General features: G+C 59.5%; 51 protein-coding genes, 1 other RNA gene, 1 pseudogene and 1 riboswitch (1 of these 54 running past the window's edge). Of the genes and pseudogenes, 23 read left to right on the forward strand and 30 right to left on the reverse strand.

What is annotated here, in order from left to right; all coding sequences use genetic code 11:
* Nucleotides 1–1,304: 2-oxoglutarate dehydrogenase, E2 component, dihydrolipoamide succinyltransferase (gene sucB / locus FYJ43_RS11155; protein ID WP_154564931.1), on the forward strand; the 1,304-nt coding region annotated here is incomplete at its 5' end.
* 93 nt (nucleotides 1,305–1,397) lie between these two features.
* Here the strand turns inward: sucB and FYJ43_RS11160 are convergent.
* Complete coding sequence (locus tag FYJ43_RS11160) at nucleotides 1,398–2,612, reverse strand: MFS transporter (protein WP_154564933.1); 1,215 nt, start codon at nucleotides 2,610–2,612, stop codon at nucleotides 1,398–1,400.
* Between the two features lie 277 nt (nucleotides 2,613–2,889).
* Here FYJ43_RS11160 and lipB point away from each other — a divergent pair, with 277 nt between their 5' ends.
* The 5 genes from lipB to FYJ43_RS11185 all read left to right on the forward strand — a co-directional run bounded on the left by lipB (nucleotide 2,890) and on the right by FYJ43_RS11185 (nucleotide 10,076).
* Nucleotides 2,890–3,708, forward strand: coding sequence for a lipoyl(octanoyl) transferase LipB (gene lipB, locus FYJ43_RS11165; protein ID WP_154565128.1), 819 nt, complete (start codon nucleotides 2,890–2,892; stop codon nucleotides 3,706–3,708).
* A gap of 49 nt (nucleotides 3,709–3,757) precedes the next feature.
* Nucleotides 3,758–5,701 carry a cytochrome c oxidase assembly protein gene (locus tag FYJ43_RS11170; RefSeq protein WP_154564935.1) on the forward strand — a complete coding sequence of 648 codons (1,944 nt, stop codon included), beginning with the start codon at nucleotides 3,758–3,760 and terminating at the stop codon, nucleotides 5,699–5,701.
* Nucleotides 5,698–7,941, forward strand: a complete 2,244-nt coding sequence (locus FYJ43_RS11175; protein ID WP_154564937.1) for a heavy metal translocating P-type ATPase — start codon at nucleotides 5,698–5,700, stop codon at nucleotides 7,939–7,941. Before FYJ43_RS11170 ends, FYJ43_RS11175 begins: the two co-directional genes overlap by 4 nt.
* 10 nt (nucleotides 7,942–7,951) lie before the next feature.
* A complete protein-coding gene (locus tag FYJ43_RS11180; RefSeq protein ID WP_326833613.1) occupies nucleotides 7,952–8,944 on the forward strand; it encodes a lipoyl synthase in 993 nt (330 codons plus the stop codon).
* Nucleotides 8,945–9,269: 325 nt separating this feature from the next.
* A complete protein-coding gene (locus FYJ43_RS11185; protein ID WP_154564941.1) occupies nucleotides 9,270–10,076 on the forward strand; it encodes a CAMP factor family pore-forming toxin in 807 nt (268 codons plus the stop codon).
* A gap of 90 nt (nucleotides 10,077–10,166) precedes the next feature.
* Here FYJ43_RS11185 and FYJ43_RS11190 read toward each other — a convergent pair whose 3' ends face one another.
* The 9 genes from FYJ43_RS11190 to FYJ43_RS11230 all read right to left on the reverse strand — a co-directional run bounded on the left by FYJ43_RS11190 (nucleotide 10,167) and on the right by FYJ43_RS11230 (nucleotide 18,270).
* On the reverse strand, nucleotides 10,167–10,919 hold the full coding sequence (locus FYJ43_RS11190) for a tetratricopeptide repeat protein (RefSeq protein WP_154564943.1): 753 nt from the start codon (nucleotides 10,917–10,919) through the stop codon (nucleotides 10,167–10,169).
* 1 nt (nucleotide 10,920) lies between these two features.
* Entirely contained in the window at nucleotides 10,921–11,826 is a 906-nt protein-coding gene (locus FYJ43_RS11195) for a vWA domain-containing protein (protein ID WP_154564945.1), read from the reverse strand.
* Nucleotides 11,823–12,827, reverse strand: coding sequence for a vWA domain-containing protein (locus FYJ43_RS11200; protein WP_154564947.1), 1,005 nt, complete (start codon nucleotides 12,825–12,827; stop codon nucleotides 11,823–11,825). Before FYJ43_RS11200 ends, FYJ43_RS11195 begins: the two co-directional genes overlap by 4 nt.
* Complete coding sequence (locus tag FYJ43_RS11205; protein ID WP_154564949.1) at nucleotides 12,818–13,291, reverse strand: hypothetical protein; 474 nt, start codon at nucleotides 13,289–13,291, stop codon at nucleotides 12,818–12,820. Before FYJ43_RS11205 ends, FYJ43_RS11200 begins: the two co-directional genes overlap by 10 nt.
* Entirely contained in the window at nucleotides 13,281–14,186 is a 906-nt protein-coding gene (locus FYJ43_RS11210; RefSeq protein WP_154564951.1) for a DUF58 domain-containing protein, read from the reverse strand. Before FYJ43_RS11210 ends, FYJ43_RS11205 begins: the two co-directional genes overlap by 11 nt.
* On the reverse strand, nucleotides 14,155–15,228 hold the full coding sequence (locus FYJ43_RS11215; protein ID WP_229771757.1) for an AAA family ATPase: 1,074 nt from the start codon (nucleotides 15,226–15,228) through the stop codon (nucleotides 14,155–14,157). Before FYJ43_RS11215 ends, FYJ43_RS11210 begins: the two co-directional genes overlap by 32 nt.
* Nucleotides 15,161–16,330 (reverse strand): hypothetical protein, encoded by a 1,170-nt coding sequence (locus FYJ43_RS11220; RefSeq protein WP_154564953.1) that lies wholly within the window; start codon nucleotides 16,328–16,330, stop codon nucleotides 15,161–15,163. Before FYJ43_RS11220 ends, FYJ43_RS11215 begins: the two co-directional genes overlap by 68 nt.
* Nucleotides 16,327–17,613 carry a hypothetical protein gene (locus tag FYJ43_RS11225; RefSeq protein WP_195839991.1) on the reverse strand — a complete coding sequence of 429 codons (1,287 nt, stop codon included), beginning with the start codon at nucleotides 17,611–17,613 and terminating at the stop codon, nucleotides 16,327–16,329. The genes FYJ43_RS11220 and FYJ43_RS11225 overlap by 4 nt, the downstream gene beginning before the upstream one ends.
* A 102-nt stretch (nucleotides 17,614–17,715) precedes the next feature.
* A riboswitch (cobalamin riboswitch) is annotated at nucleotides 17,716–17,833 on the reverse strand.
* Between the two features lie 116 nt (nucleotides 17,834–17,949).
* A complete protein-coding gene (locus FYJ43_RS11230) occupies nucleotides 17,950–18,270 on the reverse strand; it encodes a hypothetical protein (RefSeq protein WP_154564957.1) in 321 nt (106 codons plus the stop codon).
* A 4-nt stretch (nucleotides 18,271–18,274) separates the two neighbouring features.
* Here FYJ43_RS11230 and FYJ43_RS11235 point away from each other — a divergent pair, with 4 nt between their 5' ends.
* The 4 genes from FYJ43_RS11235 (at nucleotide 18,275) to FYJ43_RS11250 (ending at nucleotide 23,116) form a co-directional block, all read left to right on the forward strand.
* The gene (locus FYJ43_RS11235; RefSeq protein ID WP_154564959.1) at nucleotides 18,275–19,144 is read left to right on the forward strand and encodes a prenyltransferase/squalene oxidase repeat-containing protein; all 870 of its coding nucleotides are present in this window, start codon (nucleotides 18,275–18,277) and stop codon (nucleotides 19,142–19,144) included.
* Nucleotides 19,145–19,312: 168 nt separating this feature from the next.
* Entirely contained in the window at nucleotides 19,313–20,083 is a 771-nt protein-coding gene (locus FYJ43_RS11240; RefSeq protein WP_154564961.1) for a DUF4191 domain-containing protein, read from the forward strand.
* Nucleotides 20,084–20,090: 7 nt separating this feature from the next.
* The gene (locus tag FYJ43_RS11245) at nucleotides 20,091–21,896 is read left to right on the forward strand and encodes an ABC-F family ATP-binding cassette domain-containing protein (protein WP_154564963.1); all 1,806 of its coding nucleotides are present in this window, start codon (nucleotides 20,091–20,093) and stop codon (nucleotides 21,894–21,896) included.
* A 104-nt stretch (nucleotides 21,897–22,000) separates the two neighbouring features.
* Nucleotides 22,001–23,116 carry a glycosyltransferase 87 family protein gene (locus FYJ43_RS11250; protein ID WP_195839993.1) on the forward strand — a complete coding sequence of 372 codons (1,116 nt, stop codon included), beginning with the start codon at nucleotides 22,001–22,003 and terminating at the stop codon, nucleotides 23,114–23,116.
* On the opposite strand, the gene FYJ43_RS11255 is transcribed toward FYJ43_RS11250, so the two are convergent.
* The 4 genes from FYJ43_RS11255 to FYJ43_RS11270 form a co-directional block, all read right to left on the reverse strand.
* On the reverse strand, nucleotides 23,078–23,530 hold the full coding sequence (locus FYJ43_RS11255; protein ID WP_154564965.1) for a PTS sugar transporter subunit IIA: 453 nt from the start codon (nucleotides 23,528–23,530) through the stop codon (nucleotides 23,078–23,080). The two genes, FYJ43_RS11250 and FYJ43_RS11255, sit on opposite strands and share 39 nt — an antisense overlap.
* Entirely contained in the window at nucleotides 23,530–23,760 is a 231-nt protein-coding gene (locus tag FYJ43_RS11260; RefSeq protein ID WP_154564967.1) for a PTS transporter subunit EIIB, read from the reverse strand. The genes FYJ43_RS11255 and FYJ43_RS11260 overlap by 1 nt, the downstream gene beginning before the upstream one ends.
* A gap of 129 nt (nucleotides 23,761–23,889) precedes the next feature.
* Nucleotides 23,890–24,138, reverse strand: coding sequence for a glucose PTS transporter subunit EIIB (locus FYJ43_RS11265; protein ID WP_154564969.1), 249 nt, complete (start codon nucleotides 24,136–24,138; stop codon nucleotides 23,890–23,892).
* Entirely contained in the window at nucleotides 24,135–24,860 is a 726-nt protein-coding gene (locus FYJ43_RS11270) for a GntR family transcriptional regulator (RefSeq protein ID WP_154564971.1), read from the reverse strand. Before FYJ43_RS11270 ends, FYJ43_RS11265 begins: the two co-directional genes overlap by 4 nt.
* Nucleotides 24,861–25,071: 211 nt before the next feature.
* Here FYJ43_RS11270 and FYJ43_RS11275 point away from each other — a divergent pair, with 211 nt between their 5' ends.
* Nucleotides 25,072–26,460, forward strand: a complete 1,389-nt coding sequence (locus FYJ43_RS11275) for a PTS transporter subunit EIIC (RefSeq protein WP_154564973.1) — start codon at nucleotides 25,072–25,074, stop codon at nucleotides 26,458–26,460.
* A 54-nt stretch (nucleotides 26,461–26,514) separates the two neighbouring features.
* Here FYJ43_RS11275 and FYJ43_RS11280 read toward each other — a convergent pair whose 3' ends face one another.
* From FYJ43_RS11280 to FYJ43_RS11290, 3 genes are read right to left on the reverse strand one after another with little or no spacing between them, the layout of a single operon-like run.
* The gene (locus tag FYJ43_RS11280) at nucleotides 26,515–27,147 is read right to left on the reverse strand and encodes a DedA family protein (protein WP_154564975.1); all 633 of its coding nucleotides are present in this window, start codon (nucleotides 27,145–27,147) and stop codon (nucleotides 26,515–26,517) included.
* Nucleotides 27,148–27,170: 23 nt separating this feature from the next.
* Nucleotides 27,171–28,283, reverse strand: a complete 1,113-nt coding sequence (locus FYJ43_RS11285) for a glycosyltransferase (RefSeq protein ID WP_154565134.1) — start codon at nucleotides 28,281–28,283, stop codon at nucleotides 27,171–27,173.
* Nucleotides 28,284–28,288: 5 nt separating this feature from the next.
* Nucleotides 28,289–28,711, reverse strand: coding sequence for an RDD family protein (locus FYJ43_RS11290; RefSeq protein ID WP_326833614.1), 423 nt, complete (start codon nucleotides 28,709–28,711; stop codon nucleotides 28,289–28,291).
* A gap of 112 nt (nucleotides 28,712–28,823) precedes the next feature.
* Between FYJ43_RS11290 and glnA (FYJ43_RS11295) the strand changes: the two genes are divergently transcribed.
* Nucleotides 28,824–30,245: a type I glutamate--ammonia ligase gene (gene glnA / locus FYJ43_RS11295; protein ID WP_154564979.1), complete on the forward strand. Its 1,422-nt coding sequence runs from the start codon at nucleotides 28,824–28,826 to the stop codon at nucleotides 30,243–30,245.
* 68 nt (nucleotides 30,246–30,313) lie between these two features.
* Here the strand turns inward: glnA (FYJ43_RS11295) and FYJ43_RS11300 are convergent, their stop codons facing one another.
* Complete coding sequence (locus FYJ43_RS11300) at nucleotides 30,314–30,721, reverse strand: DUF4232 domain-containing protein (protein WP_154565136.1); 408 nt, start codon at nucleotides 30,719–30,721, stop codon at nucleotides 30,314–30,316.
* Between the two features lie 444 nt (nucleotides 30,722–31,165).
* Between FYJ43_RS11300 and FYJ43_RS11305 the strand changes: the two genes are divergently transcribed.
* Nucleotides 31,166–32,344, forward strand: a complete 1,179-nt coding sequence (locus FYJ43_RS11305) for a Nif3-like dinuclear metal center hexameric protein (RefSeq protein ID WP_154564981.1) — start codon at nucleotides 31,166–31,168, stop codon at nucleotides 32,342–32,344.
* Nucleotides 32,345–32,443: 99 nt separating this feature from the next.
* Nucleotides 32,444–33,673 (forward strand): threonine/serine exporter family protein, encoded by a 1,230-nt coding sequence (locus FYJ43_RS11310; protein WP_229771761.1) that lies wholly within the window; start codon nucleotides 32,444–32,446, stop codon nucleotides 33,671–33,673.
* Here FYJ43_RS11310 and FYJ43_RS11315 read toward each other — a convergent pair.
* Entirely contained in the window at nucleotides 33,670–36,618 is a 2,949-nt protein-coding gene (locus FYJ43_RS11315) for a bifunctional [glutamine synthetase] adenylyltransferase/[glutamine synthetase]-adenylyl-L-tyrosine phosphorylase (RefSeq protein WP_326833616.1), read from the reverse strand. The two genes, FYJ43_RS11310 and FYJ43_RS11315, sit on opposite strands and share 4 nt — an antisense overlap.
* A 128-nt stretch (nucleotides 36,619–36,746) precedes the next feature.
* On the opposite strand from FYJ43_RS11315, the gene FYJ43_RS11320 reads away from it, so the two are divergent.
* Complete coding sequence (locus tag FYJ43_RS11320; RefSeq protein ID WP_154564983.1) at nucleotides 36,747–37,550, forward strand: sterol carrier family protein; 804 nt, start codon at nucleotides 36,747–36,749, stop codon at nucleotides 37,548–37,550.
* Between the two features lie 29 nt (nucleotides 37,551–37,579).
* Here FYJ43_RS11320 and glnA (FYJ43_RS11325) read toward each other — a convergent pair whose 3' ends face one another.
* Nucleotides 37,580–38,881 carry a type I glutamate--ammonia ligase gene (glnA, locus tag FYJ43_RS11325; protein ID WP_154565142.1) on the reverse strand — a complete coding sequence of 434 codons (1,302 nt, stop codon included), beginning with the start codon at nucleotides 38,879–38,881 and terminating at the stop codon, nucleotides 37,580–37,582.
* Nucleotides 38,882–38,984: 103 nt separating this feature from the next.
* Between glnA (FYJ43_RS11325) and FYJ43_RS12365 the strand changes: the two are divergent.
* From FYJ43_RS12365 to map, 3 genes and pseudogenes are all read left to right on the forward strand, one after another.
* Nucleotides 38,985–39,053: pseudogene (locus FYJ43_RS12365) on the forward strand (hypothetical protein); the annotation flags it as partial.
* Between the two features lie 399 nt (nucleotides 39,054–39,452).
* Nucleotides 39,453–39,854, forward strand: coding sequence for a hypothetical protein (locus tag FYJ43_RS12370; protein ID WP_229771762.1), 402 nt, complete (start codon nucleotides 39,453–39,455; stop codon nucleotides 39,852–39,854).
* 201 nt (nucleotides 39,855–40,055) lie between these two features.
* On the forward strand, nucleotides 40,056–40,910 hold the full coding sequence (gene map, locus FYJ43_RS11335) for a type I methionyl aminopeptidase (RefSeq protein WP_326833617.1): 855 nt from the start codon (nucleotides 40,056–40,058) through the stop codon (nucleotides 40,908–40,910).
* Nucleotides 40,911–40,916: 6 nt separating this feature from the next.
* Here the strand turns inward: map and FYJ43_RS11340 are convergent, their stop codons facing one another.
* The 5 genes from FYJ43_RS11340 to FYJ43_RS11355 all read right to left on the reverse strand — a co-directional run bounded on the left by FYJ43_RS11340 (nucleotide 40,917) and on the right by FYJ43_RS11355 (nucleotide 46,430).
* Nucleotides 40,917–42,698 (reverse strand): dipeptide ABC transporter ATP-binding protein, encoded by a 1,782-nt coding sequence (locus FYJ43_RS11340; RefSeq protein ID WP_154564987.1) that lies wholly within the window; start codon nucleotides 42,696–42,698, stop codon nucleotides 40,917–40,919.
* The gene (locus FYJ43_RS11345) at nucleotides 42,695–44,362 is read right to left on the reverse strand and encodes an ABC transporter substrate-binding protein (RefSeq protein WP_154564989.1); all 1,668 of its coding nucleotides are present in this window, start codon (nucleotides 44,360–44,362) and stop codon (nucleotides 42,695–42,697) included. Before FYJ43_RS11345 ends, FYJ43_RS11340 begins: the two co-directional genes overlap by 4 nt.
* A gap of 72 nt (nucleotides 44,363–44,434) precedes the next feature.
* Entirely contained in the window at nucleotides 44,435–45,307 is an 873-nt protein-coding gene (locus FYJ43_RS11350) for an ABC transporter permease (RefSeq protein WP_229771763.1), read from the reverse strand.
* A complete protein-coding gene (locus FYJ43_RS12375; protein ID WP_229771770.1) occupies nucleotides 45,271–45,420 on the reverse strand; it encodes a hypothetical protein in 150 nt (49 codons plus the stop codon). The genes FYJ43_RS11350 and FYJ43_RS12375 overlap by 37 nt, the downstream gene beginning before the upstream one ends.
* Entirely contained in the window at nucleotides 45,417–46,430 is a 1,014-nt protein-coding gene (locus tag FYJ43_RS11355; RefSeq protein WP_154565146.1) for an ABC transporter permease, read from the reverse strand. The genes FYJ43_RS12375 and FYJ43_RS11355 overlap by 4 nt, the downstream gene beginning before the upstream one ends.
* Nucleotides 46,431–46,858: 428 nt before the next feature.
* Here FYJ43_RS11355 and FYJ43_RS11360 point away from each other — a divergent pair, with 428 nt between their 5' ends.
* Both FYJ43_RS11360 and FYJ43_RS11365 read left to right on the forward strand, forming a co-directional pair.
* Nucleotides 46,859–49,138, forward strand: coding sequence for a carbon starvation CstA family protein (locus FYJ43_RS11360; RefSeq protein WP_154564991.1), 2,280 nt, complete (start codon nucleotides 46,859–46,861; stop codon nucleotides 49,136–49,138).
* Complete coding sequence (locus FYJ43_RS11365) at nucleotides 49,135–49,350, forward strand: YbdD/YjiX family protein (RefSeq protein WP_154564993.1); 216 nt, start codon at nucleotides 49,135–49,137, stop codon at nucleotides 49,348–49,350. The genes FYJ43_RS11360 and FYJ43_RS11365 overlap by 4 nt, the downstream gene beginning before the upstream one ends.
* Nucleotides 49,351–49,468: 118 nt before the next feature.
* Here the strand turns inward: FYJ43_RS11365 and FYJ43_RS11370 are convergent, their stop codons facing one another.
* The 3 genes from FYJ43_RS11370 to FYJ43_RS11380 all read right to left on the reverse strand — a co-directional run bounded on the left by FYJ43_RS11370 (nucleotide 49,469) and on the right by FYJ43_RS11380 (nucleotide 52,557).
* On the reverse strand, nucleotides 49,469–50,989 hold the full coding sequence (locus FYJ43_RS11370; protein WP_154564995.1) for an MFS transporter: 1,521 nt from the start codon (nucleotides 50,987–50,989) through the stop codon (nucleotides 49,469–49,471).
* Between the two features lie 398 nt (nucleotides 50,990–51,387).
* Nucleotides 51,388–51,769, reverse strand: an RNA gene (rnpB, locus tag FYJ43_RS11375) — RNase P RNA component class A.
* Nucleotides 51,770–51,819: 50 nt separating this feature from the next.
* Nucleotides 51,820–52,557: a zinc ribbon domain-containing protein gene (locus tag FYJ43_RS11380; protein ID WP_326833618.1), complete on the reverse strand. Its 738-nt coding sequence runs from the start codon at nucleotides 52,555–52,557 to the stop codon at nucleotides 51,820–51,822.
* Nucleotides 52,558–52,935: 378 nt separating this feature from the next.
* On the opposite strand from FYJ43_RS11380, the gene FYJ43_RS11385 reads away from it, so the two are divergent.
* Entirely contained in the window at nucleotides 52,936–54,432 is a 1,497-nt protein-coding gene (locus tag FYJ43_RS11385) for an aminopeptidase P family protein (RefSeq protein WP_154564997.1), read from the forward strand.
* Between the two features lie 22 nt (nucleotides 54,433–54,454).
* On the opposite strand, the gene FYJ43_RS11390 is transcribed toward FYJ43_RS11385, so the two are convergent.
* Nucleotides 54,455–55,321, reverse strand: a complete 867-nt coding sequence (locus FYJ43_RS11390) for a COX15/CtaA family protein (RefSeq protein ID WP_154564999.1) — start codon at nucleotides 55,319–55,321, stop codon at nucleotides 54,455–54,457.
* 118 nt (nucleotides 55,322–55,439) lie between these two features.
* Nucleotides 55,440–55,916, reverse strand: a complete 477-nt coding sequence (locus FYJ43_RS11395; protein ID WP_154565149.1) for a general stress protein — start codon at nucleotides 55,914–55,916, stop codon at nucleotides 55,440–55,442.
* A gap of 125 nt (nucleotides 55,917–56,041) precedes the next feature.
* Here FYJ43_RS11395 and FYJ43_RS11400 point away from each other — a divergent pair, with 125 nt between their 5' ends.
* Nucleotides 56,042–57,307, forward strand: a complete 1,266-nt coding sequence (locus FYJ43_RS11400; RefSeq protein WP_407643738.1) for a magnesium transporter MgtE N-terminal domain-containing protein — start codon at nucleotides 56,042–56,044, stop codon at nucleotides 57,305–57,307.
* Nucleotides 57,300–57,671: the 5' portion of a DUF1003 domain-containing protein gene (locus FYJ43_RS11405; RefSeq protein WP_154565003.1), read on the forward strand. Its footprint extends 153 nt past the window's final position; the window shows 372 of its 525 coding nt (coding positions 1–372); it begins with the start codon at nucleotides 57,300–57,302; its stop codon lies beyond the right edge, outside the window. The genes FYJ43_RS11400 and FYJ43_RS11405 overlap by 8 nt, the downstream gene beginning before the upstream one ends.

A 57,671-nucleotide genomic window follows, 5' to 3' on the forward strand; every position in this document is an offset into this window, starting at 1 on the left:
TCGGAGACACCGTCGAAGCCGACGAACCCCTACTTGAGGTGTCCACCGACAAGGTCGATACCGAAGTCCCCTCCCCCGCCTCCGGCACTCTGCTAGAGATCAAAGTTCCCGAAGACGAGGACGCCGAGGTCGGTGCCGTCCTAGCCATCATCGGCGACCCCTCTGCAGTCGGGTCGGCCCCCGAGCCTGCTAAGCCGTCGGCTGAGCCTGCGGAAAAGGCGGAGCCTGAGCCGGTAAAGAGCGCTGCCGAGGAGGCTCCGGTTCCGGCTGCCCCGAAGCCCGCCGAGGCCCCGAAGCCCGCGGGCACCAACGAAATCGCCCCGCGCGCCACTAACCCGTCCTCCGATGTCTACGTCACCCCGCTGGTGCGGAAATTAGCCCGGGAGAACAACGTCGATCTGTCGACGATCACCGGTACCGGTGTTGGTGGCCGTATTCGTAAACAGGACGTGTTGGCCGCAGCCGGCAAGTCTGAAGAGATTCCCCCCGCTCCACCAGCACCTGCTGCTGTCCCTGCCCCGACGGCTCCGAAGCCGGCCGGGTCGGCCCGTAAGGCCGCTCAGGAGGTTTCCCCCGAGGCTGCTGCCCTGCGCGGCACCACCGAGAAGATGAGCCGTCTACGCAAGGTCATCGCGTCTCGGATGGTCGAGTCCCTGCAGGTCTCGGCTCAGCTGACTGCCACCGTCGAGGTGGACATGACCGCCATCTCCCGCATTCGCAAGGCCGAGAAGGCTGCTTTCAAGGCCCGCGAAGGCGTCGGCCTGTCGTACCTTCCTTTCATCACGAAGGCGGTTGTCGAGGCCCTCAAGCAAAATCCGCGCTTCAACGCGAACATTGATACCGAAGCCGGGACGATCACCTACGGCTCTGCTGAGAACATTGGCATCGCTGTTGACACCCCGCGTGGCCTGTTGGTTCCGGTCATCAAGAACGCCGGTGACCTCAATATCGCTGGGTTGGCCCACCAGATTGGCGATCTCGCAGCTCGTACTCGGGACAATAAGGTCACTCCTGACGAATTGTCCGGCGGCACTTTCACCATCACCAACTACGGCTCGGCTGGTGCCCTCTTCGACACCCCAATCGTCAACCAGCCAGAGGTTGCCATTCTCGGCACCGGAGCCCTCGTGAAGCGCCCGGTCGTCGTCACCAACGAGTTCGGTGAAGACACCATCGCCATCCGCGACATGATGTATCTCTCGCTGTCCTACGACCACCGTCTCATTGACGGGGCCGTGGCGGCTCGCTTCCTATCGGGCATCAAGGCCCGTCTGGAAGAAGGAGATTTCGCTGGGGAGTTCTGACCTTCCCCCGGTAAGCCCAAAGGTTAACTCATAACACGAACGAGGCGGTGTATCTCACCGCCTCGTTCTGTGTGCCCGCTCAACATCCCAGTCTTATTGGTCTCCTCCGACCCTGAGAATGACGGGGTCGCCAGCCTTGAAACGACTAGTAATCAAGGACAGCACGATGAGGACGATTTGCAAACCGACGTCGATGGCGACCATGCCTGGCAACCCTTGAGCCACCCCAGCAAGTTGGGGACCAATCGACGCGCCGATAAAGAGGAAGAAGGTAAATAATGCCGTCCCTACTCCGACGTAGGGCACAGCGAAGGGCATGATCCCCTCGATCAGGGAAGGCCCGATGATTCCGACGGTGAACACAATGACGAACATGAGCACCACCCATGCCACCGAGCTGTCAGTCGCAAGTATCCCCAGGTTGGCCAGGGCCGACACCACTCCACACGCTGTAAGGCGAGTCGTCACCGAAACCCGGTGAATCCAGCTATTTGCTAGCAGCACGAGGATGACAGCTGGCAACCCGATAAGACTGACCCACTGTTTTCCGGCCCCTGACATCGGGGTGTACTGGAGGAAAGTGGTAAGCAAACCGACGAAAGTACTCAGCATCGTCACGGTAGCCAGCAACAGGAGCACGGCCGGGACTTTGCTCAACACAGTCCGGAACGGGACGAGGATATTCGTCTCACCGACCGCCGATCCCCGAACCGGCGGGATGATGAAGTACAGCACAACCCCGAGCGCAAGGAAAAGCACCGCCGAGACAACATAAACACCACGCCACCCGATGAGGAGTTTGACGCTTCCAGCGAATACCGGCCCTAGCGAAGCAGCTGCGAGGAATGAACTGGTCAACAAGGTGATCGTCAGGTTGCGTCGCTCGGGAGCGACGACGACGGGGATGATGGCAAAGGCTGCCGGGCTGAAGCTGGCGGCTACCACTCCCTGCACCACTCGAAAACCGATGAGTGCACCGCCGGTGGGAGCAGCAGCCACCAGCCCGGCAGCGAGGGTTGAGAGCACTGCCGACGTGACGACGACCTTCGTCGGGCCGACTTTGTCAGCCAAGGTGCCCCACGCCAACAGGGCGAGCGCATAAGCAATGCCATACCCCGTCTGAGTCCATAACGCCAGGGACTCTCCGATGTGCATGTCGTGCACGAAGTCGTTGAACATCGGGATTACGCTGTAGAGCTGAGTCAACGTGACAAGCCCCATACAGACAAACACGACCATAATTGGGATATCCCGCTTGCCCTCCATGGGGTGCCGCTGCGTCGACATCGCAGGCTTATCTGCCTCCATATCCACTTCCCTTCAGCTAATCTTCATGCAGGCTACTCTTCGCCCATGCCCTGGGACGACAGGCCGAGAAGGCTCCAAAACACCCCCGACGACCTGAGGACTTTAGCTCCTAAGAGCCATGGCACAAAACAAGACTGCTACCGCGCAGAGCCCTGCGCTGGCGATATGTGGAGCACACTCGATGGGCAGGGCAAAGCTGCAGGAAAACTTCGAAATGCCCCGGTCATGGCGACCACAGCATCCCATCGCGGCAGCGACACTATGATCACAAGATGTGATGCAGCAAGATTCCCCTACGCCTCAGCCCCATACCCCGCAGATGGTTGACGGGGTGATGCCCCGCGGCTGGGTTGACCACCCAGCGGGACTGCAATTCGAGTATGTAGGAATCGCGGATAACCCACCCACCCGCACCGAATACAACGAATGTTGGGACCATCAGCGCGCAGTTCATGCCGAGGTGTCGTCCCACCAACGTCCCAATACCGTCATTTACGTCGAGCATGATCCCGTCTACACAGCCGGACGTCGTACCCGTCAAGAGGCTTATCCTTTTGACGGCACGCCGGTCATCCCAGTGGATCGAGGCGGCGAAATAACGTGGCATGGCCCAGGCCAACTCGTCGGTTACCCAATTGTCTTCTTGCAGCGCGGAATCGGTGTCGTCGACTACGTGCGCCGGGTTGAGGAATCCATCATTCGCTTAGTTGCCGAATACGGGTTACATGCCGGGCGAGTGCCGGGGCGAACCGGCGTCTGGTTTCCTTCTGACGGAATCGGCCCAGAGCGAAAAGTGTGCGCGATAGGCATTCGTGTCTCGCGCCAGACAGCTATGCACGGTTTTGCTCTCAATATCGACCCCGACACTGCTGGTTTCGACAACATCATTCCATGCGGGATTTCTGACGCCGATGTCACGAGCATGGCGCGGGAACTGAGGCGTCTACACGGCCCCGACGCTGAAATTCCCTCAATGCTCGACGTGGCTAGCAACCTCGAACCCATTCTCACTGAGATGATGTCTTTTCAGCCTTATGAGATGAGCCCCGACATCCCGCGTCGCGAACACCCAGCGTTCTTGCATCCTATGTCGTGACCGTGTCCGTACCCTCGGCTACAGTTCCCCCTACCTCGCCCTAAAGGAGATGTCGGTGACGTATCCCAGCCGCGCTCGCACCACTGGCCCACTGCTAGCGGCCACCGGTGTCGTCATGGCCACCGTCGCCGCAATAATTGGACGGCTTCGTCCTCTGGAACCTCGTCTGCTGGGCAGGGAAAACCCCGATGTTCTCACGAGCGTCCTGCACGCTGTAGTCGGAACCCTGTTTTGGACAGCCCTGGTATGGACGTTGGCCGAGCTCATTCGCGCCACGTTATGCTCGCCGCACCGAGAAGTCGTCGATCCCAGCCATACTCGCGGCCGTCGAGCATGGCTTGCGGCACAGATGTGGACCGTGCTGGCTCTCCTGATGGTCCCCCTAGAATCTGCTGATTCTGCCGGCTTGGCCTTCGAGCAGGTCGTTTTCGATATTCCGACTTACATCACGTCGACCCCGTCTGTCGCCGCCTGGTTCGGCGTCGCAATCTTGGGACTAGTGGTCGGCCTGCTCGCACTTGTGACGACCCATCTAGGCGGTCTCGTGATGGCCAGTTTGGTGACGGTCCTCGCAGCATTGCCCGTTCCCATCACGGGGGCGATTTCGGTTGGCCTCAACCACGACTTCGCTACCGACGCTGGGGCATGGGCTACCGTGGGGATGATCATCGCCGCCGCCTGCATCCTCGTCGAGGTCCTTGATGGCCCCCGCCCGGCCATCATCAACCGCCTCATCTGGGTGCAACGCGTCGGTACCGTCATAGCGTTGGCCGGAAGCATCGTCGTGACTTGGCATGGCCAGGCTGGACACCCGTTGGTTTCTGATCGATGGGGCGTGGCCCGCATCATTCTGATCGTCGCTACAACCATATGGGTCATCATCACCTGGCTACCACATACCACGGTGCTGAGCTGGCTTGGAATGACGATGGTCGCCGTCATTGTCACCGTGACCGGAGCCGCACAGCAGCTCGTGCCACCGCGCTACCTCATTGGTCAAACCCCAGCTGTCAATTATCTCGGTTATGAACTACCGCGTCCGCCGACAGCCGCTATCCTGCTGGCCCCTGGCCGGCCCAACATTGGTTTCTGGGCACTGTCGGTCCTCGCAATCGTGGGCTATTGCATCGCCGTGAGCACCGTCAAACGTCGTGGCGAAACCTGGTCTGGGGCTCGTACCGGGTCGTGGATCGGGGCGTGGGTCGTGGTGGTGTATTTAGCCAGCGCTGGACTGTGGGAGTACTCCTCAATGCAGTTCAGCTGGCACATGTTGGTTCATATGACCTTCAACATGCTGGTTCCCGCTCTCCTGGTGCTGGGAGCGCCCGTCACCCTCCTCAAAGCGGTGTTGCGCAGCGCAGACCAGATCAATGACGATCTCAACGGACCTCAGGATTGTCTCGTAGCGGTGCTGGAGTGGCGTCCCACCAAGATCCTGTTTGGCCCTTTCGCTGCTTGGATCGTCTTTATTGCCAGCTTCTACCTCGTCTATTTCACCCCGGTATTCGGCTACCTTATGCGCTACCACTGGGGGCACCAATGGATGCTTCTGCATTTCATGATGGCCGGTTTCATGCTCTTTGAATACGTCATAGGACTAGACGATTTACCAGCGTCGTTACCCCACATTGGGCGACTGGGATTTGTCATTACGGCTATGCCCTTCCACTCGTTCTTCGCCGTCATAACAATGAATGCCCACCAAATCATAGGCAAAGACTTTTATGAGGCGCTGTCGATTCCATGGGTTCCTAATCTTCATGATGACCAGAACCTCGGTGGCCAGATCACCTGGGCCACCGGCGAGATCCCGATGGCGCTAGTCCTCATCGCGCTATGCGTACAGTGGTTCGTCTCGGATCGACGCGACCAACGACGGGTTGACGCCTCAGAAGATGCCAGCCTCGACGAATCATTGGCGGCCTACAATGAGATGCTTGCCCGAATGGCTGGACAGGAGATCACGCAGGACAATCCGGACCATAAATCATGACCTCAACAACCGTAGATCTCCCAGATAAGGAACAATCCGTTCTCCATCCTCCAGTACAATTGCAGATCGGCGGAATGACCTGCGCAGCGTGCGCCACAACAATCGAAAAGCGGCTTTCTCGTATTGAAGGGGTACACGCAAGCGTCAATTTCGTCTCGGAGCGGGCAACAGTGACTGGCATTGACGTTGAGCACGCGATTGCCGCCGTCAACGATGTTGGCTACACCGCAGCTTTGCTTTCTGACGTTGATCTTGCAGCCGAGGCCGAGCGTCGCATCACCATGCTGAGACGGCGCCTCATTGTGGCTGTTCTACTGACCCTGCCCCTCATGGACATTGGCCTAGTCTTAGCTCTAGAGCCACAGTTACGATTCCCCGCATGGGACTGGCTACTCGTCGCCCTCTCCCTACCGGTGGTTTTCTGGTCAGCGTGGCCTTTTCACAAGGCGACGTGGTCAAATCTGCGTCACGGTATGACCTCGATGGACACCTTGGTCTCGCTAGGAGTGTTGTCCTCCTTCGGATGGTCACTGATCGCCATCGTCATTGGCGCTCAGGATCACGAGGGCTACTGGTTAGGCTATGGCATTACTCCGGCGGGGGCTGACACCCTCTACCTTGACGTCGCCGCCGGGGTAACGTGTTTTCTGCTAGCCGGGCGCTACTTTGAGGCCCGCGCCAAAAGGTCAGCGCGATCTGTGCTCATGGCTTTGGGACAACTCGCTGCCAAGAACGCTCGGGTACTGCGCGACGGCGTCGAAACCGTCATTCCTGTTGAGCAGCTGAGCACGAGCGATCTGTTCGTCGCCCGGTCCGGGGAGACCCTGCCCGCCGATGGCGTAGTCGTTGAGGGATCCTCCAGCATTGATGCATCAATGATGACCGGCGAACCGATACCCACCGACGTCACTATCGGGTCGACAATACTCGGCGGAACGATGAATCTCACCGGTCGGATCGTGGTCAGGGCTACCGGAGTTGGTGCCCACAGTCAGCTTGCCCACATGGCGGTGCTGGCCGAAGAAGCCCAAGCGCGCAAAGCGAACGTCCAGCGTCTGGTCGACAAGATCGTCGAGATCTTCGTGCCCGCAGTTCTTGCCATTGTCGTCTTAACCTTCTTCGGCTGGTGGATCACCGGAGTTGGCACCCGGCACGCCCTGTCAGCGGCTCTGTCGGTACTCGTTATCGCTTGTCCGTGTGCGCTTGGTTTAGCAACGCCGACTGCTCTCATGGTCGGGGTCGGGCGCGGTGGTCAATTGGGCATCCTCATTAAAGGGCCCGAAGCTTTGGAAGCGTCCGGTCGCATCGACACCGTGGTCTTCGATAAAACCGGCACTGTGACGAGCGGGGACATGACTCTCGTCACAACTATCCCCGTTGACGGGCACAACGTCGACCGCGCCCTTCGTTACGCGGCTGCCCTTGACCAACACTCCACTCACCCTGTGGCCAAAGCTGTGGTAGCTGCCGCCGAGCAGACCATTCCAGCGTGCCCCAGCCCCCGCACCATCGCTGGGCGAGGTGTCATTGGCGATGTTGAGGGGCACCATGTCATGGTTGGTAACCGCGCTTTTCTCGCTGAGGGAAATATCGAGGTTCCCGATAAGCTGAACCACATAGTCCTTGAGGCAGCCACGGAGGGACGCTCCACCGCCCTCGTAGCGATCGATGGCCAGGTCGCAGCTGCCCTCGTTGTCGCCGACACCGTCAAGCCTGAGGCGCCAGAAGTCATCGCCCAGCTTAAAGCCATGGGGTTACGAACTGTCCTGCTCACTGGTGACTCGAAAGCTGCTGCCGAAGCCGTCGGGACACAGCTTGGCATCGACGAGGTACTAGCCGAGGTGCTTCCCACCGATAAAGCCGACATCGTCGAGGGCCTTCGCGCCAAAGGTCACGTGGTAGCCATGGTCGGTGACGGCATTAACGACGCCGCCGCGCTGGCCAGCTCCGATCTCGGCATGGCGCTCGTTAGCGGTACTGATATCGCAATGCGCAGCGCCGATATTATCTGCGTGCGTCATCATCTTGGTGTCGTTGTTGACGCCATTGGGCTGTCCAGACGCACCCTGAGAACCATCCAAGGCAACCTTGCATGGGCTTTCATATACAACATCGCTGCGATACCGATCGCGGCCGCTGGTCTCCTAAACCCACTGATATCCGGGCTTGCCATGAGCCTTTCAAGCCTCTTTGTCGTCGTCCATTCGCTGAGACTTCGCAACTTCGGTACACGCAGTTAAACTGGCCGACGTGAGTGTCGAAGCAGACGGTAGGAAGCTCCTCCGAGTTGAGGTCAAGAATTCCCAGACGCCCATCGAGGACAAACCCCGCTGGATCAGGACCAGGGCCACTATGGGCCCGGAGTACCGCGACATGCGTCGCCGTATGGTCGATGGAGACCTGCATACCGTGTGTCAAGAGGCTGGTTGCCCCAACATCTTCGAGTGCTGGGAGGACCGGGAGGCCACCTTCCTCATCGGCGGCGACCACTGCACCCGTCGTTGCGACTTTTGCCAGATCGAATCGGCCAAGCCAGAAGGGTACGACACCGACGAACCGCGTCGCGTCGCAGACTCCGTCAAACAGATGGGACTGCGCTATGCCACTGTGACATCGGTGTGCCGCGACGACCTCGACGACGAGGGCGCTTGGCTATGCGCCGAAACGATCCGTCAGATCCACCAGGTGAATCCCGGCGTTGGCGTCGAGATGCTCGCCCAAGATTTTTCCGGCAAACAGGACCTCCTTGACGTCGTCTTCGAGGCGCGCCCGGAGGTCTTCGGTCACAACCTTGAGACCGTCCCCCGCATCTTCAAGCGTATTCGCCCCGGGTTCCGCTACGACCGTTCACTGGCCGTCTTGAGCTCTGCTCACGATGCCGGTCTCATCACCAAGTCAAATCTCATTCTCGGCATGGGCGAGACTCGCGAGGAGATCTCGGAAGCCATGCAGGCTCTGCATGACGCCAACACTGACCTGCTCACTATCACCCAGTACCTGCGCCCAAACGCCTACCTGCACCCCATTGACCGTTGGGTGACCCCACAGGAGTTCGATGAGTTAGCCGGCGAGGCCCGTGACATTGGATTTGTCGGCGTAATGAGCGGACCACTTGTGCGATCCTCCTACCGGGCCGGACGCCTCTATCGGCAGGCCATGGAAGCTCGTGGCGAGCGCCCAGTGACGATCGTGACCGGGTACCGCGACGGTGCGCAACCCGCACCGTTCGCAGCTAAGAAGTGACGTGCAGCTGAGGTAGCGCATCTGGAGTGAAGGGCTGCCCCATCCGCGTGACAGGGCAACCAACTGGCTCTTCACGAAAGTCAGGCAGTGGGCGTTCACTGAGCATTTCCGGTAAATGCGTACGCGGTATTTCAGCTCATACCGACTGTATCGGCTTAGCCAGTTCGTAGCCTCAGCTCGACTAGTCCACCCATGGGTGCGTAAATACCCCGAATATCGACGGGCCCAAGATTTGCTGCGCTAGACCCCGTCAAGTGACCCATAGCTGCGGTACGTTCACATTGTCTCGACCGAGACACTCAGAACTAGTACACCGGAGAACCCCATGAAGAAGACCTGTCTTGTGACTCCTCTCCTCGTCGGTGCGATGCTCATGCCTGCAGCGCTGTCGACCCCCAGTGCGCATGCTGTCGAACCAACGGCGACCGTCTCGACGGCAACCAGCGCTCATGCGCTGTCGGCCAGCGATGCCCGTCATACCTTGCAGCTTCTGGATGCGCGCATTGCGTCCCTCCAGTCAATGCAGAAGGCTTTCCCTGGTTCCGACTACTCCGATCAAATCCGTGACCTCCTCAAAACCGCCTTCGACCTGCGTGGCCTTATCGAGACCATCGCCCATGGCGGCATTCCGTTCTATGACCCGGCAACGATCATGCCGCGGGTCAAGCTCGTTGCCACTACGGTTGACACTATTCACACTGCTACGACCACTCTCCAAAATAAGGTTCGCCCAGCACACGTCGAACTTGGTCTCGAGGTGACTAAAGCCGTTCTGCTCACCATTAACCCGGCATCGACCGCCAAGGAGCTTGACGCTGAGGCCAGTGCTCTCAAGGCACGCCTTGCCAAGGTGTCGCAGTACCCCGACCTCACCCCGAATGATGTCGCCACCATTTATGTGCGTGCCAATTTTGGAAAGACGATTTGGCAGGTGCGTGCCAACCGCGACAAGTACATCCTTGGCCATAAGAGCGCCGCAGTGTACAAGACGCTCAACGGTGCCATCACTAAGGCCGTCGGCGTCAAGCTTGATCCGAAAGCGACCGTCGGAAAGATCCAAGCTGCACGTACTGATCTTCTTGCGGCCTACCAGACGGCGCTCCACGCCCCTGACGTCAAGAAGACTGCCTGAATTTAAATTCATAGTCGGTGCCTTGCCCACCCATGTGTGGGCGAGGCACCGTTTCCGTGTATAGCGAGAGGCCTTAGCCAATGGTGCGCATCACCAGGTGCGCCCTTCCTCAGCGCCTCGCCCAGACGAACTCGAGGTCTGTTGATGCGCTTGTTGTTTGGCAGCTTTGAGGGCCTCATCCTGCCGGTTCTGGAGCTGACGCGCCTTGCTGACATCATCTTGAGACTCATCTGGTCGCGGCGACTGTTGGTTTCGTGATTGTCGTTGTTTCCCTTGCTGGGCTGCCTTCTGAGCTAGACGCTGCGCTGTCTGCCGTTGTTGATCCTCGAGACTGCCCTTCGGCTGACCCCGCCGCTGAGTTTTCGGTTGCCTAGGGATGGTATCGGGGCACTTTTGGTCCTTGAGAATCGTCCTGGCGTCAGTCCACACCCTCGTCGCTGAGACATCATCGCCTTTGCGACGCAATGCATCAGCTCTCGTCTCCATCGCCCACGCCAAGTTGAGCACGATTCGGCATTTCATGGACTCCGGAGCCATCTCTAAAGACTGCCGATAATCACGCTCCGCAGCTGGAAGATCACCCATGTCATGACGGGCCACGCCACGGTCGTACCACGACAACCACGGCTGAACTGGATTAACCACGGTGCCGTTACCAAACTCGTCAACGGCACGAGCCGGCTGCTCGGCAACATAGTCACGCAGCCCCTGACGTTCGGCAACGAGCAACCAACCCACACGAGCACCCAGAATGACCGCCGCTATCGAAACCACCGCTACAACGACGGCCAACACTGATTTTCGGCGGCTATGCCGGTCGCGAGTCACCCGCACACCGTCCATCTCATTTCTCCTTTCGAGCGCGCCACCACGCCCGGCTTGTCACAACCACCTGCGCTACCACGACGACGGCTGCTGCCACGGCCGCCCATGGGTACACCTCACCACGGCGCAACCCCGACTCCTCCTTCTGGACGACACGAGGCGGATCGGGAATCACGAGAGGAGACGCATCACTACGGTCAACGAAAGTAGCCCCGAACTGGCCGGCGATTGTCGTCAGGGATGCCGGTGATGCTTTTGACACCGGTGTCGTGGGGCCTCTTGTCACCTTCGTTGCGTCCACCGGGGATCTCTTCATGACAGAACCCGTCGGCGTGCCATAACCGAGCACCCAGCCTTGGGTGATCACTGCCTTCCATGCCGAAAAAGATCCCACCGGCGTCGTGGCTGTCTGTTCTCCGTCACCCAAGTAGTAAAGATACTTATGAGCTCGTGGATGCCGCTGACCCACATCATGCAGGGTCTGTGCCACCAGCGGCACTGCAACGGAGATGTCCGACCCATTTCCATTGCTATTATCCTGCCAGCCTATAGCCTTGGCCGCACCGATAATGGTGGCGGCGTCGCCAGTCTCGGGAACCTCAACGCGCGCGGCATTGTCAAAGGCAATGAGCGTGAATCGTGCCCCCGTGAGCTTGGTGACGATCTGCTCTATGTCGGCCGAGGCGTCATCAGCGCGAGTCCCGGTGCGGCCATCGAGTGCCCCCATTGATGCAGTGCGGTCGACGACTAACACGACATCGGTGTCCATGGTGGCCCGCTGCGATACCGATGTTGTTCCCCAGGCAGGACGCCAGATCATCATTACCGCAAAAACCACCAACAATACTGGCCTACAAACTGACCATAGCCTTGCTACCCGGCTGGCGTGGCGATCCCCAGCGGCAGAGTCTAGTGAGACATTCACCTATTTTTCCTTCGCAACAGCTCTGCAGCCAATGAGAAAATAATAAAAACGATAATTCCCGGCATCGGACTTTCAGAGAGATTCCGAGACGCTTCGGCAGGCAACGTCGACCTTGCCTGACTTTCCACCTGGCGGCTAATCATCTCGACGTTGGCGGGAGCTCCCCCAGCAATTTTGAGCATCGATCCTCCGGTGGTGCCGGTAGTACTGCTCAGACTGTCGAGGGCGTTTTTGTCGTCGACAGCGGGGGCCACGGCATGGACGGTGATACCGTGACGCCGAGCCGCCCTCGCCGCCTCGTCAAGGGTGTACATCGGGTTACCGGACAGCAAGTTATCGGTTGCCAACACGATGTTGCGGGACCGTTTCTCGTCGAGGCGGTCAAATCGATTCACACACGCCATGAGCCCATCTCCGACGAGCGAGAATCCATTGTGGATGCCATATTCGGTACCTGGGATGGGGGCCTGCCCTAATTGTCCGCGTAAATCTGTCAAGCGAGTTTTCACATAATCAGCATCAGAAGTAAGCGGAAAAACAGTGAGGGCTGAAGAATCGAAGGCCACCAGGCCGATCCGCTCGCCTTGCAATTCATCGACAAGCTCCAGATAAGAGTCAATGACGTCCAGGTCAATACTCGCCATTGATCTGGACGTGTCCAGACACAACACCACATCGCGAGCTCCTTTGGCGTGGTTGGGATCGCCCAGAGACAAAGGCCGCGCGACCGTCCAACTCAGCGCAGCACAGGCCACAAGCCAGCACGCCAGCTCGGCTGCTAGCACGCGGCGGCGACGACGCACGAGTCGTTGCCATCTAGGCAGTGACCGTAGCCGCTCAACGTGGGCAAGTGGAATCCCGATGTGGTCCGGTCGGTATCGTCCCAATGCCCAGCCCACCACGCAGGCAAGCAACGCCACGCACAACACGGACAACCCGGCCCAGGGCCATAACCACGTCACCGGCATCCATTCGAACAGTTCAAGCGCGCTCATAGCCATGTCGCCACCACCTGGCGGGCACGAGCCACGACATCGCGTGGATCTGCAGTCGTGCCGCCACCAAATCGTCCTGCTACGCAATCAGAGACGATATCTGCGATCTCGACAAACCGATCGTCAGTTGTAGCTCGTTCACGCAACCACTCGACACTACGAAAATCAGCATCGTCATCCTCGGCCAAGCCAACGAATCGACGCAACGTCGCGCTCACGTGAGAATAAAGCTCGTCGGAATTGAGACGCCCAGCCTTCCAATCGGCCTCGGCATTGTCTAAACGCCTCGTGGCGATGCGCCGTTGACCTCCCAAAGTGGTGAGCCGACGCCTGTTCAACCAATTTTTGATCCCACCAACGATGATGGCTGCCAAGCCAGCCACACCAATAATGACTAACCCGACTGCGAACGCCCACCACCAGGGAGAATGCAATAGCGGCCCGTAATGAGGACTTGTCTCAACGTGCATTCTGGGCCTGCTTCACCAACGTCAAAAGACGTGCAACGACATCATGTGTCGTCTCGACCTCGGTATGTGCGATACCGAGGTTATGGAGCACCTCGTCGCGTTCCCGGGCACGACGCTCACGTTGTTCGGTCAACTCGTCAGCCAAGGCGGAATCGGCAAGAAAAGCTCGGGGAACCCGACGTCCTCTCCCCAGATCCATCCATACCGCCGAATCTGCCGTCGGATCAGCATCGGGAACCGTCACGGCCATGGTTGGGCGACGCTCGGCCAGCAATCGAAGCGCGCTGGTGGTGTCATCGTCAGGCTCCCAGTCGTCGAGGAGAACGATCGCTTGCCCATCTGAGCGCACACCGCGGATGGCTGATCGACACAATGTCGCCAGATCAGCCGTCGGATTGTCGAGTGAGCATTGCTGATGGGCGTGGACAAGCATTCTTTCGACGGCCACCTCGCGGCTCGACGGTCGCGCAACCATAGGACTGCCATGGCGTGAACTCACCACGCACACTCGGTCCCCTTGCCGAAGTGCAAGCCATGCGAAGAGCCCGGCCACCATGAGAGCGACGTCGGCTTTTGTTTCTGTCACGCTCGCTGCCCCACACAGGTCAGCCCCTGTTGGCACCACGATGACGACGGTTTGATGGCGCTCAGCAACGTACTGCTTGACGAGTATCTCGCCGCTGCGAGCGGTAGCCCGCCAGTCGACGTCAGCCATGTCATCGCCTGGAATATAGGGACGCAAATCGTCAAACTGAAGACTTCGGGCGTGGTAGGGAGAATGGTGGATCCCTTCCATCAGTGCATGCATCTTGCGACGCGACCCCAGCTCGACGGCCGTACGTATTCTCCTCAGGTACGCCATGTCACGGGGCCGGAACGACGTCGAAAAGGGCATCAATGACAGACTCAGGTGACACGTCGAGGGCAGTAGCCTCGAACGTGAGACGAATCCGGTGCCGTAGCACGGGATGCCGCAAACCGATGATGTCGTCGGGAACGACATAGTTTCGGCCAACAATAAGAGCATGGGCAGCGGCGGCCTCGATGAGTCCAATGGAACCGCGAGGACTCGCACCTTGCTCAATATAATCGGCGGTTTTGGCGTCCAGATATGTCGAAGCGTTTCGACTGGCGTCAACAATCTCGACGGCGTAACGCACCAGAGCCGGGTCGACGCGTACCCGCCGTGAGTAATCCTGCAAGGTCCTGAGGTCTTCAGGAGTGCACACCGGAGGATCATTGGGGGCCTCAAAGACGCCACGACGTACCCGCTCGACGATGTCGAACTCCTCGGTGGTCCCCGGATAGGGAACGACCTCTTTTAGCAGGAACCGGTCCATCTGAGCGGCTGGAAGGACATGGGTGCCCTCGTCGTCGATGGGATTCTGGGTTGCCACGACGGTAAACGGATTAGGTAGCCGATAGGACTGACCGCCGATAGTCACCTGGTGTTCCTGCATGGCCTCGAGCATGGCCGACTGCGTTTTCGCACTAGACCGGTTGATCTCGTCGAGCAGAACAAGGTTGGCATGGATCGGCCCTAGCTCAGTGCGGAAAGCCGCCTTTGCGGGATCAAACACTTGGCTACCGACGATGTCGCTGGGGAGAAGATCCGGGGTGCACTGGACGCGGGAAAACCTACCACCGATAGTGAGAGCAAGGGTGTGCGCAGCTAAGGTCTTTGCCAGGCCCGGTGCCGACTCAAGCAAGATGTGCCCCTTAGCCAACACGGCTATCAGCAATGCGCGACGCAGCGATTCCTGCCCGATAACCCGCCTCTGGAAAGACTCCTGAATGCGATCTAGCACCCCGCTTGCCCAGCGCATTTCCTCTGGACCGAGCAGGCGTTCCTTAGCTACGGTTGACACATCAGGTGTTGTGCTTGCCCAGGCTGCGCGCTGTGGTCTGGGATCCATGTCGTCGACGAAGACGGTCATGAGGCTCTCTTTCTGTATGGGAAGGATGATGGGCAGTAGATGGCCACGATGACGGACGACCGTCAATAAGTTGACGGCGACGCAAGGCCGTCGGTGAAATGCGAGAGCGGTTCGTGCGCCGAGGCGACGCGACTACGCTTGATGTGCGCGAAAGGCGCCGATGAGTCACGAATACGGCGACGGATAAGATGACGACCAGTCCGGCCGCTGAAGCCACCAGCCATGGCAATATCCCTGGGGAGGCAGAGTCCGCAGTCTGGGCCTTGGACTGAGTGGGATCAACCAGCTGCCCCACCGGCCGGGGAGGAACCCACGGTTTTCGATACGGCACCGTGGCCGCTGATGTAGCGGGAACGACGTCCCAGTGCGCTAGGGCAGATCCAGACGCCACGTCGATCAGACGAAAGTGATGGACAGTCCTGCTCAATGTAGCTGGGACGACGTACCGCGCCTTGGATATGGAGGTCGGACCGTTGTTGGCACGCGGATAAGAGTGGTAGCCAGCGCTGGGATCAAGAGTGTCGATCCACGTTCCATTCGAGGACTGATACTGCACGCTGTGGTAATGAGGCAGTGAACCCCAGTAGCGCAGTTCGACCGGACGACCTATCGGCTTACGCAGCCCGTAACCATCGCCAAGCAATAGCGGATGTGACGAAGCCATTGACACGAAGGCTCCAAGGTTGACTCCGAGGTTTTCTTGGTCAATGTCATACGGGGCCACAAAGATCCATGGCGACAACGGGATGTCTGCTCGCACTCGATGAAGCTTCACAACTCCGCGCGCCTGACCGGTGTTGTCAGTGCGCAGCGGAATCGATTCAGAATACGCTGACACACCAGCATATCGGCCCTGTGAGTCAAACAGCACTAACCACGCTCGGATATGGACGACGGTTGTGGCCGACCCCCACAGGCGAAACCGCAGCGGGCCACCATCGTTGGGTCTGCCTTCGACGGCGATCCCGCATTGGCCTTGGGCCCCACACAGAGCCTGGGTCTCTGAGACGTCTGGACCAGCCCATGCTGGCACGGGTACGGCCATCACCCACGCCACGATGAGAGTCAATACCCAGCGCCATGTGAATCGTGACCCGATCAACGATCGTCCCCGGCGGACGGGCCGTGGTCATGCCGAACGTATCCCAACCACCATGCCAAGCCGCCGCACACCAGCAGGAGTATCACGAGACCGATAATCCATGGCAGCCGCGACGATGAAGAGATTGGCCCTGCCTGCGCGGCAGCATTGGGCATTCGATCGGATCCCCATGCTGAGCTGGGGGAGGCCGTCGACGACAGGCCAGCACCTGCCGATTGCGAGGCAGCCGGACTCACCGACCGCGACGGAGATGGACTCGACGTCACGCTAGCGGAACCGGACGGCTGAAAAGACGGTAACGCTGTCGCCCTGAACGCCGGCCCGTTTGGCACCGATACTCGGGAATCATGCTGCTGGTCTCGCCCCGAATGAGCACCACTGCGCTTTGCCGCACCAGATCGGGAGTCGACGTGACGACCACGAGGCACCACACCGTTGGATCCCGGCTTGAGGGAACCACCAGGCAACGTCGACGGTGGATGATGACTTGGGCTCGGCTTGCTGGGGCTGGGCTTCGGATGATGACCGCTAGGGCTCTTCCCCGACGATGGATGACCACTGGGGCTCGGCTTCACGTGATCATCATGAGGGGTCGGCGTAGGCTTTGGCCTCACAATCTGGGGTGCCAGCGGTTTCTTCCCCAGGCAAACTTTGTAACCGGCATCAGAGCACGAGGGTGGGGCCGCCGTGATGTACACGAACATGTGGTTAGCCACATCGTTCGTCCATCCCTCAAAGCCGCGGGACCCTAGACCCGTAGCCTTACCCTCATAATCGTCATCAAGGTCAAGCCCATTTTCTGGCAATCGCGGCGGCTTCATACCGCCCTGGCCATCCGGGACCATCTTCAAGGAGAGCCCACCGACGAAAACATCACCCACGCTGGAATTGCGATAAGGAATCCCGAAGATAGTTCCCCTGGAGTACTTCTTGGTCACCTCGATGCCAACCTGCGCGGCGAAGAAATCCTCGTGGAGGACCTTCACGCCTCCTCCCTCCCCGCGCATCTCCTCGAGGCTGGGAAGGCCCAAACGGCACCGAACTACCCATCCCTCGTCGACGCCAGGACCTCCAGCCTGCGTGGCGAAATCTCCACGCTTGTCAGGGTCCAGACGAGAGACGTCCACGATGACGGCGAACCCATCCTCACTCTCTTTACACCACCCGTCATGCCACGGTGGAGTCGCATACGCCCTCATCACGGGGACCATGGGAGCGACAAGGAATACCGCCAGAAAACAGATCACGAGCCGTTGCGTCCGCGCCTTCATAGTGCGGCTCACACCCAACTCGTGGCCACGACCACCAACCATGTAAAAATAGCTCCCTGATATGGCCGCACTGTCACATCAGCTCATGTGCCTCTGCGATACCGCGACAGATACATCCACACGTTTCGACCGCCCGGTAACCCGACTTGTCCTCCGAATTGGGGGATTCACGGTTGCGCGCCAGTGTCGAAATCTCATCGACTTCCCCGGAAGCGATCGCGCTAGTTATTTAGCGTTTGCATACTCTATGCTCATGGAGAAAAACGTGCAACACATCCTCACACCAGGCTGTCTCGCACCAGACTGTCCAGCTGTTTGAAGACCCAATTTCTCAGAGGATCACACACGTCACACGTCACATACCTCCAGGAGGCCTTCCATGCCGTCGGCACACACACAGCGCATTGCCGCCGCAGTAATCTCCCTGACCCTCCTAAGCGCATGCGCCCCCGTTGATCCCGGAGCCGACAGCACCCCTGAAAGCGTGGTAAATACACCACGCTCCGCCGGGTCGCCCTTGACGTCAGATGCGCCACAGACCCCCGACCGCCCCTCGTCGAAGCCTTGTACGGACCCCCGGGCTAAGACGTCAGCAGCGTGGCTCGCAACCCACATCAGCCACCCTGATACGGCTGAAACCGGGTCGATGTCGCCTTCCCCGGTCGACATACTGATGGCGCTCCGTTCTGCCCATGCCCCCAAGGCCCAACTCGACAAAGCACGTTCCGCGACTCTGGCCGCCGCTGCGTCGACCATCAAAGCGTCCGGCGATCCCGGTTATCACGGCGGGTTAGCGGCCAAGAATCTTCTGGCACTCGACGGACTGACCGACGTGCACAACGTCTCTGGAATTGACCTATCGAAGGCCGTCACCTCATCGATACGACCATCGGGAATGGTCCAGGGAAGCCCAGAGGACACCCCCGGTACCTTCCCACAAGCCCTTGCTGTCATGGCCGTGTCCCAGAATGGCTCATTGACGAGCCCCGCAGGACGCAAGAGCTTAACCTTCCTGCTACATCAACAATGCCGACCAGGATGGTTCCACTACCTCAGTAACGACTCGTCCGACTGCGACAAAGACCACGGACAGCCCGATGTCGACTCAACAGCGCTGTCCATCCTGGCTCTCGACGCTGCATCTAACGCTGACCCGTCAGACAGCACGATTCCCGCAGCCCGTGACAGGGCCGTCGCATGGTTGGCTACCCAGCAACTCCCCAACGGCGGGTTTGCTACGTCCGCAGGAGATGAGCCGAACGCAAACACCACCGGGCTAGCCGCAGCTGCGCTGGCTCCCCACCGTCCGTCGGCAACTCACAAAGCGGCAGATTGGGTGGCCCACTCAACACTCACCTCGGGTCCTGATGCCGGTGCTATCCGCTACATGCCCTCACAGGCCGACAAGATGAAGAATGGCCAGCCCATCCCAGACGATCTCCGTGACACAACTGTCCTTTCCACAGCCCAGGCCATCATGGCGTTCGCCCCCACTAATCCTGCTCACTACTCGAATCCTGCCCCTGCCTGCCGCGCTTCCTAGTGACCAGCTGCAACGCCCTGCTGCTCCCGGCCGCCCGCCTATGTCGACCGCCCTATGTCACGATGACGCGAGCCGTATAGCACGGTAGTATTGAGTAGCTGCGAGACCACCTGAACGCCAGGAACCTGGCTTCACACACATTTCATCGACCCGGAGGAGCCGTCCGATATGCCCAAGAGCCAGGCTGCCAAGGAACTCGCCGCGAAGCAGAAGGCCCAGGCTAAAGCCGAGAAAGAACGCCGCAAGCACTCCGACAACCCCAAAGATTGGGGCACTGGAAAGCAACTTGTTGAAACGTTCAAACTGACCCGCCAGGTTGATCCTCACCTTCTCTGGTGGGTTATTGGCGCCTTCGTCGCAGGCATTGCGGTATTCACCATCCTCGGCCTTATCCTCACCAACGTGTGGTGGGCGTGGCTCATCGTTGGTATTTTCGCTGGTGCTGCTGGTGCCATGTGGGTCTTCCAGTGGCGCGCTAAGCGTTCCATGTACGCCCGATTCAAGGGTCAAACCGGGTCAGCCGAGGTCGCACTGTCCCTGCTCGACAAGAAGAAATGGACGTCGACCCCCGCAATCGCTTTTACCCGTCAGCAAGATATCGTTCACCGCGCCGTCGGTCCGGGCGGAATCGTCCTCATCGGTGAGGGCCACGGTAGCGGCCTGCGTAACCTGTTGGCCACCGAGACCAAGCGTCACGAGCAAGTCGCCTACGGTACCCCGGTCACCTCGATCATCATGGGAGACGGCAAGGGGCAGGTGCCGCTGGAAGATCTCGATAAGTACATCAAGAAGCTCCCCAAGGCCCTCAGCACCAGCCAGGTCGACGAGGTTGTCAACCGGCTCAAAGCCCTTGACGCCATGCGACCCAAGGTTCCGCTCCCCAAGGGACCGATACCCAGTTCGATGAAGGGCGCTCGCGCCGCTATGCGAGGACGCTGAGCCTGCGTTGGCCGGCACAAATATCGTCAACGCTGATCGCATCTCGAAGTCCTGGGGTACCCGAATAATCCTCTCAGAGGTGTCTTTGGGGCTGTCTACTGGGGATGTTGTCGGAGTTGTGGGTCGCAATGGAGACGGCAAATCCACCCTCTTAGCCCTTCTTACCGGTTCTGTAGAACCCGACTCCGGAATCGTGACGCGCACCAATGGCATATCCATCGGAGTGCTCACTCAGGCTGAAATTCCCAGCAATCAGACTGTTCGCGACCTCGTCGTCGCAGGCCAGCCCGACCATGTCTGGGCGGCTGACCGCGAGGCCCGCCCCATCGTCGAGGACATGCTTTCCGACATTGACCTTGACCGTCCCATGACGGATCTTTCTGGCGGGGAACGACGTCGGGCTGCACTCGTCTCGATCATGCTCGCAGACCACGACCTGCTCGTCCTTGACGAACCCACCAACCACCTCGACGTCGAGGCTGTGGCATGGTTGGCTGGCCATTTGCGTCACCTGCAGGAGCGGGGCGTGGCGATGCTCGTTGTCTCACATGACCGTTGGTTCCTTGACGAGATTTGCACCGATATCTGGGAGGTTCACGACGCTACCGTCGAGGCTTACCAGGGCGGCTATTCTGCCTATACCTTGGCTCGAGTAGAGCGAGCTCGCATCGCCGCTAATAATGAAGCCAAGCGTCAGAATTTGGCGCGTAAAGAATTAGCGTGGTTGCGTCGGGGAGCGCCTGCTCGAAGTTCAAAGCCGCGTTATCGAGTCGACACCGCAAACGCCCTCATATCGAATGTGCCCGAGCCCCGCGACAAACTCGAGCTGGCGCGATTTTCCGCGACCCGGTTGGGCAAAGATGTGCTGGATCTCGACGATGTCACCGTCACCGTATCCTCCGACGAGCTTGGCGAACGCACCCTGCTTGACAACGTGACATGGTCTATCGGCCCGGGCGATCGAATCGGCCTGGTTGGCGTCAACGGAGCCGGCAAAACGACCCTCCTCAATCTGTTTGACGGCTCCCGCCAACCCGACTCGGGCCGAGTGAAGCAAGGCAAAACCCTGCGACTGGCCCACCTGCGTCAAGACATTGATGATCTCGACGCAACGATGACAGTTCTGGAATCTGTCAACGATGTGAAGGCAAGAACGAAACTCGCCACCGGTCGCGACGCCTCCGCCACCGACCTCTTGGAAGGGTTCGGGTTTACCGGACAGAAACTCGTCACCCGTATCAGTGATCTTTCGGGTGGCGAACGACGCCGCCTTCAGCTGTTGCGCCTCCTTATGGGCGAACCGAATGTGCTCCTCCTCGATGAACCCACCAATGACCTCGACATCGACACCCTGCGCCTACTCGAGGATTACCTCGACTCCTGGCCCGGAACCCTCATCGTCGTCTCCCACGATCGCTGGTTCCTGGAACGGGTCTGCGACGTTGTGTGGGCCCTCATGGGAGATGGCACGGTAGCCCTCCTTCCCGGGGGAATCTCTCAATATCTCGAGCATCGTCGCAACCGGCAGACAGGTCCGTCGAAGTCGAGTCGGGTAGGTAGTACCTCACAGGCCACCGAGCCGAAGACAAGCGCCGCTGAATTGCGTCTCGCTCGTAAGAGCATGGACAGGATCGATCGTCAAATGGGAAAAGTCAGCGACGAGCTAGCCCGCCTGCACGAGGAGATGGCTGCCAAGGCCGACGACTACCAAGCCCTCGTAGGTCTTCAGAAGAAGGCCAACGAACTCGATGAGCGAATGGCTCTCCTTGAGCAGCAGTGGCTTGAAGCCGCCGACATTGTGGAGGATGAGTGACCCGTCGCGACGTTAGCCCGTCCACCTCCCGGAAACGAGATATGTCGTCCCTGTTCTGGCCGGCGCTCGCCGTCATTGTGACGACACTCGGATGGACGTTGGCCATGCCACGCCCAACCGATCTCAAGATCTACCGCGGCTGTGTCCACGCCATGTTGGATGACCCCACGACTCTATACACAGCCACGCCTGTACGTGGCTTGGGCTTCACATATCCCCCGTTCGCCGCCGTTGTGCTCACCCCATTAGCTCTACTGCCCTCCCTCGCTGCGACGATTCTCCACTACTGTGTCAGCGCGATCACCCTCGTCATCACAACTGATCTGATCTGGCGACGCTGCGGGCGCAAACCTCACCCATTCTTGGTGGCTGTCCTCGTCGGCGTGCTCAACCTCAGCGAACCCATCGGGAAAACTCTCGTCTACGGCCAGGTCAACCTCCAGCTCGCATTTCTCATCATTATTGACGTCTTCCTGCTACCCCGAAAGTGGCGTGGGATGGGGGTTGGTGTGGCCACCGGGTTCAAGCTCACCCCTGGCATCTTCGCCCTGTGGTACCTCGTCACGGGTCAGTTCAAAGCAGCCCTTCGAGCAGCCGTGGCTGGTGTAGCGACGATCGCCATCGGGTTTGCAGTCATGCCGACAGCGTCGTGGAAGTACTGGACTGAGTACATGGTAACGCCCAGCCGTTTGGGTGGGCTCATCTGGGCGGGGAACCAGTCACTTTCGGGTATGCTGCTGCGGCTAGGTCACGGTGACCTTACACTTGCGTGGCTCACTTTAGTTGTGCTGTGCTGCATACTCGCTGGGATCGCATCGCGACGCTTGTGGTACCGGGGTGGGGCCGACCAGGTGTGGTCCCTGTTCTGCGCGGGGCTGTGCGGATGCCTAGTAAGCCCGGTGTCGTGGTCGCACCACTGGGTATGGGGGTCGTTTATCATGGTCGCTGGATTAGCCGATCATCGCCGTTGCCAGCACGTGCTGGCCGCCATCTGGGGTTTCGTCACACTGTCATGGATGATCTGGTGGTTCCCAGCCGGTCGTGATCGCGAACTCACCGCAGCATGGTGGCAAAAGATCCTTACTGACGCCTACGAACTCGTTGGCGTCGGATGCCTCATCACTCTCGCGTGGAATTGCCGCATAGCACAGAGCCGCTACCCCGCCCCTGTTGCCGCTCACTCACGCCACCGTGAGCAGCGGCTCCCCAATCTGGGCTGACTCCCCCGCTGGACGGATATGTTCCAGCTTGTCAGCGGGAACATCCAGGATGACGATCGGGCACACCACGCTGCGGCCACCCTGTGTGATCTTGGCAGGGTTCCAGGTGATGAGTGGGTCTCCAACGGCAACCTCGTCACCCTCCACAGCGTGCAGGGTGAATCCCTCACCATCAAGCTGGACGGTGTCAATACCAAGGTGCACTAGTAACCCAAACGTCTCTGTCTGGATAACAAACGCGTGCGGGTGCAGCTTGACGATACGGCCTGCCGCCGGGGCCACCACGGTGACGTCACCATCGCTAGTAGGCATCATGGCGATGCCAGGGCCCACAAGACCCTGCGCGAAGACAGGATCAGGTACCTCAGACAAGGCCATGACGGTGCCATCGAGAGGAGCGGTGATCGACGCCATCAGCGCAGGTCCTCAATGTCTTCGGCAAGAGTGTCAGCTTCAGGGCCGACGACGACCTGAACAGACGTACCCTGCTGAACAACGCCGAAGGCGCCAGCAGCCTTGAGCGCAGGCTCATCGACCAGGTCTGGATCATCCACCTCGACACGTAACCGAGTGATGCACGCCTCGAGGTCGTCAATGTTCTCGTCGCCACCGAGGGCTGCCAGGATTTGTTCTGCCTTGCTCATGATGTCTCCTTGCTCTAGTTCGAGATGAACTCCGCCATGGAGGATCTCAGAACGGGTACTGACCCACTTCTCAAGTGGTCCAGACAACTACTACTGAACTCCATGAAATGTTTACCTGTCAAGATCCGATCAGGACTCGCGCTCGTCTCCCCACAGGTCTTCCAGATCTGAAGCCAGTAGATCGGCGTCCGGGCCGACAATGACCTGAACACTGTGCCCTTGCGTCGTGACGCCATGCGCTCCAGCTCGTCGCAGAGCTTGCTCATCGACATGCTCGCAATGGCGAACCTGGCACCGTAGCCGGGTCACACATGGCTCAATCGACACGACATTGTCGACTCCGCCTAGGGCCGCCAAGATGTCCTCAACACGCTTCATCGTGAACCTCCTCGAGGTGGATACAGGGTTCTGCGCGGACCAGAGATCGGAACCCACAGCTTGTAGCGATCTCCCCGATACCACGTCCTGGAATACGAAACAGCTATGTCATCGGCATAGGTACGACGGTTAATAGCCAATACAGCCGACCCGACGGGGATCTGCAAGTGCTCACATACCAGCGCGTCACCACTGATTGCCTCGATCGCGTCCTCACCCCAGGTAGGCGCCAGCCCAGCTGCCGTCATGGCCTCATAGATACTTGCCGGGACGCCGTCAGCCAGCAGATCTGGCATCACCTGAACGGCTATCCACGTCTTTTCAACCGCCATCGGTACGCCATCAGCTAACCGCACACGGTAGATGTAATGGACTGGCTCCCCCGACGCAATCCCTAACCACACTGCGACATCCGGAGTAGCCGACAACTCCTCGCCGCGCACCACTCGGGTGCCCGGGATCATGCCGCGCTGACGCATCTCCTCGCTAAACGACGAGATTCGTGACTGTACGTCCACTTTGGGAGCCCTGACATAGGTACCGCTGCCCCGGCGACGCTCAAGCATTCCGCTGCTCACCAGTGAATCGACCGCCTGACGAACGGTCATGCGCGAGACACCGAAACGCTCGGCAAGCTCCCGCTCACTAGGCACGACATCTCCGACCGACAAACGGGTGTCGATAAGCTCGACAAGGTAATCCCGCACGGTCACGTACTTCATGGGTGAATTATGCTCCGATCACGGTGTAACTCGGCGCAGACCACGGCGAAAGTCTATGGTGACGTTCACAAACTCTGCACGCTACCTTGACATGATCGCCTCAGTGGTCTGTACTTCGAAAAGTGGTCCATACCACCCATAGGGCCACCTGAGGCTGAAGCCGACGCGGACATCAGCCTTAGACATGAGCACTCACTGCGGAGGAACTCCTATGGCTAAAGACGCTGTTGCCACCAGCACAAAGAAGAAACGGCAGATACCCGGGTTCTCCCAGATGCAGCGCATTGGACGCTCCCTCATGCTCCCGATCGCATCTCTGCCAGTTGCGGCACTCCTGATGCGGTTCGGATCTGCTGACGTCCTCGGAGCCGACGGTCTCGCTAAACACGCATCATGGATACAGCCGGTAGCTGACGTGCTCGCCGGGGCAGGCGGCGCTATCTTCGACAACCTACCGCTCATCTTCGCGCTAGGTGTAGCCGTCGGTTACGCCAAGAAAGCTGACGGCTCAACCGCCCTCGCCGCCCTCATCGGCTATCTCACCCTCACCGGAGCTGGCACTTCTGATAAGACCCAGGGCGGCGTCCTCCACGCCCTGGCTCCGTACTTCTCCAAGGAGACCGGGGTCATCAACTATGGCGTGCTCGGTGGCATCGTCATCGGCCTCATTGCAGCCAAGATGTACGAGAAATATCGCCGTACCAAGCTGCCAACGTATCTAGCGTTCTTTGGTGGTCGTCGTTTCGTACCGATTGTCACCGCCGCTGCGTCCGTCGTCGCAGGCGTCATTATGGCCGTGATCTATCCAGCCTTCGACTGGCTGTTCAATAAGCAGGTCGGCGGTTTCATCATGACTCACGGATCTAACCCAGGAACGGGATTCGTCTTCGGCACCATCAACCGCCTGCTCATCCCCTTTGGTCTACACCACCTGCTGAACTCTTTGCCGTGGTTCCAGTTGGGCAACTGCACCAATGCTGCCGGCGAGACTCTCCATGGAGATATCACCTGTTTCTTCAGCGGCACCGCTGGCAGCAACGCCTGGACTGGTTCCTTCATGACTGGCTTCTTCCCGATCATGATGTTCGCGCTACCTGGTGCAGCGCTGGCTATCTACCACACCGCCAAACCGGAGCGTAAGAAGATCACGGGTGGCGTCATGCTCTCTGTGGGCTTGACGGCCTTCCTCACTGGCATCACCGAACCACTTGAGTACGCGTTCGCCTACGTCGCCTTCCCGCTGTACCTGGTACATGCTCTCCTTACCGGGTCTTCTCTAGCCCTGTGCAACGCCTTGGGCATCAAGGACGGATTCGGATTCTCGGCCGGCCTGACCGACTACATCATCAACTTCGGTCGAGCATCAGAGCTTTCCGGTGGCCCCGGAAAGGTGCTCTTGCTCATCCTCATTGGTCTGATCTACGCCGTCATTTATTACGTCGTCTTCCGTTTCGCCATCACGAAGTGGAACCTGCGCACTCCAGGTCGCGAAGAAGATGGTGACGACACCACCGGCGGTGCCAGTATCTTCGATGAGGCTCAGCTCGCTGCCAGCAAGTCCACGGGTAAGGCAGATGCCCAGAAGGAAGGCCGAGTCTGATCGCGAGTCCTCCGCTGTCATGATGGCGCGCCTGGCTAGCAGCCGGGTGCGCCATCACGGCTCTCGGTAACTGCGCGCCGACTCTACGTCAGACCCGGGCATCAATCGCTGCAAAATCTGGTCGAGGATGACACCAATGATTACCGCACCGATGATCCCCACGGCCGCGGCAAGAATATGATTATTACCTAAAACGCTCGCCGCCCCCGCCCCAATGGCGGTGGCATATCCAGCCCATAATGCTCCAGCCAGGACGTCAACAGGCAGAAAAACCCGATATGAGAAACGAGTGGCCCCTGCCATCGCATTAACGACGACGCGACCTCCAGGAATGTAACGGGCCACCAAGATGCACAGCGGACCTCGAATCTGCAGCTGGCGCCTCGCCCACGCGACAGTCTTTTGTCGCTTCGGACCACCGGTAAAGAGCTTGGTATGACCGAGCCGACGTCCTACCCAATATGCAATGTTGTCCCCACAAATTGCGCCCACAGCCGCAACTGGAATGATAAGCCACCATGGCGGATGACCAATTGCTGCCAAAGCGACAACGAGGGATTCGCTAGGAACCGGCGGGAAAAACCCGTCAACGACACAGAGCCCCCACAATGCTCCGATGACCCACGGCTGGGAGGCATTGGCCGCGATGACGCCATTAATACTCGCCATCCACGCGGTCATATCCATGTGTGCCAGTCTTCCACCCACGCTCAACCAGCCGACTCGTGACCGGCTATCGCCTGCCGGTAGACCGCCTCCAACTGGTTAACGACTGGACCAGCCGCGAACCGGGAGCGAGCTTGCTCAGCGATCTGTTCGTGATCCCATGACGTCGTCAGCACTCTATGTAACCCGTCTGCCAGGGCTTGCACATCCCCGATCGGAACCACCATGCCGTTGGAATCGTTGACGAATTCTTGAGGTCCGCCGCAGGCCGTCGTCAAAACGGGCAAGCCAGCTGCCAAAGCTTCAGCACACGCGACGCCGAAGGTCTCGGCGTGGGATGCCAACGCAAAGGCGTCAGCCGCTGCAAGTTCCTGCGCGATACGTTCCCGAGATTGAGGGCCCAACACCGCGATGCGTGGGTTATCGGCAGCTATTTCCTCCAGCTGACGCTGCTGTGGTCCACCACCGATGATTCGCAGCTGAACCCCGGGCAGGAGCTCGACAGCGTGCGCCAACTCAACCATTCCTTTCCCGGGATTGAGGGTAGCGACGCTGACGACAACCGTCCCCTCATGAGGTCGGTGCGGACAGTCGAACAGTTCGGTGTCGACGATGTTGGGCACGACGGTTGAAGCCACGCCATACTCAGCGAGTCTGTCGCGAAGGTCTTGAGACACGCTAATCACCGCGTCAGCACGCTCGCCCGCAGTCGCGATGTCCTCGGTAAGGCGGCGATCCGGGCAGGCTAGGTGAGAATCGTGCTCAGTCCACACCAATGGTTCTGGAAAAGCTGCCCTGGCACTAGCAGCAGCGAATCTGGCAAAGTGCGCATGGATGACGTCAGGGGTGCCCCATTCACGGGCCACAATGCGGTGCAGACGCCGGGCCGCAAGGGCGTGAACTCGGTGATCAATGCGCGCCGGTGCAGCCCCCACCGGCACGTCCAGCCTGACCATCGCGATACCATCTTGGCGATCATTGGCATGCTCAATTCGGATCCCAAATCTTCGCCAGTGGCGAGCCGAACGGGCATCGAGGGCAGCTAAGACGACGTCATGACCTTGCTGACGCAGCGCCACTGCCTGGTCGTACTCGAAGATGCCCCGCAACGGAGCCTCGGGACTCGGAACCCCCCGAGACAACACCATGATGCGCATATATCTCACTTGCGATTGACGACGACTGTACCGAGCACGAGATCGTCCAGTCCGCGGCGTTCGGCACCAATTACCAGAGCGGGAATGACGAGGCATTTCATGGCAGTCCGGGCGAGTGCCCGCCACCATCCAATCGGGCCGAGATCGTCGAGGCGGACGATTGCGACGCGGGCCACGATTTGGCCGAAGGAACCACCTGCTATGGCAGTGAACAAAACTGACTCGACGAAAAACACGGCCATCGGCATCCATATCGGCCAGCCTCTGCCCCGGATCACCGCCGGGCCGAAAAGAGCGCTGGCCAGCACCATAGCGGCCCCCCAATCGATAACGAGGGCACCGATGCGCTTACCCCAACTGGCCAGCGAACCACGCCCTCCGGAGGGCAGCCCAAGTGAGACACCTGGGGCTGCCTCGGTTCCTGTCACTTGATGAATCCTACCGGCACGACCTGTTACATGCTCGAAACACAACGGTGACGGGTGAGCAACCCGAGGCAACTACCGTGAACACATCACCAGCCATGTTGATGGAGGAAAGATGTTCGAAGGTCCCGACGACCTGCTTGCCTATGTCAAGAAGGAGGGCATTGAGATGATTGATGTCCGCTTCTGTGACCTTATCGGTATCATGCAGCACTTCACCGTCCCAGCCCGAGAGTTCGACAAGGACCAGTATGAAAACGGACTGGCCTTCGACGGATCCTCTATTCGGGGCTTCCAGAAAATCAACGAATCGGATATGGCGCTGCTGCCCGATCCGACAACCGCCTGGGTTGATCCTTTCCGTGAGCGCAAGACCCTCATCGTCAACTTCAATGTCCATGATCCCATCACGAAAGAGGCCTACAGCCGCGATCCTCGCAACATCGCGCGTAAGGCTGAGGCCTACCTCGCATCCACTGGAATCGGAGATACTGCCTTCTTCGCTCCCGAAGCTGAGTTCTACGTCTTCGACGACATCCGCTTCGACACTCGCCAGAACACCTCGTACTACTCCATCGACTCTGAGGCTGGAGCATGGAACACCGGGCGTAACGAAGACGGTGGCAACCGCGGATACAAGGTGAAATACAAGGGTGGGTACTTCCCGGTCGCCCCGACGGACCACTTCGGTGATCTGCGTGACGAAATCGTCACCATTATGGAAAGCCTCGGCATGAAGGTTGAGCGCGCCCACCACGAGGTCGGCACCGCAGGTCAGGCCGAAATCAACTGGCGGTTCGACACCTTGTCCCGCGCAGCCGACGACGTCATGAAGTTCAAGTACATCGTCAAGAATGTCGCCTGGCAGCACGGGAAGACGGCCACCTTCATGCCCAAGCCGATCTTCGGTGACAACGGTTCCGGTATGCACGTCCACTCCTCGCTGTGGAAGAACGGTGAGCCGCTGTTCTTTGACGAGTCCGGGTACGCTCAGCTCTCTGACATGGCCCGCTACTACATCGGCGGCATCCTCAAACACGCGCCGTCATTGTTGGCTTTCACCAACCCCTCCGCTAACTCGTATCACCGTCTCGTGCCGGGCTTCGAGGCCCCCGTCAATCTGGTGTATTCCCAGCGCAACCGCTCCGCCTGTATGCGTATCCCGATCACTGGCCCGAACCCGAAGGCCAAGCGCGTCGAGTTCCGCTGCCCGGATCCGTCTGCCAACCCATACATGGCTTTCGCCGCCCTACTGCTGGCTGGTCTAGACGGTATCCAAAACAAGATCGAACCGCCCGCCCCGGTCGACAAAGATATCTATGAGCTCCCGCCCGAGGAGCACGACGCCATGGACCACGTCCCAGCCAGTCTCGGCGCAGTCCTCGACAGCCTCGAGGCCGATCACGAATACCTGCTTGCTGGCGACGTGTTCACTCCGGACCTCATTGAGACCTGGATCGGCCTCAAGCGCAGCGACCTGGCTGCTCTGCAACAGCGCCCGCACCCCTACGAGTTCGACTTGTACTACGACATCTGAGTAATCCCACAAGGGGCGTTGCTACGCGCCCCTTGTGGCGTATTCACCGAACTACTCGCAGCTCGACGTTAATCCAACCACCTCACGGTAGCCTCCGGTACCGGAAGAGCATCAGAACCGTTCGGGCCCGTCGACGCTTCGTCCGTCAGGGCGTGAGAATCCCCCAAATCAAGGCATCCCGCCAAGATTGCAGTCGCGGCTGCCACCTTGGCTTCGAGTCGCCGTGCCCCGCGGTGTTCACAGTCCCCATTGGTACGCCAGGACAGCTCCCAACTAGTTACCTTCCCAGGAGCCAGGCGCCGAGGCTTCGCCGCAGAGTCGTAGGGTTTCCACACCACCGGCACTCCCTTGCCAGCCTCCGTAGTCTGGTGAAGTTGTGGCATGACAGGAAGCACCATCACTGACGGTCCGCAGTTACGGATCGTCAGCCTCGTTACTCGCGCCCCCGTCGCCGCCATGACGTCGCTAAACCCCATAGCAGCCTTCTCGCCTTGGCGACACGTGAGCGCCGTTTGCCCTCCGCCGACGTTGGTCACTCGTTGCGGCGGGGCGCTGGTTTGTGGTCGCGGGGTATACCTCGGCGTTGACGTCGTCGACGAGGTGGGCACGACGGCCTCCGGCACTGCAGGGATCGCAGGAGAACACCCCACTGTGACCGCCGCAGCTGCTACAGCCACCACAACACGTCTAACGTTCATCATCGAATCACGGCGGGCCGAGTAATAAGCACGACAATCAGCATAGTGTTCTCCTCATGGTGTCGTTGGCCACGACACCGGGTGTGCTCAGGCCCCGCCGTTTCGGACGTTGCCATCTACTGCACAGATCACACCCAGCAGGTTCAATCACCATGCCTCATTGGCGGAATTAGTCCGAAATCGGTCATGATCTGGATTGGTCGTGCACGCTACCGTAAAGCCATGGCAGACCACTCCCCTCAAACTCCACACACTCCACACAGTCGCCTCATCACTGTCGGTCAAGTGCGCACCATCCTGGATCGGTGGTATCCGCCATCACTGGCAGAATCGTGGGACGCCCCAGGTCTGGTGTGCGGTGATCCTGGCGACGCCGTCGAGCGGATCGTTTGTGCTTTAGAGGCTACTGATGCCGTCGTCGATGCTGCCATTGAAGCTGACGCAGATATGCTCGTGGTTCACCATCCATTGTTAATGCGGGGAGCCACATCGGTGGCAGCGGATACCCCCAAGGGACGCATCGTTCACCGCCTTATTCGCCACCGCATCGCCCTCATGAGCGCCCACACCAACGCCGACGCGGCAGTCGGCGGGGTTAATGACGTCCTCGCACGGGTGGTGGGGGTGACCGTCGAGCGTCCCCTAGAACCACGAGTGCAGCCCGTCGATCTATGGGGAGTCCAAGTACCCATCAACTCTGTTGCGACAGTTCGTCATGCCCTCTTCGAGGCTGGAGCGGGCCGATTCGACGGTTACGACCAGTGCAGCTTCGAGACGGTCGGGCGTGGCCAGTTCCGACCCCTGGACAGGTCCCATCCCACCCTTGGTACCACCAACCACGTTGAAACCGTCAAGGAAGTGCGCATCCACGTCGTCGCCCCCACCTCTGCACGGTCCGCAGTGCGCCACGCCCTTGTCCATGCTCACCCTTACGAGGTGCCTGCCTACGACGTGACGACCATCGACTCTGCCTGCCAGCCTGGCCCTGCCACACCGGGGATTGGGCGTGTCGGCCATCTCGAGACGCCAATGACCCTCCGCAGTTTCACCCAGCGTGTCGACGAGCGACTCCCCCGCACAGTGTGGGGCGTGCGAGCCGCAGGCGACCCGGACCAGCTCGTCAGGACAATCGCACTGTGCTCTGGCGCCGGGGACTCCCTGCTCGACGCTGCCGCTGCAAGCGGTGCTGACGTCTATCTCACCAGTGACCTGCGCCACCACCCCGCTGACGAGCATCTTCGCGCCGGTGGCCCCGCCCTCGTCGACACCGCACATTGGGCTTCGGAATCTCCCTGGTGCGCCGACGTTGCGCGTCGCCTCCATGAAGAGCTAGGCCTCCCCTGCCAGAATCTAGGTATTCGAACCGACCCGTGGACCATCGGAGCGGCCATGGCACAATGAAAGAATGTGAAAAACACCGATCAGCCAGACGACCGCGACGACATTCGCCATGACCGCGAATTCGTTATTGACACCGAAGCGGTGATCCGGCTGGGATCAATGCTGTTATCTTCTGGCACCGGCTCCTACCGGGTGAAGCGGGCGATGTCCGACGCTGGACTCGCTCTGGGCATTGATCGAGTTGACGCCACTGTCGGCCTGACCGAAATCACCGCGACAGCCCACCGCGGCGATAACTTCCGCACTGTTGCGCGCGAGGTCTACCGGGTACGCGTCGATTCCTCACGTATCGCCGCCCTTGAGGATCTTGCCCATCACCTGCCTGCTGGCACGACGGGGCGTGAATTGGAATCACGATTGGACTGCATTTCACGTACAGTGCGTCCGCAATGGACGGAATGGCAGACAGTACTCGCCGGTGGCGTTGCCTGCGCCGGATTCGCCATCCTCAACAAGTTTTCTCTCGCTGATGCTCTCGTGGTGCTCGTAGCGGCATCAGCCGGCCAATGTGTGCGCGGCCGCCTCAATCGTCGATGGCTGAATCAATATGGAATTGCGGCTCTAGCATCGGGCGCAGCCTGCCTGGTGTACCTCATGCTGGCAGATGTGCTGACATACACTGGCCTGCATACTATTCACGGCCCTGGCTACGTCGCATCCCTGCTGTTCCTTGTACCAGGGTTCCCCATGATCACGTCAATCCTTGACATGGTTCGTATGGACTTCACGGCCGGTTTAAGTCGGGCAACGTATTGCGTCGGCCTCATCCTTGCTGCCACTCTGTCTGCCTGGGTATTTTCGACAGCTACCGGCCTGCAACCACTCCCTGCTCAAACATTTTTCCCCTATCCGTGGGCGTGGCTCGCCTACGCGGTAGCGACGGCATGTGGCGTCGCCGGATTTGCCATTATCTTCAATTCCTCGCCGCGCACGGTCATCTGGGCTGCAGCTCTGGGAGCTTGTGGGAATCTCTGCCGTCTTGCCTTCGTCACCGTCAACTTGCCGCCCCAATTAGCTGCTGGAGTCGGCGGCCTGATCGTTGGTTTCCTCGCAAGTCCCTTATCGGCTCGAACTAAGCTGCCGCGCATCACATTGACGGTCCCGGCCTGCGTCATCATGGTCCCTGGCGCGTCGATGTATCGCACCGTTTATTGGCTCAATGGTCAAGACATGATGAAAGCACTGACGTTCGGCGTCGATGCCGTCCTCACTGTCATCCTTATCGCGTGCGGGTTGGCGATAGCACGGATGTGTACGGATCCAGCGTGGGCTCGAAACCTACCGGTCCCCAGCCCCCATGCCTTCAAATTCTCCGAGAACGATCACTAATTCCAAAACACCGCGTCAACAACCCGTGATGCGCGTCGACAATGCCGCAAATGGTCCTCAATGAGTTTCTCGGATGCCCCGCGCCCCATTCCCAACGATCTAGCGATAACGTCAAGATCGGTCGAATCTGACGGAATAACGTCACTCGGACGGCCACGCACCACCATGATCGCGTTACGCAATCGACTCGCCGCCAGCCAGGAATTACACAACTCGTCGTGCTGCTCATCGTCAATGTGACCCGCTGCCAAAGCGGCGTCAAGGGCCTTGATCGTCGAAGTCGTGCGTAAAGCTGGTTCATTGCCGGCGTACTGCAATTGCAACATCTGAGCCGTCCACTCGATATCCGATAGCCCTCCCGGTCCCAGCTTGAGATGCCGCCTGCGGTCCACTCCGCGAGGAATCCGCTCCGATTCCATCCTCGCTTTCAGCTTGCGAATTTCAGCCAGTTGCTTTCCCGTCAGGCCGTCCGCCGGGTAGCGCACATGATCGACGCATTCCAACAGCTTTGCTGTCAGCTCCCGGTCACCAGCGCCGTGGCAGGCCCGCAACAAGGCTTGGGACTCCCAGGTACTCGACCACTGCCTGTAGTACTTCCGATAGCTTTCCAGACTCCGCACCATCGGGCCAGATCGTCCCTCCGGACGCAAATCAGCGTCCAACACCACAGCGGGATCGGCACCCGGCTTGCCGAGCAGGTTGCGTAACGTGGTGACGATCTTCAGCGCTTTGTCCCCGGCCCCCGGCGCGTCACCGACGACGAACAAACAATCAGCGTCAGATCCATAGGACAGTTCCTGTCCGCCCCAACGACCCATCGCGACAATTCCGATCGCAGGGGCATCCTCAATTCCCCGTGACACCGCGGTCAACGCCGCATCAATGGTCGCCCCGGTGAGATCAGTCAAAGCCTGGCCAATACTCACAATGTCAGTGACGTTGAGAATATCGGCGACGAGGATCCGAAATAGCTCGCGGCGGCGCACTGCCCGGATTGCTCTGAGGGCCTCTTCGACGTCGTGGTGACGCCGCGACACCGCATTCATTTGTCGTGCGAGATCCTCCCGGCCCAGCGGGGTGAGGTCATCATCGACGAGCACCTGGACGGTCTCCGGAGCGCGAGTCAGAATGTCGACGGCATACCTCGACGTCGACAGCACCACCGCTAGCCGCTGGGCCATCGCCCCCTCGTCGCGAAGAGCCCTGAGGTACCACGGTGAGTCCCCCAACGCTTCAGATACTTGGCGAAACGCGAGTAAGCCATAGTCGGGGCTAGGGCCGTCGGCCAGCCACGCCAGCATGGCCGGCATAAGCGCAGTCTGGATGCGCACCGCCCTGCTGGTGCCGCTCGTGAGGGCCTCAATATGACGTAGGCCGGCGTCTTGGTCATGGAACCCCAGCGCGCTCAGACGCACCTTGGCAGCATCCGCACTCATCCGCAGATCCTGGGTTGGAATGCGCGCGACCGCTTCGACTACCGGCGAATAGAACACCTGTCCGTGAGCACGCAGCACCGCCTTTGACGTCGCCGTCCAGACACCATGGACCTCATCAGCGGTGTGGAGGCCCACCGCGCGGGCTAGACGACGCAAACCGTCCTCGTCGTCTGGCAGCAGATGGGTACGCCGCAGTCGGAACATCTGCACGCGATGCTCCATGACGCGCTCTAACCGATACGCCTCCTCAAGGCGTTCAGCGGCGCCGCGCGAAATGTACCCGCCCGCTGCCAGGGCTCGCAGGGCCGGCAAGGTGGCACGCACTCTCAGCGATTCGTCCTGCCGCCCATGCACCAGCTGTAACAGTTGCGCAGTAAATTCGACGTCTCTCAATCCCCCCGCACCGAGCTTGATTTCACGTCCTTTGTCCTTGGCAGCGATGAGAGAGACGACTCTGGTCCGCATCGCCCGAGTCTGCGCAACGAATCCCTCAGCCTCCCCCACCTGCCACACCATCGGAGAAACCATGTCAACGAATCGTTGACCCAAACCGAGATCGCCGGCCATTGGACGGGCTTTCAGCAGGGCCTGAAACTCCCAGTTCTTCGCCCACTTCTCGTAGTAGGTGCGCATTGAATCCATGGTGCGCACCAACGGTCCGGCATGACCCTCTGGGCGCAAGGCAGCGTCAACCTGCCAGATGGAGCCAGCACCCGAGTGAGCCGAGCACAATCTCGCCACAGACGCTGCCAGTGTCGTCGCAACAGCCACGGCACGGGCGTCTGAGACATCATCACGAGCCGGTTCGGCAACATACATGACGTCGACATCGGAGATGTAGTTGAGCTCCTGAGCCCCGCACTTTCCCATCGCGATAACGGCCAGCCGGGCATCAGCATGATCTGGACAGTCAGCCCGAGCCAAAGCCAGTGCCGCAGCAATAATGGCGTCAGCTAAATCGGCAAGTTCTGCGGCGATATCTTCGATAATCGCCGTCGGATCGTCAGCACCAACATCCCGCGACGCGATCCGCACCAAGTGACGCCGGTTCGCCAACCTCAGCCGATCTGATGCTGGGCCGGTGGGCACCTCGGCGACGATGAACTCTCCTTCTCGGTGGGCGCCAACGACCCCAAGTAAATCGTCACGAATCTCGTCACGCCCGAGACGGACCGGATCACGGGTGACCTCAGCAAGGTCATCAGGGTGAGCAATGAGGTAACGTCCCAATTCGCTGGATGCGCCCACCAGTCGAACCAACCGGCAAGCGGACGCGTCGTCGTCGAGTAATTCACCGACGCGCTGCGGTGAGTTCTGGGCAAGATCGGCCAAGACATCAAGGGCAAGATCAGGATCACAACTCGTCTCGAGGTGATATTCCCAATCCGCTAATCGATCGGGATCTGCACTGAGGACCTCCGCGATTCTGTGATGGTTGGTCACAGCCGCATCCGTGTCCATCACTCCCAGGCGCAGTAGGTCTACTGTGACGCTCGTCTTGCGATCCACCGCGACCACCCCCTCGGTGGCACATTAGTCGACAGGAGCACCGATGTGTCGCTCAGTCGTCACGCCACCGTCAAATGGGTGTACGGTCCGTGCAACTCGGTACTTCTAGTTTTGTTGAGGTGACGATTATGGCAGCACGCGCGCAACGCGGCGTGAGGCGGTTGGCAACCACGTGGATAGCGACCGCCCGGTGTTTGCTGCCCCAACGTGAAACTGGCAGCTTGGGCCCCGGCGAAGCCCGGCTATGGGGGCGGCACCACATCGCCCACCTTATGGTGATCTTCACCGATACCCTGCAAACGGTCACGACACCGACCACCATCAGGCCAATGACCCTGGCCCAGGTGATTGACGAGCGTCGCAAAGCCACCGGTACATTGGCACACATCGGCCACGAGGTCATTGCTGACGACACCGCTACCCGGCTAGTCGGGCAGGCTCGCCGCCTCCTGGACGAAGTCGAGTCAGTATTACTCGCTACCCCTGGGCCGTCAGCAACAGTAGATTCCCTAGTAGGGCCAGTGCGGGTGACCGACCATCTGCGGGCTACCCTGCTCGCCATGGCCGCTATGGGCTTGCACGACGGCATCGATATTCCGTCACCAGCGCTTATTGAGAGCTGCCGCAGCTTGTCAGCTGTTCTCGATCAAACCCACGGCGGTCGCACGATTGAGCTTCGGGTACCGCCTGCGTGTGCAGTTCAGTTGGCTGCGACCGAGTCGGGGCCCAGCCACCATCGAGGCACCCCGCCAAATGTGGCCGAAACCGACCCCGTCACCTTCCTTCAGTTAGCCACCGGCTTTTCACACTGGTCAGAAATGCGGTCGGCAGGACGGGTTCAGGCCTCTGGGTCTCACGTCGACGACGTCGCAAACGTCCTCCCAATAGTCGATATGGCTGACGTTTTTCGCGTCATTCTCGCTGACGACTAATCGGGCGCTGATTCAGATAACACCTCTATTTAAAGGTGCGGTAGGTAACGATCAAGCTCAAACTGGCTGACCTGCCGGTTGTACTCTTCGAATTCCGCCCTCTTATTGCGCAAAAAGTAGTCATACACGTGCTCGCCGAGCGTTTCGGCCACGAGTTCGGACTCCTCCATGCAGCGGATAGCACCACCCAGGCTTTGCGGCAGCCGCTTGATGCCCAGTGCGTGGCGCTCCCGAGCTGACAACTGCCACACGTCGTCGGATGCTTCCTCTGGGAGCGGCAATTCCTTCTCGATGCCATCCAGGCCGGCCGCAAGCATCAAGGAATAGGCCAAATACGGGTTGGCAGCAGAATCAATAGAGCGCAACTCCACCCGGGCCGAGGAAGCTTTATCGGGCTTATACATTGGGATACGGACCAAAGCCGAACGGTTATTGCGACCCCAACAAATATAGTTGGGCGCTTCGCCGCCACCGGAGAGCCGCCGGTAAGAGTTCACCCATTGGTTTGTCACAGCTGTGATCTCCGGGGCATGGTGCAAAAGACCAGCGACGAAATGCTTCGCAACCGGGGACATGCGGGCTTCATCAGCCGCGTCATAGAAGGCGTTGGTGTCTCCCTCAAAAAGGGATACGTGGGAGTGCATACCCGAACCGGCGTGATCGGTGAAGGGCTTAGGCATGAACGTCGCTTTGATGCCTTTCAGGGACGCGATCTCCCGGATGACCACCCGGAACGTCATGATGTTGTCGGCCATCGTCAGCGCATCGGCGTAACGAAGATCAATTTCGTGTTGCCCCGGAGCGGCTTCGTGGTGACTGAACTCCACCGATATGCCCATCTGCTCCAAAACGTTTATCGCGTCGCGCCGAAAATCGGTGCCCGCACCGAGAGTGGTGTGATCGAAGTAACCGCCGTTATCCAGCGCCACCGGAGATTCTCCAGGACGGTGTTCATCGTTGAGCAGATAAAACTCGATCTCGGGGTGAACGTAGAACGTAAAACCCATGTCAGCAGCACGACTCATCGCCCTTTTGAGGACGTGTCGGGGATCTGCTGCCGAAGCGGTTCCGTCAGGATTGGTGATGTCGCAGAACATCCTCGCGGTGCCGGTGCCCGTGCGCCATGGCAGAACCTGGAAGGTAGCCGGATCAGGGTGGGCCACCATGTCTGCCTCGTAGAGGCGGGCATAGCCCTCAATAGCTGAGCCGTCGAAACCTACTCCCTCGGCGAACGCCCCCTCAACCTCAGCTGGGGCAATGGCAACGGATTTCAGAGAGCCCAGCACGTCAGTGAACCACAGCCTCACGAAACGGATATTGCGTTCCTCCATGGAACGCAGGACGAATTCAGTCTGCCTGCTCACCCTTTCAGTGTGCCTGGTAGATGTTTCGAGCGGGTAACAAGGTGGTGCATGGCGTCTGTAGACTGCTGATATGGCTTCGGGTCCTCAGGCGGGGTGGTATCGGGACCCTGACGGCACCCCGGGTCGCTATCGCTGGTTCGACGGCGAGCGGTGGACCGACCGCACGACGGCCTCCCCCGATTCCACCACACAACCAGGCGGAAAAGGCCGCAGCGATCATGGCAACGGCCGCGATTCTCGGTGGCTCTGGGCCATCATCGTCGTCATCCTTGTTGGCGCTGTCATTGTCGCGTTCGCGTTGCGTCGTGGCACATCCCACGATCACAGCGCTGAACCTGATCTCAACTCGTCGTCTCCGAGCGTCTCAGCCTGGAACGAACGATCGAGCTCTCCGTCTGCCAGCTCCTCAGCCGTCACCTGTCCGCAAGGCCATCATCCGGGTAGCCAGGATTCTCGTGATGGTCGTCTGCATGGCGGCGGGGTCTCCGTAGAGTCCATTCCTAACTGGCGTCACGATAATCTCGCCTTGCCATGGGTTATGGGACAGTCAGCACAGATCGACGACGTCTATCCCGGCTGGATGAGCGTGTCGGGAGTTGGCGGGTTACCGGTTGCCGAAGGATTCTCTGATCCTCAAACAGGCGCATCAATGATGATGGATTGTTTCGCCAGCTCCGACTATTACACGGGGTATTCGGGACAAAAGGAAATTCATTCGCAGGCTTTGACGATCGACGGTCATCCGGCGTGGTGGAAGCGCAGTGAGGTCTATGTCTCACTACCCAACCTGCCCCAAGTGCGTGGCGATGTCATTGACGTCGTGGTCGTCAACACCGGCCAAACTGACTTTCTCGGGATGTACTTTAACTCCGCCACGATCGGCGATTCAGCTCGTCAAGCCCTCGTCGACCACGCCCGAGAATCTCTCAAGGTGGACTAAGCGGCGTTCACGCGCAGATCGCTATCCCCACCCGTTGCCTTGGAATCAGCGCGAAGCGCGGTAGTGCCCTAGACGATTCGACGATGCCGCACCCACTGCCACGACGCCTGCACCGCCCCGACGCATACCCGGCATCTATCGACGACACTATCGGAGAACACGAGGCGAGAACGACGTCCCCACGACCTAAACTGGACCGACGTGAGTGCCATCAAGCCATATCCACAGAGTCCTCGTCGTCACGTTCCCGGCAGTATTGCCCGTCCCCCCTATGTCGGGTTAGGCGACGTCCCGGAGGACTACAACGGCTCCCATGTGCAAACGCCCGAAACGATCGCCGCCATGGAAGAAGCCGGTCGGATCGCGTGTGGTGCCATGCACGAGGCTGGAAAAGCTGTGGCACCCGGAGTCACCACCGATGAACTCGACCGCATCGCCCACGAATACATGTGCGATCACGGCGCATACCCATCGACCCTTGATTACCGCAATTACCCCAAATCCTGCTGCACCAGCGTCAACGAAGTCATCTGCCACGGCATTCCTGACTCCCGCCCGCTGGAGGACGGCGACATCGTCAAAATCGATGTCACCGCCTATAAAAACGGCGTGCACGGCGACAATTGCTACACCTTCCCCTGCGGAAACGTCAGTCAGGAGTCTCTAGACCTCATTCAGCACACCGAAGAGTCCATGAATCGGGCCATCAAAGCCGTCAAGCCGGGCCGATCAATCTCCATCATTGGCCGAATCATCGAGAATTACGCCAAGCGCTTCGGCCACGGCGTGGTGCGCGATTACACCGGCCATGGTGTCCACAGCGCCTTTCATTCCGGTCTCATCGTTTTCCATTACGACGAGCCACGCTATGACGTCACCCTTGAGGAGGGCATGACACTAACCATCGAGCCAATGCTCACCCTGGGGGATCAGGCCAACCATCAGTGGGACGACGGCTGGACCGTCCTCACCAACGATGGATCGCGCTGCGCCCAATTCGAACAGACCCTTGTCGTCGAACGGAACGGAGCACGCATTCTCACCACCCTGGACTGACGCTCCTCAACGTCTAACGCTCGCGGCCCGGCGAGCTCGCTGTATCGCCGGGTCAGGGATGGGGACGGCACTGACCAAAGCGCGGGTGTAGTCCTCCCGCGGATGCGAGAGCACCTCGACGGTTGGCCCCTCCTCGACGATCCGGCCCCGGCTGAGCACAACCGTGCGGGCAGCGATCTGCTCAATGACTGCCAAGTCATGGGAAACGAAGAGACAGGCAAACCCCAATTCAGCCTGCAAACTGGTCAACAGTTTAAGTACCTTCGCCTGCACCGACACATCGAGAGCACTCGTGGGCTCATCAGCGACGACCAGCCTGGGCTTTAACGCCAAAGCACGGGCGATCGCGACTCGCTGACGCTGCCCACCGCTCATTTGATGGGGGTACCGGTCTGCCATCGAATGCGGCAGTTCCACCTGGTCGAGAAGTTCGCGCACCCTAGCCCGCCTTCGCGCCGAATCGAATGTGGAATGCAGCATGAGAGGTTCCGCAATCGAGGCACCGACGGTGCGTCTTGGGTTCAGAGCTGACGCTGGATTCTGGTACACCACCCCAGTACTGCGGCGAACCGGAAGCAACGCGCGTCGAGAGGCGCCGGCCACCTCAACCCCAGCTACCCGGACTGACCCGGAGGTCACCGGTACCAGCCCGGTGAGAGTGCCAGCGATGGTGGATTTTCCAGAGCCGGACTCCCCCACCAATCCCAGTACTTCCCCTGGCGCAATAGTCAGGCTCACACCGCGTACCGCGTGCACCGATCGGCGTCGCCGGGCACGGTGGACGACGTCGAGATCTGTGACCTCAACGAGTGGCTGCTCCGGCTTCGTCGGTGAGGAGACGACCCCAATCGGTGCTGGCTCACCGCTCCCAGCCCCACTGGGGTCGGCCTGTGGGCTAAGAGTCCGTCGCAGCGCATCGAGCCGAGGTACGGCGTCGAGAAGCTGGCGGGTATAGGAGTGTTGCGGATCGTTGAAGATCTTATCGACGCTACCGCGCTCAACGATGTGGCCCTTCTGCATGACGGCGACCTCGTCGGCAATGTCGGCCACCACGGCCATGTCATGAGTAATCAGTAGTACCGCCATGCCCTCGTCGGTCAATTGGCGCAATAGGTCGAGAATCCCAGCCTGTACCGTGACGTCGAGGGCTGTGGTGGGTTCATCAGCGATGATTACCTTCGGGTTGCATGCCAAGGCCAGTGCCACGCACGCGCGCTGCAACTGGCCTCCGGACAACTGGTGCGGATAGGAGCCGGCGATCCTTTCAACGTCTGGCAACCCAACGCGGCCTAGCAGCTCATGAACGCGAGCGCGTATCCGAGAGCGTGACCGAGGCTCACGAGAGTGCCTCACAATCACTTCACGGATCTGGGCACCAATCGTCAAGAGCGGATCGAGCGCGCTAGAAGGCTCTTGAAAAATGGTCCCTATTACCCGGCCTCTGACATTGTCGAGCACCGACCTGTCGGCACCTATCAGCTCTACGAATGCCCCGTCGCGATTATCGCCGGGTTCATCACAGCTCAACAGCACCGATCCAGTCACTGTCGCGGCCTGGGGCAGCAAGCCGAGGCTGCCTAAAGCCGTAACAGACTTCCCCGAGCCGGACTCCCCCACCAGCGCCAGTACTCGCCCAGATACGAGGTCGAGATCAATTCCCTCGGATGCTGCCACCGACGATCCGGAAAACCTCACCGTCATCCCTCGCAGGCTCAAAACAGCATCCGAATGCCGAACCTGCTGTGCGGTCGCCGAGGTGGGAGCGCTGCCCTGCTGTGCCTGGCTCATCGTCCCTGAGCCCCCACGACAAGGTAGTTCGGATAAGCAGGGAAGGGATTGACAAAGAAACCGCTCACACCTGATCCATGCAGAAAAGCATTACGCCGATACACCAGCGGTACCACTGGAACATCTTGGGCGATTCTCCGATCAATCTGTGCCCATTTCTCCTTGGCCTCATCCATCGGAAGGGCAGCCACGTCACTGAGCATCTTGTCCACCTCAGCATTGTGGTAACGCCCAAGGTTGAAGCCTCCTGAGCCAATCTCACTAGAGGCAAATAGCGGCTGTAAATTAGCATTAGCCGACGGGTAGTCGGGGTTCCATGACGCAATGGTTAGATCGTAATCGGAACCATCGGATTGAGTGACTTTCTCAACCCACGTCTCATTCTCGACGGGGTTGATTTTAACGGACAGATTAGCCTTTTGCAGCGCCTGGCCGACGGCCTGAGCGAGGGCCATCGTCCCCTCATCGTTGCTTACCAGCAACACGAGTTGACCCACATTCGTCCCATTGAGGAGTTTCTGGGCCTTCTCCGTGGATTCTGGGTACAAGTTGTATTCCTGCCGTCCCGGAATACCTGGTGTGATGTACGTTGTCGCTGGAGCTGCGCCAATCTCGCCTCCCAGAGCCGTTGCGGCAGCCTTGCGATCTACCGCGTATGCGATGGCTTGGCGCACTTTGATGTCCTTGACCCGCTCGACGTTGATTGCCAAATACTGCAACGGACCGGCACTACCGACGGCTAGCCTGGCCTTAGCCTGCGGATTAGACGTCACCTGAGGCAGTCGTGCCGGAGGCGCCATATCCGCCCCAAAGGAGTTGTGATCATCGGCAGAATCATCGATAAGTCGTTGAGCAACCACTGAGCTTTCCTGCCCCAATGAAAATACGATGGTGTCGGGCAGGGCGGTGCGCACGTCGTCAGAGGATGGCGTCCATTTCGGATTGCGCTTGAGAGTTGCAGCAACGCCCTGTTTGTAATCAGCCACTCGATACGGACCAGACGCTACTGGTTTACGAGTATAGGTCGTGGGGTTGTCACCGAGAGGCACCGGGGCAAATGCCGGCATTGAAACAATCCACGGCCAGTCACCAAACGGCGCCTTCAAATGGAAGATAATCGTCTTATCATCAGGCGTCTCAATGGATTTCAAATGCTGGCCCTTATACGGGCCAGTGTATCCGGAGGTACCGTCAAGCAGTGTCTTGTGGTAGCCGAGGCCGCCAGCCAAGGAGGCCGTAAACGTGCGCTCGACACCATGGCGAATTTGCGTAGACGTGATAGGCGACCCGTCCTCAGCCACTAAGCCATCTTTGAGGGTAAAGGTCCACGTTCGGCCACCATTCGAAGCCTTGCCCGTGTCGGTAGCCAAGTCAGGGACGACCTTGGCCTCCTTCCCCTGAACGATCCGCCAACTGGTGAGACGACGATGCACCAGGGCCAACGAGGTGACGGCCATGCCCTGACTGCGGCCAGGATCCCAATTAATGTCAGTGTCCGACGTGAGCACCGTCAGCGTCCCGCCCTTGGTAGGCGTAGCTGAGCTCGTCACAGAACGCTCATTAGCCCCGCAGGCGCTCAGTACCGCGACTGTAGCGCCGACCCCTGCCCCACGCAGGAAGCCGCGTCGGGACAGCGAGGAAATGGAATATATACTGGAACCCATTATTCTCATCCTTTTCGCGAGTTAGTATAATGTGAATTTGTGGTGTTGTTCTGCACAGCGAAGTGCCAACATTCAGACCCGCGGGTCGATTGCTGCCACGACGATATCCGCTAGCAAGTTCATTCCGATAATCGCTAGCGCAGCCACTAATGTGACCCCCATGACAAGCTGAATATCGGTCGCCCCAACTGCATCCATAAGCAATGCGCCAAGACCTTGGATAGAGAAAACTTTTTCAGTAATAACAGCGCCGCCCAATAATCCACCCAGATCGAGGGCGAAATAGGTAAGAACAGGCACAGAGATGCTGCGCAGCACGTGATTCGCAAGGACGCGTCGTTCCGATAGACCCGCAGCTCGAGCAGTACGCACGTAGTCCTCATCAAGCGTTTCAAGCATCTCACTGCGAACCATCCGGGTGTACACCGCCGCTGAGAGAACGGCAAGCACAGTCCAGGGCAGGACGAGATGCCACAACCAGTCAACTGGGCTCACGGAAAACGGCACATATCCGGACACCGGGACAATGTCAGCCTTAAATCCAAGCAACAGAATTCCGAGCAGGCCTACCAGATAGGCCGGTGAGGAAATCCCTAAGACTGTTCCCGTCATAATCGTGCGATCCAAAACACTACCCCGGTGTAGGGCAGAAATGATGCCAGTCCCCACCCCAATAATCATCCACAATACCGCAGCCCCTAAAGCCACAGATATGGTGACTGGAAGCCGGTTTGCGATGAGATCGGTGACTGGCGTCGACAGCCGAAATGAGTACCCCAGGCATGGCGCTGAGCAGTGAATAGCATCAGCCCCAGACCCATATGTAGTTCCGGCAACAATCCCAGAAAGGTAGTTCCAGAATTGCTGATACCACGGCTTATCTAAGCCCATATAGGACCGTGCGAGAGCTAGATTCTCTGGGGTGCACGGCTTACCGCATGCCAACTGAGCTGGATCAGCGGGGAAAACTCGAAGATCGCAAAAGTGATGAAAATGATGACCACGAGCACGGCAAGGGTCTGCACCAGACGAGAGGCAAGGAAACGTACGCGATTCATCGGGCCTCACCCAACCTCGGATCAATAGCGTCACGTAGGCCGTCGCCAAAGAGGTTGAAAGCCAGAGTGACCAGGAAGAGCGCACCACCAGGAAACAGCAAATACCACGGATCCGTATTGACCCACGTCACCGCCGATCCTATAGATCGGCCCCATGACGGAGTTGGTGGTGTGACGCCCACTCCCAGGAAGGACAGCGCGGCTTCCGCGCCAATCTTCCCAGGAATGGAGATAGTGGTGAAAACGATGATTGTGGCCACCAGATTGGGCAGCATTTGTCGCACCAAAATGTGTAGTTGACTCGCCCCCATCGCCTGCGTCGCGCGGATGAACGTGCGCGACCGCAACGACATCGCTTGACTGCGCAGCACTCGTGCCGTAGAGGGCCATCCCAGCAGTCCAATAATCAGGACCATGACTGTCACGCGTGGCGCGGTGGCAGGAATGACCGCCGAGATCGCGATCATGAACACCAGCTGCGGGAATCCCAAGATGACGTCTGTGCCACGAGACGCCAAACCGTCCCACCAACCGCCAAAGTATCCAGCGGTTACCCCGACGATGATGGCGATGATCATCGAAAGGATGGTCGCCCCCATACCGATGAAAAATGACGTTCGAGTTCCTTCGACGACGATGGCGAATAGATCTCGGCCGGTCTGGGGCTCCACCCCAAAGGGATGGGCCATACTGATCCCGCCCATCGGACCGGCTGGCAACCCGCTCGCATCGAGCGCCGACAAATCGTAGCTATATGGGTCGAGACCGAGCATCCGGGTAATGGGCGTGGCCAGGACCGCCACGAGAATTGTCACTACCACAATGACTGCGCCGAACATAGCTGACCCATTGCGCCGCAGACGACCCCATACTCCACTCGGTGCGACCCGACCAATATCGGCAGCCGGCACCCGATTCGAGCTGGCTTCGCCACTGAGGGGAGACGGCGAACTGCCCGACACAACGTCACGGGCAGGTGGGATATCAGTCGCGGCATCCGTTTCGGACATGCTCACGGATACTCCTAGGTGGTTGGGAAGAGACAGGAATAGATAGGCGTGAATGGGAGCTGTGTTTTAGTGACAACAACACATCCGCACGCACATGAGCTCTCTTCTCCAAGATCTAGCACCAACGACTCACCACTGTGAGCCGCCAACGCTGAGAACATACCACTCTGCGAGACGAGGTCTCAAATATTACCTGAGAGGGATGATATAAGTAGTCGCGGCTCACCACGGCGGCGCAACGGGGCCACACCTACCCGTCACGCCATGGCCCACCTATTCCAGTGACCTGTCGATGGCGTAGCCTTTCGAACGGATTTCGCCGGACCAGGGGATGGGCGGCACGATCCTCACCACCCGACGACCTCATCGTGTGGTCTCACTGCATAGTCGCACCACACGATGGCACCGAATGACAACTGGAGGTCATTATGGGCACCGTCCCACCTCGTAAGCACCCAGACATCCCCGAAAGCATGCCTGCCGTCAGCCTGACGAATGAGGAACGAGCCCATCAGCAACGATGGACACCGCTGCGCGTCACGATCTGGATCCTCATTTCCGCAATCGCTGGACTAGGTTGGTGGATGCTCGCCGTGCGCCGCGGCGAAACAGTGAACGGCATCTGGTTCGTTTTCGCGGCGGTCGGTTCGTATTTCATCGGCTACCGGTTCTACGGCAAATACATTCAAGACAAGCTCGTCCATCCCGACGACAACCGGGCTACGCCAGCCGAATATGACTACAACGGTCGGGACTTCGTTCCCACGGATCGTCGCATCCTCTATGGCCACCACTTCGCCGCTATCGCTGGCGCTGGCCCCCTCGTCGGCCCGGTGCTCTCAGCCCAGATGGGCTACCTACCCAGCACGATCTGGATCATTGTCGGCGTCATCTTGGCGGGCGCCGTTCAGGACTACCTCGTCCTGGTCATCTCGATGAGACGCGGTGGGCGTTCCCTCGGCCAGATGGCCAAGGACGAGCTGGGCCGCTTCGGCGGTATCGCAGCGCTCATCGCCACACTGACGATCATGCTCATTATCGTGGCCATCCTGGCGATGGTCGTCGTCAACTCCTTGGCCGCTTCGTCGTGGGGAGTGTGGAGCGTCGGCTTAACCATTCCGATCGCGCTACTGATGGGCTTTTATTTGCGGTACCTGCGTCCCGGTAAGGTCCTTGAAGTCTCCATCATCGGCATTGTCCTGCTCGTGCTGGCCATCGCATCGGGGGCCTGGATCGAGAACACCGCCATTGCTAGTGCCCTTCACCTGAGTAAGCCGTTCCTAGCGTGGGCAATCATCATTTACGGGTTCGTCGCCGCAGTGCTCCCTGTATGGATGCTGCTAGCCCCTCGTGACTACTTGTCCACCTTCATGAAGGTCGGCGTGATCGCCATGTTGGCGATCTCCATCGTCATCGTTCGCCCGGTCATTAGTGTGCCGGCAATGACGGTCTACGCCACGAACGGGGCGGGCCCAGTGTTTTCCGGAAAACTGTTTCCTTTCCTCTTTGTGACGATCGCATGTGGAGCGCTATCGGGATTCCATGCCACGATTTCGTCGGGAACCACTCCGAAGCTCATCGAGAAAGAATCCCAAGCGCGCCTTATCGGCTACGGCGGCATGCTCATGGAGTCATTCGTAGCGATCATGGCTCTCGTGGCCGCGCTGTCGGTGGACCGCGGCATCTACTTTGCTATGAACTCACCGGCCGGAGCTACCGGAAACACCGTGGAATCCGCCGTCGCCTACGTCAACTCGCTGGGACTATCCGGTGTACACACCGACGCCAACTCGCTAACGACGACGGCCAAGCTCGTTGGCGAAACCTCAATCATCAGCCGGACTGGTGGCGCCCCCACCCTGGCTGTTGGCCTTGCGACGATCATGCACAAGATCTTCGGCGGCGAAGCCATGATGAGTTTCTGGTACCACTTCGCAATCATGTTCGAGGCCCTGTTCATCCTTACCTCGGTTGACGCCGGAACCCGTGTCGCGCGGTTTATGCTCTCCGATGCGCTGGGTAACTTCTGGCCACGCCTCAGGGACCACTCATGGAAGGTGGGCTCCTGGCTGACTACCGCAATCATGGTGGCTGGCTGGGGATCAATCCTGCTCATGGGCGTCACCGATCCGTTGGGAGGCATCAACACCCTCTTTCCGCTCTTCGGCATCGCAAATCAGCTACTGGCGGCTGTCGCCTTGTCGATCTGCTTGGTGGTGTTTGCCCGGGCCGGCCATACCTGGCGGCTACTTATTATCTTCGTGCCGATGCTGTTCACTGCTGTCATCACGGTGTACGGGTCTTGGCTGAAGATCTTCTCCCCTGATCCTAAGATCGGTTACTGGGCCAACCACATGGCTTACAAGCGCGCGATCGCTGCGGGCAAGACATCACTGGGACAAGCCAAGAATATCGACGATATGCACACCGTCGTCGGTAATACAGCCGTCCAAGGCACGATGTCGATCATCTTCGTCGTCTGTGCCGTCATCGTCATGGTCGTTGCCTGTATCCGTACCGTCCAGGCACTACGCGGCCGCAACATCATCGACACCGAAGATGCGGCGCAGGCCTCCAAGATCTTTGCGCCTAGCGGCCTCGTTCCGACCAAGGCCGAGAAGGATCTACAGGCGGAGTGGAACGCGTTCTACGAAAAGCACCCCGAGCTTGATCTGGAAAGTGTCCACAAGAGCAAGGAGCACGCATGACCGCCGCTCCCCAGCACCGGCCCACTGACCCGCTGTGGCAGCGGTGGTGGTCATCTCTGAGGTGGTGGGTGCGCGGAGTCACCGGCGCCGACGCCTACGACAACTACCTCGAATGGTGCCGTCGCACTGGTCACGAGCCGATGTCGGAAAAGTCGTTCTGGCGTGACCAATGCGATCGTCAGGACCGCAATCCTCAGGCGCGCTGCTGCTAAGTGGCCATTGCTCACGTGCCCGGAGTCGACCGGTCGGTCGACTCCGGAATCGGCATCTCACCTGCCGTCGATGAGCGCTTCCCCGACGGCAGGTCGAGTCCGGCTCACCTGTGCCTCGTCAATCGGGTTTTCTGGCGTCCCTCAGTACCTTCTCAACGTCCAAGTCGGGGTTATTATCCTGGTTCGCCACGAGATCATGAGCTTCCTCGAGGGTGAGCACGGTGGGCATTGCACCGGGCATCGGTTTCCGGGCGGTTTCCCTCATCACAAGCACAGCGATGAACCCGGCCACCGATGTCCCGATAATCCAATATGCCGGAGCAAGCCGATCGCCTGTGACGGTGACCAAAGCCTCCATAATGAACGGTGCAGTGCCGGAGAACAGCGCAGCTGCGAGGTTATAGGACATTCCCATTCCTCCATAACGAGATGACGTGGGGAATAGAGCTGGCAGCGCGGAGGCAAGGTTCGACACGTACAGGGCGACAGGCACGGCCAACATGAAGAGCCCCACCAGAGTCGACCACAGCTGCCCGTGCATCATGAGCAAAAATGCCGGTATCGACAGGATGATCGCACCCACCGATGCGCTAAATAGCACGGATCGGCGTCCGATCCGATCCGACAATGCCCCGGCCGCTGGTATGCCCAAGCTCATGAGGACAAGGACCGGCAAAGTTAACAGGTTTCCGTGCACGGCGTCGTAGCCAAGTGTCGTCGTCAGATATGTGGGCATGTATGAGGTGACGGCATAGCCGAGAGTGTTCGCGGCCGCGACTAGGACGAAGGCGGTAAGGATTTCACGCCAATAGCTGCGTACCAGGTCTGCGATTCCCTTCGTCGGATTCTGGTTACGGCTAGCGACCCCTACCTGTGCCTGCAGGTAGGCTGGTGAATCCTCGATCTTCAAGCGGAAATAGATAGCAATCAGGCCAAGGGGCAACGCGATAAGGAACGGCACACGCCACACGTATCCTTCCATTGCCGGCCCCGACATAGTGAGCTGCAGCGCCGACACGACAGCCGCGCCAATGGCGAACCCTAAATATGACCCGAGATCAAGTAGCGAAGCATAGAACCCTCGGTGCTTGTCGGGAGCGTACTCGGTGATGAACGTCGTCGCCCCCGCGTACTCGCCGCCAGTCGAGAACCCTTGAACGAGCTTCAAGGTGATGAGCAAAATGGGTGCCCACACCCCGATCGTCGAGTAATCAGGAAGCACACCGATGAGGAAAGTCGCTGCCGACATCACGATGAGGGTAAAAGCAAGCACCCTGTGACGGCCCAAGCGGTCACCCAGCTGCCCCAGGACAATCCCGCCCAGCGGCCGTGCAATGAAGGTCACTGCGAACACGCCCAGTGAGAAAAGGCTCTTGACGGACGGTGCCGCGTCAGGGAGAAAAACGGGGCCGATGATCACGGCCAGGTATCCATAGACACCGACGTCGTACCACTCCATGAGATTGCCAACGATGGTCCCAGCGATGGCTCGGCGCATGGTTGGTCGTTCGACGACGGTGACGTCCTCCACCTGTAGACGACAGTGATGCTCGTCTGGGGTATCGCACTGACGATCTAGCTTCGGGGCCTGGTCTGGAATGCGGTTGGGGGAAGAGGAGTGGAATGGACTCGGTGTCATGGTCTCTCCCGGTTGCGGACTATTCGACGCAGCCGTCCTACGCGGCATCGACATAGGGCGCGCTCATCCGAAGATCAATCGAGTGAGCTGTGCGGCACTTGTCGATGATGCCACTCACAGTGTCACTGACGTGAGGCCTGGGATCAGCGGTGCGAGAACGTCGCCTCATTGTTGGCAAGCCATGCCGCGCCGCATCAACATCACGCTCAGCTGTAAGCCTGTAAGCGTGTTCTCCCCCATCGACGTTTGGCCTTCCTGTGACTACGCCCCGGCGGCCAGCAAACTGCATCCGGCATCCGCGTCGGGATCATTTCGTACCCAATCCCCGGCGACTTCCCAGTGCAGTACCCCAAAGACCCGGCCGACCTTAAGCCCTCGCGTTCGACCAGGAGTATGACGGGACGAGCCATCCTATAAGCCGGGTTCTGTAACCCCAGTGGGGCCGGTGGTCATCCATCTGTGAACACCATTACTGGCGTCCTCCCGCCTTTCGGCTGCGCGGCCTACCCGAACGCTCGAGCGAGCAACCCTCAAACGCGTCCGCGACCTTACGGTCTTCTTGGCCTTGCTCCAAGTGGGGTTTGTCATGCCGTCACCGTCACCGATGACGCGGTGGGCTCTTACCCCGCCGTTTCACCCTTACCGGCCCGAAGCCGGCGGTCTATTCTCTGTGGCACTGTCCCGCGGGTCACCCCGGGTGGGCGTTACCCACCACCTTGCTCTATGGAGCCCGGACTTTCCTCGACAGCTCACTGCTGCCGCGATCACCCGGATGGCTCGTCCGACTACCGAGTCTACGGATATTCCGACATCACCGCCACACGGCGGTCTCAGTTGGACTCACTCGTGCGCACAAGTATGCGATCGCATTCCTCGCATCGCACCACGTCATCGTCGGCGGCTGCCTCATACCTGCGCAGGTCGGCGGCGTTCGCGGCGATACCGCATCCCTCACATACCCCATGGACCAACTTTGCACACCCCATGCCGGTGCGTTCGCGCAGAAGTTCGTACAGCTTCAAGAGGTCAGCGGGAATGCCTCCTGCTTGGGTCTGACGCACCCGTCGCAGTTCACCTAATTCGTCGTCGATGCCCTTGAGACCGGCGTCGCGAGACGCCAATACAGTCCGGATATGGCCATCGAGCTCGATGCGACGTCGATCAGCGTCGGCATGAGCGCGTTCTGCGTCCTCAACAGCCTGCATGGCGTCAAGCTCGGCGTCCTCCAACCGAGAGATGCGCCGTCCAAGGTGCTCAATTTCCTCTGTCAAACCGCGCAACGCTTTGTGATCGGTGATGCTTCCGGCATCCACGGTTTTCTGGTTGCGCTCCATTCGGGCGCGAGCTGGTTTAAGGTCGGCCTCGATGCGTTCCTGTTCCATGGTGGCGTCCGATAGAGCGGTGGACTTGGCTACGACTTCCTCCGCAAGCGTTCGCCGTTGCACTGCAAGGTCTTTGAGTTCGGCCAACTCAGGCAGGGTCTGACGGCGATGCTCAGCTTGGGCGATCAGCCGATCAGTGTGAGCAAGGTCCAGAAGTTTCCACTGATCCTGTGCCGCAGCTTTCACGCTAGCCTCCTGCATTCCGTGGCCCTGTTGACATGTAAGGGTTGACATGTGAGGCTCAGCCTACCTCCAGACGGCATGGCGCTGAGCGTATCTGCAATGACCTGTCCTGGTACCAGTTCAGGCGCCTCATACCTCTCGCGGCAATGATCCGATGCTACCGGCAATTAGCTTTCGGACAATCCTGCCGCAGCTCAATATGGGCATGGACATCAACACCCGTTATTGCACTGCACCTCTAAGAAAGCTGCGAAGTAATGGCACCTTCTTCGCCCAGGCGTTGCGTCCTGCTGCCCCATAAAAGCCCGCTGGGTCCCAAGACGTCCATTCCGCCGAGCCCTACACTGGAGGGGATACTCACCAATCAGCGGAGGTCCGAATATGACCGAGACGAGGTCCACAGAGCTAGACGATCAGCTAAAGCAGGCCGAAGAGCAGAAGGTCCCCAAGCGTCAAACCCCGTTCTCAAAGGCCTTCGTCGAGTTCATCCCTACTGACTGGGCCCCCTATTCTGACGAGCTGCCTGAACCGCTCAGCTCGGTACCTTCGGCTACCGCACACCGCGATGCCTTAGCCGCCCGCTTTCCTCATGATCGCCTGGTCGTTCCCGCTGGCCATCTCATGCGCCGCAATAACGACTGCGACTACCCTTTCCGCCCTAACACTGCCTTCGCCTACTACTCGGGCTTAGGAACCGACCGGGAGCCCAACGCGGTTCTTGTCATTGATACCACCGCGGAAACCCGCGATGTGCTGTACTTCAAGCCGCGTGCACCCCGCACCGACCGCGAGTTCTATGCCGATCCGACCTACGGTGAGATGTGGGTTGGCCAGCGAGAGTCCCTGGAGGAGATGGCGGCCATGACCGGACTCGTCTGCCGCGACATCTCGCAACTCAACGACGCGTTGTCGACTGGAGACACCACAGTGCGCGTCATTCGCGACGCCGACGAGAATGTCACTGCCACCGTCGACTCATTGCGTCAGCGGGGCTCTGAGGACGCCGACGACGAATTCTACGAATACTCCTCGGCTGCCCGCTTCTGTAAGGACGACTGGGAGGTCGAACAGTTGCGGGACGCCTGCCGTAAGTCCAAGGTCGGGTTTGAATCCATGATCGCTGAGATCCCGGAGGCCGTCCGCAAGGGTCGAGGCGAGCGTTGGATGGAAGGTACTTTCGGACGCGTCGCCCGTCATCTGGGCAATGAGGTGGGCTACGGCTCGATCTGCGCGGCCGGCGACCACGCCAATACCCTGCACTGGGTGCGTAACGACGGTGATCTACGGCCCGGCGAACTCATCCTTATCGACGCTGGGATTGAAGTCGACTCCCTTTACACCGCTGATATCACCCGCACCCTACCGATCTCGGGTACCTTCTCCCCCGCCCAGCGTCGCGTCTACCAGGCTGTCCTTGAGGCCCAAGATGCGGCAGCTGCCGTCGCGAAGGTTGGCCACGATCACGCCGAAATTCATCAAGCTGCCATTCGCGTCATCTGCGAGTACTTGCACGAGTGGGGCATCCTTCCGGTCAGCGTCGAGGAGTCGCTGTCAGCCGAGGGCGGCCAACACCGGAGATGGATGGTTCATGGCACATCACACCACCTTGGCTTGGACGTCCACGACTGTAACCAGGCGCGTCGTCAGGATTACTCTGGACCGCTCAAGCAGGGCATGTGCGTCTCGAACGAGCCGGGCATCTACTTCAAGCAGACCGACCTGCTGGTCCCCGAGGAGTTTCGCGGCATCGGCGTGCGCATTGAAGATGACCTATGCATTACTGACGGCGAGCCCGAGTGGCTGTCCAAGGATTGCCCACGTCAGATCGACGACGTCGAGGCATGGATAGCGGATATTTGGGGTCGCACCTCTCGCTGATTTCGTCGATGCGCAGTGCCTTTCAACCCCTGGCACTGCGCATCGTCGCCGTCATGGTCAAGCACAGGATGAGCACAGCAGGGACGGCATGGAGGGTTCCCAGCCCGTGGTTAGATCCATGAGCCGCGATAAGCACCCCTACAACGAGCTCAATGACGATGAGCACAGCGCACAAAATGTCCCAGCCATTGCGACGCCCCCAGCGAGCCGCAAGGAAGACGATTGCGAGCAGCATTCCGATTCCCGTGACAGTCTGCTGAGCAACCCAGCCAGCGAGGGGGCCGTCCCCGGCACCGCGCACAAACATCGCCCAACCCATACACCGGGTCAACGACCCGGGACCAGCCACCTGCACAGCGAAGAAATGGCCTGCGACGAGGAAGACGACAGCGCCAACCCCAAGTTTGGTCCGCCCATTCCACATCCACGGTGCCCCAGGCCTACGCGCAACAAAATAGGCTCGCCACATAGCTCCCATCGAGACAATCGCGGCTAGCAAGTCGAACGAGGCCTCGACCGACGTGATCCCCCACTTGATGGTCATCATGCCGAACACGCCGGACGTCAACGCCCCTAGCAGTGCCACAACCGGGAGCACGACGAGCAGTTTGTCCGCGCGCCGATACGCCACACCGACGATGACGCTGGCGACTGCAAACAACCCCACCGAGGCCGAAATGACGCGGTGAATGAACTCAACCCACGGCTGGGTAGCATCCAGCGGCGTGAGACGACCGAAATAGCACCCGGGCCAGTTCGGGCACGACGCTGAGGCATCGGTGGCACACACTGTCGAGCCCAGCGCCAAGGTGACCGTAATGGCGATGGCGGTAACGGCAAAAAGAATCGCCGCTCCTGCCGGGACGGTATTCCTCGTTGTATCGGTCATGATGTTCCTCGATGATGCTAATCGCCGTTGGCCGGCGCAGGTGGCGAACGGCGTGGACTGTCTGATACTGCCACCACCGCCGAGGACGCCCACGGGCAGGCCCCCCGTTAAAACAGCATCAGCTCTGGAAGGCCTTCGCCCGCATGAACGGCATATTCGATACCATTTCGCGGGCCTGTGCAGCTACCTTGTGCTCAGCAAGCACCTCGTAGTGCGTTGCGACAACTTGCTGCACAGAGTTGAAGTCACGCTCACCACCAGTCATCGAATACGTGATAGCTGCGGTAATCATGCCAATCACCACGCCGACAATGAGTCCCGTCAGCAGCAAGGGGAAGATGGCCTCACCCGTCGTGAAGAACATCATCATCAAACCCACGAGAAGACCCATGCCGATTCCTGACACCGCTCCTTGCCCAAGCACCGACCCCCAGGTACGACGTCCGGTAACACGCTCAATTGTCTTGAGGTCCGTCCCGACGATGCAGAGGTTTTCAACCGGAAACTCCTTATCAGACAGTTGGTCGACCACCTTCTGAGCCGTCTCGTAATCATCGACAACGACAATCGACTGCGGGTACTCCAAATTGAACATAGCGTTCGCCCTGCCTGGGGCTACATTGAGTGTCACTGTTTCCTCCTCTGTGTGGCCGCCAGTCTACGGACAAACACTGACAGCGTGTCGGCGTCTACGCGTACCGTCCGGGTAGATTGTGCGAGGTGAACAGGTCCCAATCGGTATTCATCTCCCGAATTCGCGGTCTCCCCGTCATGGATGCCAGTGGCGACCAGGTGGGCAAGGTGAGGGATGTCGTCATCCAGATGCGTACGCCTGGGCGAGCACCGCTGGTACGCGGACTCGTCGTCGAACTGTTTGCCCGTCGACGAATTTTCGTCCCGATGGTCCGCGTGCACGCCATTGACGCAGTGCAGATCATGATCTCGGGAACCGTCAACACCAGGGTGTTCTCCCGCAGAGTCGCCGAAACCCTCGTTATCGAGGATCTCTTCGATCGCACCTTCAACCGCCATGGCACGCCAGTATGGGTCATGGACGTCTCAATGGCTCCCGTCCGCAGCCACGAGTGGGAAATTAACGAAGTAGCGCTTGCCGAATCGGGACGCAGTCGATTCATCCGCAAAGCTCCCAGTAACCCGATCATCGTCGACTGGCGCGAAGTCCCCTCTCTGGTACTCGCATCCCGCCAGTCCACTGAGAGAACCATTGCCGAAATGCAGGAGATGAAACCGGCGGACATGGCCCGGGAGCTTCACGATATGAACCCGCACCGCCGTGCTGAAGTCGCCATGGCACTTGACGACGACCAGCTCGCGAATGCCATCGAGGAGCTTCCCGAAGACGAGCAGGTCTCCCTCATCACTGTCCTTGATCCCGACCGAGCTGCCGACATCCTCGAAGAGATGGACCCTGACGACGCGGCCGACCTCATTCAAGAACTCCCGGATACCACCGCCCACCAGCTGCTAGCACGCATGGAACCCGATGACGCCGACGACGTTCGCTCCCTCATGGCCTATGACGAGTTCACCGCGGGAGCAATGATGACCCCTGAACCCGTCATCGTGGCCGCAGACGCCACCGTCGCTGACGCCCTGGCCTTAGTACGTAATGAGGACATCACCCCCGCCGAGGCGTCTATGGTCTTCGTGTGCCGTCCTCCCACTGAAACTCCCACCGGCCGTTACCTGGGAGCAGTGCATGTGCAACGGTTGCTGCGCGAACCCCCGTCGACGATGGTCTCGGCGATCATCGACTCTGACCTTGAGCCGATGCGCACCGATGCCCCGGTTGGCGCGGTGAGTCGCTACTTCGCTACCTATAACCTCGTCGTCGTTCCGGTCGTCAACGAGGCAAACCAGCTGGTTGGGGCTGTGGCCGTTGACGATCTTCTCGATCATCTGCTGCCTCCCGATTGGCGCGGCGACCAGATGGATGGCGAACTTGTGGAGGTGAACCATGGCTGAGAACGATCAGCGGTTGCATGACGCCGACCGCCTCGACGTTCCAGGACCGCGTAAGGTCAAACGACCTCGAGTCCAATTGGACTCCGAGAAATTCGGGCAATTCGCCGAATCCACCGCACGGTTTATGGGCACAGCAAAGTTCCTCGTTTATATGACCGTGATCGTCACTACCTGGGTGATATGGAACCTTGTGGCAATATACAAATTGCGCTTCGATCCGTACCCGTTCATCTTGCTCAACCTGTTCTTCTCAACACAGGCTTCTTACTCGGCTCCGCTTATCCTGTTGGCACAGAATCGGCAGGAAGATCGGGATCGCGTTTCCATGGCTGAAGACCGTCGTGTCGCCGCCCAGTCCCGCGCC

Origin of the sequence: Cutibacterium porci (assembly GCF_009696315.1) — a bacterium.
Lineage (GTDB): Bacteria > Actinomycetota > Actinomycetes > Propionibacteriales > Propionibacteriaceae > Cutibacterium > Cutibacterium porci.

Excerpts from the sequence above, each read along its gene's own strand:
- FYJ43_RS11280 (WP_154564975.1), bottom strand. The coding sequence starts at position 27,147 with ATGGATATGACCGCGTGGATGGCGAGTATTAATGGCGTCATCGCGGCC.
- FYJ43_RS11235 (WP_154564959.1), top strand. The coding sequence starts at position 18,275 with ATGGCGCTCCGTTCTGCCCATGCCCCCAAGGCCCAACTCGACAAAGCA.
- FYJ43_RS11160 (WP_154564933.1), bottom strand. The coding sequence starts at position 2,612 with ATGGAGGCAGATAAGCCTGCGATGTCGACGCAGCGGCACCCCATGGAG.
- FYJ43_RS11395 (WP_154565149.1), bottom strand. The coding sequence starts at position 55,916 with ATGTTCAATTTGGAGTACCCGCAGTCGATTGTCGTTGTCGATGATTAC.
- FYJ43_RS11385 (WP_154564997.1), top strand. The coding sequence starts at position 52,936 with ATGACCGAGACGAGGTCCACAGAGCTAGACGATCAGCTAAAGCAGGCC.
- FYJ43_RS11185 (WP_154564941.1), top strand. The coding sequence starts at position 9,270 with ATGAAGAAGACCTGTCTTGTGACTCCTCTCCTCGTCGGTGCGATGCTC.
- FYJ43_RS11255 (WP_154564965.1), bottom strand. The coding sequence starts at position 23,530 with ATGGCGTCGATCACCGCTCCTCTCGATGGCACCGTCATGGCCTTGTCT.
- FYJ43_RS11360 (WP_154564991.1), top strand. The coding sequence starts at position 46,859 with ATGGGCACCGTCCCACCTCGTAAGCACCCAGACATCCCCGAAAGCATG.
- FYJ43_RS11265 (WP_154564969.1), bottom strand. The coding sequence starts at position 24,138 with ATGAAGCGTGTTGAGGACATCTTGGCGGCCCTAGGCGGAGTCGACAAT.
- FYJ43_RS11190 (WP_154564943.1), bottom strand. The coding sequence starts at position 10,919 with ATGGACGGTGTGCGGGTGACTCGCGACCGGCATAGCCGCCGAAAATCA.
- FYJ43_RS11250 (WP_195839993.1), top strand. The coding sequence starts at position 22,001 with ATGCCACGCCCAACCGATCTCAAGATCTACCGCGGCTGTGTCCACGCC.
- lipB (WP_154565128.1), top strand. The coding sequence starts at position 2,890 with ATGCAGCAAGATTCCCCTACGCCTCAGCCCCATACCCCGCAGATGGTT.
- FYJ43_RS11345 (WP_154564989.1), bottom strand. The coding sequence starts at position 44,362 with ATGGGTTCCAGTATATATTCCATTTCCTCGCTGTCCCGACGCGGCTTC.
- FYJ43_RS11320 (WP_154564983.1), top strand. The coding sequence starts at position 36,747 with ATGGCAGCACGCGCGCAACGCGGCGTGAGGCGGTTGGCAACCACGTGG.
- glnA (WP_154565142.1), bottom strand. The coding sequence starts at position 38,881 with ATGGAGGAACGCAATATCCGTTTCGTGAGGCTGTGGTTCACTGACGTG.
- FYJ43_RS11210 (WP_154564951.1), bottom strand. The coding sequence starts at position 14,186 with ATGCCCTTTTCGACGTCGTTCCGGCCCCGTGACATGGCGTACCTGAGG.
- FYJ43_RS11205 (WP_154564949.1), bottom strand. The coding sequence starts at position 13,291 with ATGCACGTTGAGACAAGTCCTCATTACGGGCCGCTATTGCATTCTCCC.
- FYJ43_RS12370 (WP_229771762.1), top strand. The coding sequence starts at position 39,453 with ATGGGACAGTCAGCACAGATCGACGACGTCTATCCCGGCTGGATGAGC.
- FYJ43_RS11310 (WP_229771761.1), top strand. The coding sequence starts at position 32,444 with ATGCTGTTATCTTCTGGCACCGGCTCCTACCGGGTGAAGCGGGCGATG.
- FYJ43_RS11355 (WP_154565146.1), bottom strand. The coding sequence starts at position 46,430 with ATGTCCGAAACGGATGCCGCGACTGATATCCCACCTGCCCGTGACGTT.
- FYJ43_RS11270 (WP_154564971.1), bottom strand. The coding sequence starts at position 24,860 with ATGAAGTACGTGACCGTGCGGGATTACCTTGTCGAGCTTATCGACACC.
- FYJ43_RS12375 (WP_229771770.1), bottom strand. The coding sequence starts at position 45,420 with ATGAATCGCGTACGTTTCCTTGCCTCTCGTCTGGTGCAGACCCTTGCC.
- FYJ43_RS11305 (WP_154564981.1), top strand. The coding sequence starts at position 31,166 with ATGGCAGACCACTCCCCTCAAACTCCACACACTCCACACAGTCGCCTC.
- FYJ43_RS11240 (WP_154564961.1), top strand. The coding sequence starts at position 19,313 with ATGCCCAAGAGCCAGGCTGCCAAGGAACTCGCCGCGAAGCAGAAGGCC.
- FYJ43_RS11365 (WP_154564993.1), top strand. The coding sequence starts at position 49,135 with ATGACCGCCGCTCCCCAGCACCGGCCCACTGACCCGCTGTGGCAGCGG.
- FYJ43_RS11175 (WP_154564937.1), top strand. The coding sequence starts at position 5,698 with ATGACCTCAACAACCGTAGATCTCCCAGATAAGGAACAATCCGTTCTC.
- FYJ43_RS11230 (WP_154564957.1), bottom strand. The coding sequence starts at position 18,270 with ATGTCGACCGGGGAAGGCGACATCGACCCGGTTTCAGCCGTATCAGGG.
- FYJ43_RS11170 (WP_154564935.1), top strand. The coding sequence starts at position 3,758 with ATGTCGGTGACGTATCCCAGCCGCGCTCGCACCACTGGCCCACTGCTA.
- FYJ43_RS11200 (WP_154564947.1), bottom strand. The coding sequence starts at position 12,827 with ATGGCTATGAGCGCGCTTGAACTGTTCGAATGGATGCCGGTGACGTGG.
- FYJ43_RS11275 (WP_154564973.1), top strand. The coding sequence starts at position 25,072 with ATGGCTAAAGACGCTGTTGCCACCAGCACAAAGAAGAAACGGCAGATA.
- FYJ43_RS11340 (WP_154564987.1), bottom strand. The coding sequence starts at position 42,698 with ATGAGCCAGGCACAGCAGGGCAGCGCTCCCACCTCGGCGACCGCACAG.
- FYJ43_RS11370 (WP_154564995.1), bottom strand. The coding sequence starts at position 50,989 with ATGACACCGAGTCCATTCCACTCCTCTTCCCCCAACCGCATTCCAGAC.
- glnA (WP_154564979.1), top strand. The coding sequence starts at position 28,824 with ATGTTCGAAGGTCCCGACGACCTGCTTGCCTATGTCAAGAAGGAGGGC.
- FYJ43_RS11215 (WP_229771757.1), bottom strand. The coding sequence starts at position 15,228 with ATGACCGTCTTCGTCGACGACATGGATCCCAGACCACAGCGCGCAGCC.
- FYJ43_RS11390 (WP_154564999.1), bottom strand. The coding sequence starts at position 55,321 with ATGACCGATACAACGAGGAATACCGTCCCGGCAGGAGCGGCGATTCTT.
- FYJ43_RS11260 (WP_154564967.1), bottom strand. The coding sequence starts at position 23,760 with ATGAGCAAGGCAGAACAAATCCTGGCAGCCCTCGGTGGCGACGAGAAC.
- FYJ43_RS11300 (WP_154565136.1), bottom strand. The coding sequence starts at position 30,721 with ATGGGGTTTAGCGACGTCATGGCGGCGACGGGGGCGCGAGTAACGAGG.
- FYJ43_RS11285 (WP_154565134.1), bottom strand. The coding sequence starts at position 28,283 with ATGCGCATCATGGTGTTGTCTCGGGGGGTTCCGAGTCCCGAGGCTCCG.